60 protein-coding genes, 2 pseudogenes, 1 riboswitch and 1 other annotated feature (2 of these 64 only partly in view) are annotated in these 57,671 nt (G+C 42.9%); of the genes and pseudogenes, 40 read left to right on the top strand and 22 right to left on the bottom strand.

From position 1 onward, the window contains the following. The 3 genes from AB1K91_RS01730 to AB1K91_RS01740 all read left to right on the top strand — a co-directional run. A protein-coding gene (locus AB1K91_RS01730; protein WP_413087605.1) for a heavy metal translocating P-type ATPase crosses the window boundary here: on the top strand, positions 1-565 show its 3' end. It extends 1,853 nt beyond the left edge of the window; only the last 565 of its 2,418 coding nucleotides appear in the window; its start codon lies off the left edge, out of view; it ends in the stop codon at positions 563-565. A gap of 265 nt (positions 566-830) precedes the next feature. Continuing rightward, entirely contained in the window at positions 831-1,121 is a 291-nt protein-coding gene (locus tag AB1K91_RS01735; RefSeq protein ID WP_413087606.1) for a glutaredoxin family protein, read from the top strand. Positions 1,122-1,163: 42 nt separating this feature from the next. Then, entirely contained in the window at positions 1,164-1,736 is a 573-nt protein-coding gene (locus tag AB1K91_RS01740; RefSeq protein WP_413087607.1) for a YdhK family protein, read from the top strand. 70 nt (positions 1,737-1,806) lie between these two features. Here AB1K91_RS01740 and AB1K91_RS01745 read toward each other — a convergent pair whose 3' ends face one another. Then, positions 1,807-2,511, bottom strand: coding sequence for a DUF421 domain-containing protein (locus tag AB1K91_RS01745; protein ID WP_413087608.1), 705 nt, complete (start codon positions 2,509-2,511; stop codon positions 1,807-1,809). A gap of 547 nt (positions 2,512-3,058) precedes the next feature. Between AB1K91_RS01745 and AB1K91_RS01750 the strand changes: the two are divergent. After that, positions 3,059-3,994, top strand: a pseudogene (locus tag AB1K91_RS01750) (NAD(P)-dependent alcohol dehydrogenase); the annotation flags it as partial. A 350-nt stretch (positions 3,995-4,344) separates the two neighbouring features. On the opposite strand, the gene AB1K91_RS01755 reads toward AB1K91_RS01750, so the two are convergent. Next, positions 4,345-4,890 carry a TetR/AcrR family transcriptional regulator gene (locus AB1K91_RS01755; RefSeq protein ID WP_413087609.1) on the bottom strand — a complete coding sequence of 182 codons (546 nt, stop codon included), beginning with the start codon at positions 4,888-4,890 and terminating at the stop codon, positions 4,345-4,347. Between the two features lie 273 nt (positions 4,891-5,163). Here AB1K91_RS01755 and AB1K91_RS01760 point away from each other — a divergent pair, with 273 nt between their 5' ends. From AB1K91_RS01760 to AB1K91_RS01780, 5 genes are all read left to right on the top strand, one after another. Continuing rightward, complete coding sequence (locus AB1K91_RS01760) at positions 5,164-6,117, top strand: ketopantoate reductase family protein (protein WP_413087610.1); 954 nt, start codon at positions 5,164-5,166, stop codon at positions 6,115-6,117. Between the two features lie 589 nt (positions 6,118-6,706). Next, on the top strand, positions 6,707-7,681 hold the full coding sequence (locus tag AB1K91_RS01765; RefSeq protein WP_413087611.1) for an ATP-binding cassette domain-containing protein: 975 nt from the start codon (positions 6,707-6,709) through the stop codon (positions 7,679-7,681). Further along, on the top strand, positions 7,678-8,493 hold the full coding sequence (locus tag AB1K91_RS01770) for an ABC transporter permease (protein ID WP_413087612.1): 816 nt from the start codon (positions 7,678-7,680) through the stop codon (positions 8,491-8,493). The genes AB1K91_RS01765 and AB1K91_RS01770 overlap by 4 nt, the downstream gene beginning before the upstream one ends. A 73-nt stretch (positions 8,494-8,566) precedes the next feature. Next, positions 8,567-9,247 (top strand): response regulator transcription factor, encoded by a 681-nt coding sequence (locus AB1K91_RS01775; RefSeq protein WP_413087613.1) that lies wholly within the window; start codon positions 8,567-8,569, stop codon positions 9,245-9,247. Further along, positions 9,244-10,314 carry a sensor histidine kinase gene (locus AB1K91_RS01780; protein ID WP_413087614.1) on the top strand — a complete coding sequence of 357 codons (1,071 nt, stop codon included), beginning with the start codon at positions 9,244-9,246 and terminating at the stop codon, positions 10,312-10,314. Before AB1K91_RS01775 ends, AB1K91_RS01780 begins: the two co-directional genes overlap by 4 nt. 87 nt (positions 10,315-10,401) lie before the next feature. Here the strand turns inward: AB1K91_RS01780 and AB1K91_RS01785 are convergent, their stop codons facing one another. The 5 genes from AB1K91_RS01785 to AB1K91_RS01805 all read right to left on the bottom strand — a co-directional run bounded on the left by AB1K91_RS01785 (position 10,402) and on the right by AB1K91_RS01805 (position 14,687). Next, a complete protein-coding gene (locus tag AB1K91_RS01785; protein ID WP_413087615.1) occupies positions 10,402-11,214 on the bottom strand; it encodes an ABC transporter permease in 813 nt (270 codons plus the stop codon). Then, complete coding sequence (locus AB1K91_RS01790; RefSeq protein WP_413087616.1) at positions 11,211-12,197, bottom strand: ABC transporter ATP-binding protein; 987 nt, start codon at positions 12,195-12,197, stop codon at positions 11,211-11,213. Before AB1K91_RS01790 ends, AB1K91_RS01785 begins: the two co-directional genes overlap by 4 nt. A 12-nt stretch (positions 12,198-12,209) precedes the next feature. Then, positions 12,210-13,019, bottom strand: a complete 810-nt coding sequence (locus tag AB1K91_RS01795) for an ABC transporter permease (protein ID WP_413087617.1) — start codon at positions 13,017-13,019, stop codon at positions 12,210-12,212. 5 nt (positions 13,020-13,024) lie between these two features. After that, the gene (locus tag AB1K91_RS01800) at positions 13,025-14,044 is read right to left on the bottom strand and encodes an ArsR/SmtB family transcription factor (RefSeq protein ID WP_413087618.1); all 1,020 of its coding nucleotides are present in this window, start codon (positions 14,042-14,044) and stop codon (positions 13,025-13,027) included. 517 nt (positions 14,045-14,561) lie between these two features. Then, complete coding sequence (locus AB1K91_RS01805; RefSeq protein ID WP_413087786.1) at positions 14,562-14,687, bottom strand: DinB family protein; 126 nt, start codon at positions 14,685-14,687, stop codon at positions 14,562-14,564. A 184-nt stretch (positions 14,688-14,871) separates the two neighbouring features. Between AB1K91_RS01805 and AB1K91_RS01810 the strand changes: the two genes are divergently transcribed. Further along, the gene (locus AB1K91_RS01810) at positions 14,872-15,741 is read left to right on the top strand and encodes a M23 family metallopeptidase (protein ID WP_413087619.1); all 870 of its coding nucleotides are present in this window, start codon (positions 14,872-14,874) and stop codon (positions 15,739-15,741) included. 30 nt (positions 15,742-15,771) lie between these two features. Here AB1K91_RS01810 and AB1K91_RS01815 read toward each other — a convergent pair whose 3' ends face one another. Continuing rightward, positions 15,772-16,482, bottom strand: coding sequence for a class I SAM-dependent methyltransferase (locus tag AB1K91_RS01815; RefSeq protein WP_413087620.1), 711 nt, complete (start codon positions 16,480-16,482; stop codon positions 15,772-15,774). A 122-nt stretch (positions 16,483-16,604) separates the two neighbouring features. On the opposite strand from AB1K91_RS01815, the gene AB1K91_RS01820 reads away from it, so the two are divergent. Further along, positions 16,605-17,369 (top strand): DUF2268 domain-containing putative Zn-dependent protease, encoded by a 765-nt coding sequence (locus tag AB1K91_RS01820; protein ID WP_413087621.1) that lies wholly within the window; start codon positions 16,605-16,607, stop codon positions 17,367-17,369. Between the two features lie 124 nt (positions 17,370-17,493). On the opposite strand, the gene AB1K91_RS01825 is transcribed toward AB1K91_RS01820, so the two are convergent. Continuing rightward, positions 17,494-17,757, bottom strand: a complete 264-nt coding sequence (locus AB1K91_RS01825) for a hypothetical protein (RefSeq protein WP_413087622.1) — start codon at positions 17,755-17,757, stop codon at positions 17,494-17,496. Positions 17,758-17,973: 216 nt separating this feature from the next. Continuing rightward, positions 17,974-18,052: riboswitch (glycine riboswitch) on the top strand. A 121-nt stretch (positions 18,053-18,173) separates the two neighbouring features. Here AB1K91_RS01825 and AB1K91_RS01830 point away from each other — a divergent pair. The 4 genes from AB1K91_RS01830 (at position 18,174) to AB1K91_RS01845 (ending at position 23,346) form a co-directional block, all read left to right on the top strand. Next, the gene (locus tag AB1K91_RS01830) at positions 18,174-19,520 is read left to right on the top strand and encodes an amino acid permease (protein WP_413087623.1); all 1,347 of its coding nucleotides are present in this window, start codon (positions 18,174-18,176) and stop codon (positions 19,518-19,520) included. 153 nt (positions 19,521-19,673) lie between these two features. Beyond that, positions 19,674-20,780: a CdaR family transcriptional regulator gene (locus AB1K91_RS01835; RefSeq protein ID WP_413087624.1), complete on the top strand. Its 1,107-nt coding sequence runs from the start codon at positions 19,674-19,676 to the stop codon at positions 20,778-20,780. Between the two features lie 124 nt (positions 20,781-20,904). Next, entirely contained in the window at positions 20,905-22,173 is a 1,269-nt protein-coding gene (locus tag AB1K91_RS01840; RefSeq protein WP_413087625.1) for a GntP family permease, read from the top strand. A 24-nt stretch (positions 22,174-22,197) separates the two neighbouring features. Beyond that, positions 22,198-23,346, top strand: a complete 1,149-nt coding sequence (locus AB1K91_RS01845) for a glycerate kinase (RefSeq protein WP_413087626.1) — start codon at positions 22,198-22,200, stop codon at positions 23,344-23,346. Between the two features lie 54 nt (positions 23,347-23,400). On the opposite strand, the gene proS is transcribed toward AB1K91_RS01845, so the two are convergent. Then, on the bottom strand, positions 23,401-24,837 hold the full coding sequence (gene proS, locus AB1K91_RS01850; RefSeq protein WP_413087627.1) for a proline--tRNA ligase: 1,437 nt from the start codon (positions 24,835-24,837) through the stop codon (positions 23,401-23,403). Positions 24,838-24,879: 42 nt separating this feature from the next. Continuing rightward, positions 24,880-25,094: a binding site (T-box leader), on the bottom strand. Positions 25,095-25,515: 421 nt separating this feature from the next. On the opposite strand from proS, the gene AB1K91_RS01855 reads away from it, so the two are divergent. From AB1K91_RS01855 to AB1K91_RS01880, 6 genes are all read left to right on the top strand, one after another. After that, positions 25,516-26,214 carry a response regulator transcription factor gene (locus AB1K91_RS01855; RefSeq protein ID WP_413087628.1) on the top strand — a complete coding sequence of 233 codons (699 nt, stop codon included), beginning with the start codon at positions 25,516-25,518 and terminating at the stop codon, positions 26,212-26,214. After that, positions 26,211-27,185 carry a sensor histidine kinase gene (locus AB1K91_RS01860; RefSeq protein ID WP_413087629.1) on the top strand — a complete coding sequence of 325 codons (975 nt, stop codon included), beginning with the start codon at positions 26,211-26,213 and terminating at the stop codon, positions 27,183-27,185. Before AB1K91_RS01855 ends, AB1K91_RS01860 begins: the two co-directional genes overlap by 4 nt. Positions 27,186-27,244: 59 nt before the next feature. After that, the gene (locus AB1K91_RS01865; protein WP_413087630.1) at positions 27,245-28,171 is read left to right on the top strand and encodes an ABC transporter ATP-binding protein; all 927 of its coding nucleotides are present in this window, start codon (positions 27,245-27,247) and stop codon (positions 28,169-28,171) included. Further along, positions 28,164-28,856, top strand: coding sequence for an ABC transporter permease (locus AB1K91_RS01870; protein ID WP_413087631.1), 693 nt, complete (start codon positions 28,164-28,166; stop codon positions 28,854-28,856). The genes AB1K91_RS01865 and AB1K91_RS01870 overlap by 8 nt, the downstream gene beginning before the upstream one ends. A 307-nt stretch (positions 28,857-29,163) precedes the next feature. Next, positions 29,164-30,438, top strand: a complete 1,275-nt coding sequence (gene codB, locus AB1K91_RS01875) for a cytosine permease (RefSeq protein WP_413087632.1) — start codon at positions 29,164-29,166, stop codon at positions 30,436-30,438. Then, positions 30,435-31,703, top strand: a complete 1,269-nt coding sequence (locus tag AB1K91_RS01880) for a cytosine deaminase (protein WP_413087633.1) — start codon at positions 30,435-30,437, stop codon at positions 31,701-31,703. Before codB ends, AB1K91_RS01880 begins: the two co-directional genes overlap by 4 nt. A 118-nt stretch (positions 31,704-31,821) precedes the next feature. On the opposite strand, the gene AB1K91_RS01885 is transcribed toward AB1K91_RS01880, so the two are convergent. The 5 genes from AB1K91_RS01885 to AB1K91_RS01905 all read right to left on the bottom strand — a co-directional run bounded on the left by AB1K91_RS01885 (position 31,822) and on the right by AB1K91_RS01905 (position 35,506). Further along, a complete protein-coding gene (locus AB1K91_RS01885; RefSeq protein WP_413087634.1) occupies positions 31,822-32,490 on the bottom strand; it encodes a DUF443 family protein in 669 nt (222 codons plus the stop codon). 135 nt (positions 32,491-32,625) lie between these two features. Further along, on the bottom strand, positions 32,626-32,922 hold the full coding sequence (locus tag AB1K91_RS01890; protein WP_413087635.1) for a DUF4176 domain-containing protein: 297 nt from the start codon (positions 32,920-32,922) through the stop codon (positions 32,626-32,628). 17 nt (positions 32,923-32,939) lie between these two features. Beyond that, complete coding sequence (locus AB1K91_RS01895) at positions 32,940-33,614, bottom strand: DUF443 family protein (RefSeq protein WP_413087636.1); 675 nt, start codon at positions 33,612-33,614, stop codon at positions 32,940-32,942. A gap of 3 nt (positions 33,615-33,617) precedes the next feature. Further along, positions 33,618-35,207, bottom strand: a complete 1,590-nt coding sequence (locus tag AB1K91_RS01900; RefSeq protein WP_413087637.1) for a T7SS effector LXG polymorphic toxin — start codon at positions 35,205-35,207, stop codon at positions 33,618-33,620. Positions 35,208-35,227: 20 nt separating this feature from the next. Further along, complete coding sequence (locus AB1K91_RS01905) at positions 35,228-35,506, bottom strand: YwqI/YxiC family protein (protein ID WP_413087638.1); 279 nt, start codon at positions 35,504-35,506, stop codon at positions 35,228-35,230. A 320-nt stretch (positions 35,507-35,826) separates the two neighbouring features. Here AB1K91_RS01905 and AB1K91_RS01910 point away from each other — a divergent pair, with 320 nt between their 5' ends. The 15 genes and pseudogenes from AB1K91_RS01910 to AB1K91_RS01980 all read left to right on the top strand — a co-directional run bounded on the left by AB1K91_RS01910 (position 35,827) and on the right by AB1K91_RS01980 (position 44,603). Beyond that, positions 35,827-36,270 (top strand): hypothetical protein, encoded by a 444-nt coding sequence (locus AB1K91_RS01910; protein WP_413087639.1) that lies wholly within the window; start codon positions 35,827-35,829, stop codon positions 36,268-36,270. 153 nt (positions 36,271-36,423) lie between these two features. Beyond that, positions 36,424-36,840, top strand: coding sequence for a YwqH-like family protein (locus tag AB1K91_RS01915; protein ID WP_413087640.1), 417 nt, complete (start codon positions 36,424-36,426; stop codon positions 36,838-36,840). Continuing rightward, positions 36,837-37,121, top strand: a complete 285-nt coding sequence (locus AB1K91_RS01920) for a YwqI/YxiC family protein (protein ID WP_413087641.1) — start codon at positions 36,837-36,839, stop codon at positions 37,119-37,121. Before AB1K91_RS01915 ends, AB1K91_RS01920 begins: the two co-directional genes overlap by 4 nt. Positions 37,122-37,134: 13 nt before the next feature. After that, complete coding sequence (locus AB1K91_RS01925; RefSeq protein ID WP_413087642.1) at positions 37,135-37,503, top strand: hypothetical protein; 369 nt, start codon at positions 37,135-37,137, stop codon at positions 37,501-37,503. Between the two features lie 282 nt (positions 37,504-37,785). Further along, on the top strand, positions 37,786-38,124 hold the full coding sequence (locus AB1K91_RS01930) for a chorismate synthase (protein WP_413087643.1): 339 nt from the start codon (positions 37,786-37,788) through the stop codon (positions 38,122-38,124). A gap of 3 nt (positions 38,125-38,127) precedes the next feature. Beyond that, the gene (locus AB1K91_RS01935) at positions 38,128-38,430 is read left to right on the top strand and encodes a WXG100 family type VII secretion target (protein ID WP_413087644.1); all 303 of its coding nucleotides are present in this window, start codon (positions 38,128-38,130) and stop codon (positions 38,428-38,430) included. Further along, positions 38,427-39,134, top strand: a complete 708-nt coding sequence (locus AB1K91_RS01940) for a DUF5081 family protein (RefSeq protein ID WP_413087645.1) — start codon at positions 38,427-38,429, stop codon at positions 39,132-39,134. The genes AB1K91_RS01935 and AB1K91_RS01940 overlap by 4 nt, the downstream gene beginning before the upstream one ends. Then, positions 39,135-39,443, top strand: coding sequence for a hypothetical protein (locus tag AB1K91_RS01945; RefSeq protein WP_413087646.1), 309 nt, complete (start codon positions 39,135-39,137; stop codon positions 39,441-39,443). It abuts the gene before it with no gap. Between the two features lie 3 nt (positions 39,444-39,446). Beyond that, entirely contained in the window at positions 39,447-41,300 is a 1,854-nt protein-coding gene (locus tag AB1K91_RS01950; RefSeq protein ID WP_413087647.1) for a hypothetical protein, read from the top strand. A 26-nt stretch (positions 41,301-41,326) separates the two neighbouring features. Beyond that, the gene (locus AB1K91_RS01955; protein ID WP_413087648.1) at positions 41,327-41,836 is read left to right on the top strand and encodes an ankyrin repeat domain-containing protein; all 510 of its coding nucleotides are present in this window, start codon (positions 41,327-41,329) and stop codon (positions 41,834-41,836) included. A gap of 412 nt (positions 41,837-42,248) precedes the next feature. Continuing rightward, positions 42,249-42,624 (top strand): annotated as a pseudogene (locus tag AB1K91_RS01960) (recombinase family protein); the annotation flags it as partial. Positions 42,625-42,708: 84 nt separating this feature from the next. Beyond that, on the top strand, positions 42,709-42,825 hold the full coding sequence (locus AB1K91_RS01965) for a zincin-like metallopeptidase toxin domain-containing protein (RefSeq protein ID WP_413087788.1): 117 nt from the start codon (positions 42,709-42,711) through the stop codon (positions 42,823-42,825). Positions 42,826-42,920: 95 nt separating this feature from the next. Then, positions 42,921-43,169: a hypothetical protein gene (locus AB1K91_RS01970; RefSeq protein ID WP_413087649.1), complete on the top strand. Its 249-nt coding sequence runs from the start codon at positions 42,921-42,923 to the stop codon at positions 43,167-43,169. A 177-nt stretch (positions 43,170-43,346) separates the two neighbouring features. Next, positions 43,347-43,991: a Bax inhibitor-1/YccA family protein gene (locus tag AB1K91_RS01975; RefSeq protein WP_413087650.1), complete on the top strand. Its 645-nt coding sequence runs from the start codon at positions 43,347-43,349 to the stop codon at positions 43,989-43,991. 120 nt (positions 43,992-44,111) lie between these two features. Continuing rightward, the gene (locus AB1K91_RS01980; protein WP_413087651.1) at positions 44,112-44,603 is read left to right on the top strand and encodes a MepB family protein; all 492 of its coding nucleotides are present in this window, start codon (positions 44,112-44,114) and stop codon (positions 44,601-44,603) included. Positions 44,604-44,666: 63 nt separating this feature from the next. Here the strand turns inward: AB1K91_RS01980 and AB1K91_RS01985 are convergent, their stop codons facing one another. From AB1K91_RS01985 to AB1K91_RS02010, 6 genes are all read right to left on the bottom strand, one after another. Further along, positions 44,667-45,704 carry a hypothetical protein gene (locus AB1K91_RS01985; RefSeq protein WP_413087652.1) on the bottom strand — a complete coding sequence of 346 codons (1,038 nt, stop codon included), beginning with the start codon at positions 45,702-45,704 and terminating at the stop codon, positions 44,667-44,669. Positions 45,705-46,169: 465 nt separating this feature from the next. Then, complete coding sequence (locus AB1K91_RS01990; protein WP_413087653.1) at positions 46,170-46,970, bottom strand: CYTH domain-containing protein; 801 nt, start codon at positions 46,968-46,970, stop codon at positions 46,170-46,172. Next, positions 46,967-48,073 (bottom strand): MBL fold metallo-hydrolase, encoded by a 1,107-nt coding sequence (locus AB1K91_RS01995; RefSeq protein ID WP_413087654.1) that lies wholly within the window; start codon positions 48,071-48,073, stop codon positions 46,967-46,969. Before AB1K91_RS01995 ends, AB1K91_RS01990 begins: the two co-directional genes overlap by 4 nt. After that, positions 48,070-49,722 carry an ABC transporter permease gene (locus AB1K91_RS02000; protein ID WP_413087656.1) on the bottom strand — a complete coding sequence of 551 codons (1,653 nt, stop codon included), beginning with the start codon at positions 49,720-49,722 and terminating at the stop codon, positions 48,070-48,072. The genes AB1K91_RS01995 and AB1K91_RS02000 overlap by 4 nt, the downstream gene beginning before the upstream one ends. Before the next feature lie 17 nt (positions 49,723-49,739). Then, positions 49,740-50,750, bottom strand: a complete 1,011-nt coding sequence (locus AB1K91_RS02005) for an ABC transporter substrate-binding protein (RefSeq protein ID WP_413087658.1) — start codon at positions 50,748-50,750, stop codon at positions 49,740-49,742. A gap of 4 nt (positions 50,751-50,754) precedes the next feature. Then, positions 50,755-51,720 (bottom strand): ABC transporter ATP-binding protein, encoded by a 966-nt coding sequence (locus tag AB1K91_RS02010; protein ID WP_413087660.1) that lies wholly within the window; start codon positions 51,718-51,720, stop codon positions 50,755-50,757. 135 nt (positions 51,721-51,855) lie between these two features. On the opposite strand from AB1K91_RS02010, the gene AB1K91_RS02015 reads away from it, so the two are divergent. Beyond that, entirely contained in the window at positions 51,856-52,746 is an 891-nt protein-coding gene (locus AB1K91_RS02015; protein ID WP_413087662.1) for a LysR family transcriptional regulator, read from the top strand. 43 nt (positions 52,747-52,789) lie between these two features. On the opposite strand, the gene AB1K91_RS02020 is transcribed toward AB1K91_RS02015, so the two are convergent. Beyond that, positions 52,790-53,683, bottom strand: coding sequence for a fructose bisphosphate aldolase (locus tag AB1K91_RS02020; RefSeq protein ID WP_413087664.1), 894 nt, complete (start codon positions 53,681-53,683; stop codon positions 52,790-52,792). A gap of 263 nt (positions 53,684-53,946) precedes the next feature. On the opposite strand from AB1K91_RS02020, the gene AB1K91_RS02025 reads away from it, so the two are divergent. The 3 genes in view from AB1K91_RS02025 to AB1K91_RS02035 are tightly spaced (at most 1 nt apart) and all read left to right on the top strand, a layout consistent with a single transcriptional unit that may run on beyond the window. Then, positions 53,947-55,671: a cache domain-containing sensor histidine kinase gene (locus AB1K91_RS02025; protein WP_413087666.1), complete on the top strand. Its 1,725-nt coding sequence runs from the start codon at positions 53,947-53,949 to the stop codon at positions 55,669-55,671. Beyond that, a complete protein-coding gene (locus AB1K91_RS02030; RefSeq protein ID WP_413087668.1) occupies positions 55,668-56,834 on the top strand; it encodes a response regulator transcription factor in 1,167 nt (388 codons plus the stop codon). Before AB1K91_RS02025 ends, AB1K91_RS02030 begins: the two co-directional genes overlap by 4 nt. A gap of 1 nt (position 56,835) precedes the next feature. Next, positions 56,836-57,671, top strand: the 5' portion of a protein-coding gene (locus AB1K91_RS02035; RefSeq protein WP_413087669.1) for an ABC transporter substrate-binding protein. 427 nt of this gene lie beyond the right edge of the window; 836 of the gene's 1,263 nt are visible here — the first part of the coding sequence; it begins with the start codon at positions 56,836-56,838; its stop codon lies beyond the right edge, outside the window.

A 57,671-nucleotide genomic window follows, 5' to 3' on the forward strand; every position in this document is an offset into this window, starting at 1 on the left:
TTATGCAGGTATTGTTGCCGTTGCGGACACAATCAAGGAAACTTCAAAAGAAGCCATCAGCCGCTTGCATGAGATGGGCTTGGATGTGGTGATGATCACAGGGGATAACACCCAGACAGCTAAGGCGATTGCGGATCAAGTCGGCATTAAACAGATCATCGCCGAGGTGCTGCCAGAAGGCAAGGCCGAAGAAGTGAAAAAGCTTCAGCTTGCGGGTAAAAAAGTGGCGATGGTGGGCGATGGCATAAACGATGCCCCTGCGCTTGCCGTTGCCGATATCGGGATGGCAATCGGTACAGGTACCGATGTGGCCATGGAAGCTGCCGATATCACCCTGATCCGCGGAGAACTGACAAGCATTGCAGATGCGATCTATATGAGTAAGAAGACAATCACCAATATCAAGCAGAATCTTTTCTGGGCACTTGCGTACAACAGCCTGGGCGTTCCAGTCGCAGCGGTTGGTTTATTGGCTCCTTGGCTGGCGGGAGCAGCGATGGCGTTCAGTTCGGTATCGGTTGTCCTCAATGCCCTAAGACTGCAAAGGACGAAATTAAAAGCATAACTGCAGAAAGAAGGAACAGCATATGAATCCAAAACGAAGCGTTATGATTTGGGCGATATCGGCTGTCGTGTATCTTGGTGTCGTGATTTTGGGCTACAGTTTGTTTACTAGCTTGAATTAATAAGCGGAACAGTCGAATTGTTTGTTGTACAATAGATGGCTATGATCTTTAGTAATAAAACAGGAACCTATAAGCTATGGGCAAAGTTCCATTTTGATGATACGGGTGTGCTTGCCTTCTCTAGCTTCTTAAAGGAGGAGCGATATGTATAACTTGACGCTATATACACATCCTTGGTGCTCAGACTGCAAAGACAGTAAGGAAGCCCTGAACAAAGCCGGAATACCGTATACAGAATACAACTTGAGTGAAGAACCGGAAAAAGAAGCAGAGTTGAAAAAACTGACTGGATCCAGGGTGGTCCCGGGATGGGTATTCCGGAAAAATTCACTCCTTGGCAAAATGCAGAAACCGAAAGTCTACACTGGATACGAGCAAAACCGCACGGAGATTGATGCTTTATTGAGCGAAATGAAGTCCGCGCAGAAGAGTTAAACCACTAATATGCTGCGTTCGTTTTAAGGAGGATAAAACGAGATGCTGGGAAGTAAAAAAATACTGATGGCAGGCGTTTCATTTTTAACGGTATGCACGTTAGCCGCTTGCGGCAGCGGGGAAGATAACGAGACGGATAACATGGACCACTCCTCTCACTCTGAGGAAAGTATGGAAGGCATGCATCATTCCAGTTCGGGTGATGTACCTGAAGGATTGCAGGAAGCAGAAAATCCAACCTATGAAGTCGGAAGCAAGGCCATCATGTCCGCCGATCACATGAAAGGCATGGATGGAGCAGAAGCAACCATTGCCGGAGCATATGACACGAAAGCTTACGCTATAACTTACACCAGAACAGATACTGGTGAAGAAGTGAAAAATCATAAATGGATCATCCAAGAAGAAATTGAAGGTGCAGGCGAAGCACCATATGAGGCAGGAGATGAAGTTACCGTCAAAGCCGATCATATGGAAGGGATGGACGGCGCCACAGCAGTGATCGATTCCGCATTGGATACAACAGTCTATATGGTGGATTACACATCGACAACAGACGGACAAGAAGTCAAAAACCACAAATGGGTGACAGAAAGCGAATTGTCAGCTGAATAGAGACAAAAACAAAACAGCCAATTGCCGGTGGAAATCAGCAATTGGCTGTTTTATTGTCGTGATTATGAAGTCATCTATACAAGAACACACTAAGCTTCTCATTCATATCGATTGTCGCAAGCAGGACATTTCTAACCTCAGTCTGATAATTATCCCGTAATTGAGACACGACCCATGCTTCATCCTTATTTGTTTCTTTCAGTTCTCTATCCAAGATTTTCCCATCTTTTATGATTGTCTGCGGCAAATCAAAAGGCGGCATGTTTATCTGCATCATCTCAGGCGTGACCGCTTCATATTTAGGATCAAGAAAGAACGATATCTTTCCTTCCGCTTCCCACAGCGCCAAAGCCACCTTTTTCACATCCGCAACCTTCCCTTTGCGCAGCTCTTCCAATAATACATCGATCGATATCCTGGCATGGCGCAACCCCTCATAAAGGATCTCTCCATCCTGAACAAGCGTGATAGGCTTATGATTGATCAAATTCCGGAACCACGGCCATTTCAGGATAAGAAAAATCCCACACAGGTATAAGAGCACCAGTACCATAGTCGTAACGATGGACCCTTTCAGGCCAAGTTCCTCATCTGAGAGCGGGTGAGCAATAATATTTCCGATGACCAAGGCAATAACGAAGTCAAGAAGTCTTAGCTGGGAGATAGAGCGCTGGCCAAGTACTTTAGCGACGATCAATAAAAAGATGAATGAAACGACTGCTCGGAGAATCCACTCAAATGTTGTTAGTGTTTGTTGGCTATGGAAGAAATCCATTTCAGGCACATCCTTTTTTGAAGTGGATGAATGAAACTTAGTAATATTATCTCCTCTAGCGCTCTGTATATCCCTCCAACCAAATATCAAAAGGTAATCACACAAAAATTTAAGCTATAGTTGGATTCTTAACAGTAGACAAATTTAACTATGTATTTAGTCTTTTAAAATGATTCCATGAACTATAAAAAGATGTCAAATCTACATTGCAATTGTGTCTAATAGTTACCTTCCCGAAATTCGATAAGTAGATGAAGTCCTTGTATTTTATTACGATAATGTATATTTAATATAAATTGAGGTTGGATATGCTTGTAATCACTATGAAAATGCATGACAGTATACTCAGTATCTCAAATATAAATAGGACATTAATATTTGGAAAATTATACTGTAGAGTATAGTTATAAGTTAGGGATAGTATACGACAACGATTACTCTTGGGTAATCACTGACTTGGTTAAAAATAAGGATAATTAGAAGTACCCGTTTACTAGAATTATTCATAAGAATGGTAGCAACGGAGTTATGATAATACGTTAGTGAGGGACATGAAGGTTCAGGGATTGTCGAAAAAGTAGGCAGCAATGTCACGACGGTTGAACCAGGGGATCATGTCGTGCTTGGATTCAGTTATTGCGGTCATTGCGATAACTGCTTGGACGGTAATGCAGGCGGCTGTGAAAACTTGATGGAGCTTAACTTCGCAGGTAAAAACAAATATGGTGTATCACCTATTCATACAGAAGATAACCAAGAAGTATCACAATTCTTCGGTCAGTCTTCCTTCGCGACATACAGCACAGTGGATGAGAAGAATGTCGTGAAAGTAGATAAAAATGCAGACCTTCGCTTGCTTGGACCACTTGGCTGCGGTCTGATGACAGGCAGTGGTACTGTCTTGAATTCCCTGGCTCCAGAAGCTGGTACAAGCTTTGTTGTATTCGGTACCGGAGCTGTAGGTTTGGCTGGTATGATGGCAGCGAAGATCGCTGGCTGCTATCCGATCATCGCTGTCGATATCCATGACAGCCGTTTGGAATTGGCAAAAGAGCTTGGTGCAACACATACAATCAACAGCAAAAATGAAGATGCTGCTGAGAAAATCAAAGAAATCACTGGCAAAGGTGCGCATTACTCCTTGGAAACGACTGGTGTTCCGGAAGTGACGCTGTCCGCGATCCGCTGCTTGCGTGTCAAAGGGGAATGTGCAACTGTTGCAGTTGGTAAACGTGACCTGACGATCAACGTTACCAATGAAATCATGACAAAAGCCGTGACATTGAAAGGTGTCGTAGAAGGCGATGCTGTCCCGCAATTGATCATTCCTAAACTAGTCAAATTCTATGAAAATGGCCAATTCCCGTTTGATAAATTGGTGAAATTCTATGATATGGATGATATCCAGCAAGCGTTTGAGGATTCTGCGAATGGATCTACTATTAAACCAATTCTAATCATCGACAAAGAATACCAAGCTTAATAGCTTGGTATTTCTGTATGAGAGGTGCAGCTATGAAAATACAAAAGCTGACGAGAAGCAATATAAATGGAGCTTGGGTAGAAGGCGATGGCCCCGCTGCTTAAAGCTTATTGAATCCTTCAAGTATTTTTAAAGAAGCTCAATATTTAACGTTGAGCTTCTTTTTTGTTATCGTCTGTATATCCCCCTATAAGTATTGCTTGTCAACTTTTAAAGCATTCGAAATAAAATAATAAGTGCAGAAGTTGCGATTGGCGCGAGAAAGTGGTAACTGCTGTGGCGGTCACAGATAATGGTACATCACTCTTGAATTTAAATATGAAATAAGGATAGCCATTAATAGATACTCTTTATTGGGGTATAATTTGATTTCGTTCTAGTAATATCCATAATTGTTCGGTTATTTCTTCTGCGGGATAAGGCATCGATTGCGTTATCCACCATTCTATTACACCAATTATTGCGGATGGCCAAAACTGAATGAGGATCTCCTTGTTCATATTTTGATTTATTCCGTTTAATTTCAATTGTTCCCTCAGTCCTTCTTTCATGACATTTAATAATTTATTTCGGAAGGTGGGAACCCCTTTATTTATTGTTTGGTAAGTAAAAGAATGTTCCTCCAAATATTTAAATGTCCTCAGTAAAAGTGTTTTGGAAGGATAACGTCCAGACCCTTCAGGCAGGCAAAAAGTAAGCAGTTCCTGTATTTTCCTTTCAATACATTGTTCCAATAAATTGAATTTATCTTTGTAATGTAAATAGATTGTACCTCTATTAACATCTGCTCTTTCCGCAATGGAATTAATGGTGATATCTTCAAAATCATTCTCTGCCATTAAACTAATAAGAGCTTCCTCGATCGCTTTTTTAGATTTTTTAATTCTTTTATCCATAAAATTCTCCTTTCAGGATCGTTTAAGTAAGAATATATCAGGTACTGTAATTATAATGAACACAAGTCCAAAAAGGAACAGATGTTTATTTTCCTGTTGATGAACAGATAACTTGAATTTGTTCATTTTTGAACAAAAACGCTTTAATTAACGATTGAAGTGGAGATAGACAGTCACTATAATCATACATTATAAACAATTGTTGAATAATCAACAATTGCCTTTTAATTTTTCCGGATAACTATAAAGATTTTATAGAAGAGGAGTATGACGATGAAAGTATTAGTTTATGGAGCCGGAGTTTTAGGAAGCTATCTTGCCCACGCATTAGTTAGAGGAGGGAATGATGTTTCCGTTTTAGCTAGAGGAAAACGATATAAACAATTGAAAGAAGATGGAATTGTTATTCGTCATCATTTCCAACGAAAAAATACTGTCGATGCAGTAAATGTGATCGATCAACTTCAACCGCAAGACCACTATGATCTCATATTTGTTGTGATGAAATACAACCAATTCCCATCGGTCCTTCCGATATTAGCGGAAAACATAAGTGACAATATCGTGCTTGTTGGGAATAATGCGGATGCTGCAAGCATGCAGACATTCCTAAATGAAAATAGCAAAGTTAAAAAGAATATGGCATTTGGTTTTCAACTTAGTGGAGGAATGAGGGAAGACAGCGGTCGCATCATTGCCATACATGGGAGAGGACAAATGGTAATCGGTGGCTTAGACGGTGACATACCATTTAAATCTGCATTAGAGCAGACGTTTAAGAATGCAAAATATAAACTAAGTTTTAATGAAAATATTGATGCTTGGCTTAAAAGTCATATGGTACCGATTGCTGCTATGAACGCAATCCATTATATGAATAATTTCGACTTTCATAAAATAGCTAAGGATAAGAATGCATTAATGCAGATGATTTCTGTAATGGATGAAGGGTTTATGATTTTAGAAGAATTGGGATATCGAATTGATCCAGCCTTTCAAGTGAAAACGGTGCGTAACCATCGAATTTTTGCTTACCATGGTTTGAAAATTTTTCATAAACTTCCGGTGACTAAATTGATTGAGGGCTCCTTTAGTGAAATAAATGCCTTATTTGAAAAATTTGATGAATTGAAAAAGGCGGTGAATATTTCAACTCCAAATTGGGACGCCCTGAAAAAACAATCGACTGATAAGTATAGAAATGAGGTCATTCGTGATTCAAGATAAATAAAACCCATCTGATAGTAGCTTCTTTGTTATTCCATAAAAGGGCGCAAATATTGAATAAGAAAGGACATAACATATTAACGATAAGCCTTATGACGTTCGTTATGTAATTGATGACACTTACCAGGTTACAGGTTCATTCCCGCTGAAAAACGCGGAAAGATTGTTCAAGGTTAATACGCTAAATGGATGGCTGATGCTTAAGAGCAGGGGATTAAGGTAGACTTATCGCGGAACAAAGATACAGGCGGAAAATTAAAAAAGTGTGTAGAAATCTAATTACAGAGGTAGAGATTAATTCGAAAACCCGGTATAAAGACTAAAAAGTTAAAAATATGATATTCGATCCCAACCTGTAAGATTACAAGGCTTTATCCCTGTTTCATAGGTGAATAAGGCCTTTTTGCGTTTTCTTGATTACTATAAAAAATGGAATGAATCTGCTTAATCATCGCTATTTTTGTTTCATTATCTCTTCCTTCTTTCCCGTTCATATTCAGTTCACATAAATCACCTATACTCCATTCAGAGCTTAAAAATGCTTCTAATAAAATATCAAATTCAACTAATTATCGGGAGGATACCAAATATGAAAACTGTTGATATAAACAGCAAGTGGGCTGTTGAAGCGAGCGGTCTTGTAAAGACGTTCGGTGAGAATCGGGCTGTTGACGGAGTGGATCTGAGGGTGAAGGCGGGTACGATTTATGGTGTACTGGGACCAAACGGAGCTGGCAAGACAACCACGATCAGGATGCTGGCTACATTACTGAAAGCAGATGCTGGGTCGGCTCGTATTTTCGGATATGACATTGCGAAGGATCCGCAGATTGTGCGGAAATTGATAGGGGTGACTGGTCAGTATGCTTCTGTTGATGAGTCGCTGAGCGCTACGGAGAATTTGATTATATTTTCAAGGCTGCTTGGCTTAGGGCGGAAAGAAGCGCGGGCGAAAGCAGAAGAGCTGCTGGAGGAGTTTGGGCTGACAGAAGCGGCCAAACGTCCATTGAAGCATTTTTCCGGCGGGATGCGCCGGCGTCTTGATCTTGCGGCCAGTCTCATTGCCAAGCCGCCGCTCATCTTTTTGGATGAACCGACTACTGGATTGGATCCCCGAACACGGAATCAGATGTGGGATACGATTCGAAAGTTGGTGAAGTCAGGCACAACCGTATTGCTGACGACACAATATCTGCAAGAGGCGGATGAACTGGCTGACCGGATTGCGGTAATCGATCAAGGCAGGGTGGTAGCCGAGGGGACAGTAGATGAATTGAAACAGTCTGTCGGCAGTTCTTCCTTGCATGTCAGTATACAAAACGCCGATCAAATGGCTGCTGCCAAAGAGCTGGTGGAAAGGATACTCAACGTAGAGGCGGCGGTTTCGGCAGAAGGAGGAAAGATTACTGTTCCTCTTGCGGATGCTGATGTGGTCTCAGACCTGCTCATGGCACTGCGGGGGGAAGGAATCCAATTGGCAGAGCTGAGTGTACAGAAACCAACCTTGGATGAGGTATTCTTGACGATTACTGGAAAAGGGAAAAAGGAAGAGGTAAAATCATGAACAGTTATATAGATACACATGCTGCTGACAGGCAGCTCAAGAACAGATCAAGTTTCCGTCAAGCGTTGATGAACAGTTTCACCATGGCTTTCAGAGGTCTGCTGAAGATAAAGCGTACGCCTGAGCAATTGTTTGATGTGACATTACAGCCGATTATTTTTACGCTGATGTTCACCTATATTTTCGGGGGTGCTATCTCAGGGGATGTAGAAAGCTATTTGCCGGTCATCATTCCGGGTATTTTGGTCCAAACGGTTATCAGTACCTCCGTGGTCACCGGTGTACAGCTGCGGGAGGACATGGATAAAGGGGTATTCGACCGGTTCAAGTCGTTGCCGATTGCCCGAATTGCCCCGTTGGCAGGAGCATTGATGGCAGATACGATTCGATACACGATCGCAACGATCCTTACTTTTGTGATGGGCTATATCATGGGGTACCACCCAGAAGGCGGGCTCAGCAGTATCATCATTGCTGGTATTCTCGTTGTCGTCTGTGCCTGGGCTGTCAGCTGGATCTTTGCTTTCTTTGGTGTGATTGCCCGAACAGCTTCCAGTGTGCAAGGGATATCCATGCTTGTGTTATTTCCGCTGACGTTTCTTTCCAATGCGTTCGTGCCAGCAAATACGATGCCTAACTGGTTACAGGGCTTTGTGAATATCAATCCTATTTCGCATCTTGTCACTGCCGTAAGGAATTTAACCAACTCGGGCACCGTGGGCTTGGATATGACCATTTCGCTTATTGGTGCTGCTGTGATCGTAGCAATCTTTGCGCCTATCACGGTTCGTGCTTATATGAGAAGGGTCTAATGGTAAAATAGTAAAAGTACAAGGAGAATCGTCGTGCGGCGGTTCTCTCTACTTTATAAAGGGAATGGATCATATGCCAAAAATCTTAATCGTAGATGATGACGCACATATTCGAGAGTTGATTCATTTGATTCTTTCAAAAGAAGGTTTTTCCATTGCGGAAGCGGAAGATGGGGAAGCTGCATTAGCGATTTTAGAAACAGATAAAATCGACATGATCATCCTGGATATCATGATGCCGAATATGGATGGCTGGGCATTTTGTCAGGAAGTACGAACCTATTACTCCGATACTATGCCGATTATCATGCTAACGGCAAAAGGGGAAACGATGCAAAAAGTGAAAGGGTTTGATCTCGGGGCAGACGATTATATGGTGAAACCATTTGCCGCGCCTGAACTAGTCGCTCGTGTAAAAGCACAGCTCCGCCACCACCAAATATCCGTCTCCAATCAAATCAGGATAGGGAATGTACTGATCGATCGTGCCTCTTTTAAAGTGATGATTGAGGATGAGCATGTTACACTGCCGCTTAAAGAATTTGAACTGTTGTTTAAGCTGGCGGCAAACCCGCAGAAAACATTCTCGCGCGAACAATTGATTGAAGATATTTGGGGCTTTGATTACGAGGGAGATGAACGCACTGTCGATGTCCATATCAAACGACTGCGCCAGCGGTTTTCCTGCGAAGGCTGTCCGTTTAAAATCACGACCATTCGCGGCCTAGGCTATCGTCTGGAGGTATTGAATTGAAACAGCGTGAATTCCTGAAACGTCTTATCGGTATGTTTGCCATTATAGGTTCTTTACTCATAAGCTGGGCTTTCGCTTATTGGCTAACCTCTGTCTTGTATGATGTTATTCAATTCCACCCGCATGCATTGACCAAACAGCTCATTAATTCTATATTGGGGTTTCTTTTATTTGGCTTGGGTGTATTTTTCGTTACCAGAATCAAGTGGGTAAGAGAAAGGCAGGACAAGTTCTTGCATCCAATGATTCAGGCGATGAAGATGATGGCAGAAGGAAACTTTAATATAGACCTTTCTTTTTATATAAGTCAGTTCAATGGGCGCACAGATCATCCTTATTATAAAATTATCGAAAACATCAATAACATGGCAGATAAGCTAGGGAAAATGGAAGAAATGAGACAGGAGTTCATCTCGAATGTATCCCATGAAATCCAGTCTCCCTTGACGAGCATCAGCGGATTTGCCCATGCTTTAAAAAGAGATGACTTAAGCCCCGAGGAGCGGAAACACTACCTTGAAATAATCGAAACCGAAAGTATCAGGCTGTCAAAATTGAGCGAAAACCTATTGAAGCTGACTTCCTTGGAATCCGATGATTTAATCCTTGAGCGAAAAACCTACCGATTGGACCATCAGCTCCGCCGGATCATCCTTGCCAATGAACCGCAGTGGGCCGAGAAAGACATAGAGATGGATATTTCCCTCGAAAATGTGAGCCTTACTGCGAATGAAGATCTAATGGATCAAGTATGGATCAACCTCATTCATAACAGTATAAAATTCACCCCAAACGCAGGGACCATTACCGTTACAGTAGACAAATTACCAAACGGCCAACCAATGGTCCAGATAAAAGATAGCGGAATTGGCATGGATGAAGAGGCCATCATGCATATGTTCGAGCGCTTTTATAAAGCTGATAAATCCAGAACCCGCAATGCTGGGGGTAATGGTCTGGGACTATCTATAGTGAAGAAAATAATCGATTTGCATAAAGGGAAGATTGATGTTATCAGTCAGATTGGTAAAGGGACAGAAATAGTGATTACATTCGAGCTTGCTTAGAGTGAATTTCACGATTCCAGTGTCTTTTCTTTCCCTATATAATAAAAGAAGCTCAGCGATCTACATGCGCTAAGCTTCTTTTTGGTTTTAAAACAAAGTCAAGCTCCCAGTCTTCTTCACATGCCTTTCCGCCTTATTCACCAGCCAATAGGTAAGCAAGCTCAGAGTAATCAAGATACCAGCAAGCAGTAGTAATGGCTGTGCCATGTCACTTACGGTTTTTCCTTCCATGATAAAACCACGGATGATTTGCAGGACATAGGTGAGCGGGAAGATGAATGCGATTGCTTTTGCCCAGATGGGGAAGGCCATTATTGGCATCCTTACACCTGAGAAGAATTCCATCGGTGCTTCAAAAATGGTGTAGAGGATGCCGGCGTCACGGGAGAACATGAAGATGACGTTTAAAAATCCGCCCCAGATGATGGCGCTTAGCATCAGGAGTGCGACCGCAAATGGGATGAACCAGATGCTGGCGATTTGCAATTCGCCGATGTATACCACTGTAAAGATGGCAAAGATGCTGAACAGCCATACTGCCTCGATCAGATTGGCGGCTGCTCTGCCGAACATGAACAACGTGCGGTTCACAGGTGTCAATAAAATCAGTTCCAATGTTCCTTGCTGTCGTTCGTAAGCCATTTGCCATGCTGATTGCACCATGCTCCAGAAGAAAATATAAGCCAAGTAGCCGATGATTAGATAAAGTCCTAGCTGGTCAGCAGCTACAAAGCGGGTCAGGGGACTGTCTTCGCCAAGGTTGAATGGCGAAAACGAAAAATATGCCTGTATGAACAAGATAGCTGGCCATAAGAAAAGCGAGAAGTAAACCAAGCGGTTATTAAAATGATGTCGGTGGCTTTTCTTCATTTCAGCCCAAAGGATATGGATCTTATTCATGATACCCGGCTCGATTCCGCCAGCTGCAGGATGGCGTCTTCCAGTTTCGGCTTTGATGTTTCCAGCTTTTTCAGCTGCAGCTTCTGTTCTGTAATAAATGCGATAAACAGGGAAGTAAAGTCGAATGGACCGGTCATTTTTAAACTGACTTCATCTTGGAATGGTGTCACTGCAAGCTGGATGCCTTTCTTTTCTAGCTGAATGCTCAACGCGCGTTCTTTTTCGGCATCCATCTGCTCGAGCGTTGCTGTCAGGTGAAAGTTCTTCACTACCTGTTGGATGATATTTTCCGGTGTATCCTGCAGCAGAAGTTTGCCTTGTTCTATGATATAAACACGGTCGCAGAGCACTTCCACTTCCTCCAGATAATGACTTGTAAGCAGGATGCCTTTGTTTCTTTCCCTTGCCAGCATCCGGACTGTTTGACGAAGCTGTTTGGCCACGGGAGCGTCCAAGCCTAATGTGGGTTCGTCCAGGAATAAATAATCAGGATCGTTGATCAAACCGCGGGCAATCTGCAGTCTTTGTTTCATGCCTTTGGAGTAACGTTCCACTGGTATGTCAGCAGCTTCTCTCAAGCCCACCAAGTCAATGAGCTGGTCACAGCGGGATTTCAGCATCTTCCCTTTCATTCCGTACAGGCTGCCGAAATACATCAAGTTTTCTATGGCATTCAATCGCCAGTACAGCATCCGTTCACCGCCGGCAATCATATTTACATGCTGTTTGACATACTGGGAATGGGTCAGTGCATCTAGACCATCTATCCGGATGGTGCCGGAGGAGGGAAGAAGCAGGGAGGCAAGCATTTTTATCGTCGTCGTTTTCCCAGATCCATTGACACCTAACAAACCGATGATTTCACCGCGATTAATTTGCAGACTTAGTCCACCCACTGCTTGGATCGTTTTCGTTTGTTTCCGCAGCCATCCGCTTTTTTCTTTCACCTGATAATGCTTGACTAGGTCTGTTGCCTCTAACATATAAATGCCTCCTTATCCAAAGTGTTTTTCCATGACTGTACGTTCCATCCGTTTAATAGCAAATGATCCAATCACGTAATATACAAATCCAAGACCGGCAAGTATGCCTAGCTGATAAAGCAGGGAGGCATTCCACTCCCCGGAAAGCATGGCGGCTCGGAATTGTTCCAAGCCATAAGTAAGCGGCATGAAGAAGCTGATAGCCTGCAGCCATCCTGGCAGAAATTCCGGCGGGAATGTCACACCGCTCACCAGCATCATCACAACGAATAGTGTGTTTTGGGTGATATAAGTATCCCGGAAAGCCAGCATCAAGCTGCCGAGCAGCAGTGCCTGTGAAAAGATTGCAAAACAGAAAAAAACGAGTGAAGCAGCCAATAAGCCGATATTTACATTTTCCAGCTGTAATCCGAAAAGAAATCCAATCACGATGATTGCCGCTGCTTCCAGCATCGTACGCGTCAATCCCTGAGCGGCACCACCTAAAAAATAGCCCTTTCGGGAAGAGGGGGTTAGCATCAGGGATTCCAGCGTGCCTTCTCTCATTTCGGTGATCAGCATCCTGCTGACAATCATCAACAGCGAGACGGCAAAGGAATTGAATACACCGCCCAAAATCACATATGACAGATAGTTGGAAGTTCCGGTTACTTGAACAAATGCTTCGTTCAATTCGCCATGAAAAATGAAATGATAAGACAGATAAGCAAATACGGTCATATAGATGCCGTCAAGGATGTGACCAATGAAAAACGACCATGGATAAGCCCGTCTTGTGCTTATCCATTGCCGGTGAAACGTAGCCGTAAAAGCTGACCACATAGCGTTTATTCCTCCTTTAACTTCGGACTGTCGAAAAATTGATCCATATCCACGCGGATCATTTCCAATGCGTGTTTATTCGTTTTGTAGAAAACATAATGACTGCTGCGGGTGCTATCCAATAAGCCCGCAGTCTCCAGCAGCTTCAAATGCTTGGAGACCGTTGCCTTGGCAAGCCCCAGTTTTTCCGTGAGCTGCTGCGTGCAGTATGGGTGATACAGCATCAGCTGCGTCATCTTCAAACGGGTAGGATCTGCCAGTGCTTTGATCATTTTCAACAAATCCAACGGTACTTCTTCCCTGCTTTCCTGTGCTGGGAATGATACCTGTTTGGCGACCGTAACATGCGGTGTATCGGCATCAATCAACAGATGTGGTGCCACAAATGTGGAAGGGAAGATCGTGATCTTCTCCATTTCCTGATAGCGTACAGTGTATGTCCTTGCTTTTAAAAAATGCACCGCATCTTCTTCCACCAGGAAACGCGGGTGTACTGCTTTCAAGGTATTTATTGCATCTTCTTTGATATGCAAATTAAAATCATTGGCAGCTTTGATCAGCCATGGCTCGACATTGTAGAGCTCGCGGGCAAAATACACATGATAATACGTGTGAAATAGTTCATATACACATTTTTTGTGATATGCCGGGCGCGCTCTAATCTGTCTTTCCCCTGCTGTCAATTCATCCTCCGGCAGATGCGTCCTTGGTCCAAGCAATACCTGCACAAATTGATGGTCATTCATCAGATTCCAGCCCTCTACAGCTTCCTCTGCATACTGACAGTTACGCGTTTCAGCAAGCAAGCTATCCATCACATGCAGCCATTGATTCGTTATCTGACCATAAAAGAGAATAGCTTCATACAAGTTCTTTGGCATAGCAGCTATCAGCTCATTTGCCCAATTCAGCCTGTCAAGATGGTGATCCGGTTTCACCAGCACATGCAGACTGAGCAGCAACTCGTGATAAGGACTGTAGACAGCCTTAACATGCTGCTTTATCCATGAATTCAATTGAAACATGATCATGCTCCTTTTTGATTCGCGATTTCGCGAATCAAAATCATAATTTTGCAAAATTATTAAACATTATAGAGAAGGGGGTATGGGGTGTCAACAAAAAGTTGGAATAAGGACGGAAATCTGGATAATAAGAAAAGGCTCCCGCATGAGGGAACCTTTAGAAGGGAAGGATGGATACATTCTTTCATATGTAACTGGAAAAATGTTTCCTTTAGATAAATGAGAAGTCCCAAAATAAGATATCCGAGGGACGGGCTTGATGCCTATTTAGCAGACCCAAACTGATAATTGGCCGATATGATGGATTTCGTGTGAGATGATATAAGACTTTTTCATAGGACGGTTTAATGGTTGATTCATTTCTTCTGCTATATTCAAATACTTTTTTTACTCCTTGAGAGAGGTAGGATTCAATGAAGTTATGCGTGACAGGGCTTGTGAGGCTCGAGAACGTGATGACATCTTGTAAGGTAGTGATTTCCCGGATGTCTTTCATGATGACAGGAGTGCCTTGCAGCTAATTAATCCAAATTTGTTCACAGTCAATAACGTGGAACAGATTATGCAGGATACTCCCGTCGCGCTTTTTTGTCAGTTCTTCATAGGAGATTGTTTTACACCAGTCAAACCAATCTTTTCTTATCTGTCAGTTATACCTAAACATTCCGATCATTATAATTACTCCAGACGTTTTGGATTTCACTTTTTCGTAGCATAACAATTCCTATTTTACTATTTTTTGTTAATGAACTGTATGTTAGGATAACAAATAACAACATTGGTCCAGTCCTCATGAACGGAACTTTACAATTTAGGAGGTCTTGCAATTGCCAGTAAGCTCCATCATTCAAGAACATTTTGGTGAAGTATTCAGAAGCGGGCAGTTTGAAGATATTTATCGGTTAACATCAAATGAATTTCAGCAGTTAGTGCCCTTGAACGAATTCGTAGACTTATCAGCATCCTTTAATGAAGGGGTCGATCATTATAATCTAGAATTCAAAAATGCTTTTTTAAACTTCGTTAACTATGTCTGGATAGATGATCAAAGAGAGAAAGCGATCAATGTGACTTTTGATAAGGATCATCAAAAAATCCAAGGTCTTTTTTTAAAGCCTTATATAAAGTACACAGATAGTGACAATATCCTCACGCAGAATAAGTACATGATGCCGGTAAAAGGTGAATGGTTCGTTTTTTGGGGTGGTACAAATGAGTTCATGAATTATCATTACGTTTATGAGAATCAGCGCTATGCGTATGATTTAGTGAAGGTAAAAGATGGTCTATCTTATCAAGATACTCCAACCCATAATGAAAACTACTATGCGTTCGGCGGAGAAATTGTAGCGCCGGCAAATGGCAGAGTTGTGAAAGTGGTTGATGGAATGATAGATAATATCCCTGGCGAAATGGATCCTGATCATCCAGCAGGGAATTATGTCATGATCGAGCATGCAAACGAAGAATATAGTTTGCTGGCTCATTTGAAGAAGGATTCGATAACAGTGAAGGTAGGGGACGATGTGAAGGAAGGACAAGGTATCGGAACCTGTGGTAATTCTGGAAACTCTTCCGAACCTCATTTGCATTTTCACATCATGGATTCTGACGATTTGGAGAAAGGGAAATCAATCCGAATCCAATTCAGGGATGGTTATGAACCTATCCAGGGGGATACTGTTTTTAACGAGTAAGAGATTGGAGGATATCCAATCTCTTTTTGTTTAACTGCATCGAAAGATCCGAAAGCCTAATTTATCTTTGTTTTGCTTTGTGATTTCTTCATGCATTTCCAATATCTCTAATAATGCGTCATCGATATATTCCGATAGGGAGAAATCCGAAGCATGCTGCTCATCGATTTGTTCCGATGAGGCTTGATATTTTGTGCTGTTAATTCGTTGAAATCCAGCTTTTTTGAAGGCTGCAAGCCATTCGTCTTCTGTTAATAATTGTGGGAAACAGTAAAAATCCACGATATTATCCCGTTCTGCTTCAGGGATTGGTTGCTCCAATACCGTTTCGACTGCAAGTAAGATGCCGTTTGGTTTCAAGACTCTTTTGAGCTCGGAAATGGTGGAGAAGACGTTGGTGAACGCTAGCACGGATTCTGAAAGGACGATGTCAAAAATTGCGTCTTGGTAGGGGAGATTTTCCGTGTCCCCGAGTTTGACATCAATCGGTAAATCCAAGGATGAAAATCTCTGACGGGCTTTATCCACCATGATGTTATTGTTGTCTAAAGCACTGACTGTGCAGCCGAACTGCTGTGCAAGATGAGCGGCAGTTTGCCCGGTACCGCAGCCGATCTCCAAAAGTGCTGTTTGTTCATTGATTTTTTCCTCGGACACAATTACCTTTGTTAGCTGCAATCCCCCTGGATGGGCGCCGCCCACGCCAAATAGCGCTAAACAATCAAGATATGTGTAATTCAAATGTAACCCCTGCCTTTGGTATGACATCATTGCAATATGCTATGAATACAGAAAAGATTTGTGATGCTAAAAAGGCAGGATGCACTCCTGATGAATAAAGTGATGATGTTAGGAGGGGTGAAATGGGCGTAATCAGAACGGATGAGTGGCTGTTTCGTGAATATGAAGATCCAGTCGGGATGTGCGAAAAGCTGACAGAACATTTTACTGACGCTTCTGCTGCTGAAATATATGATTACTTCGTGCGGCATGGTATGTATCGCCCGCTTAAAAAGAGGAGTAAACAGCTGGATGATACCGTGTGGAAAATAGTACAGCAGGATGAGGATTTTCTGCAAAAGGAGTGGGAAGGTCCGGATATTCCTATCTTTATCTTTCCATCAGATAAGCATAATAAATGGCTCCAAACACAATTAGGCGGTAAGTCAGGCCTGGCTTTCAGGGATAAGCTATTCTTATTCATTTCTCCGGAAAATATTGAAAAGGAAATAAAAGCAATTTTGACGCATGAGTATAACCATGTATGCCGGCTGAATCGTTTTGATAAAAAAGAGGAGATGTACACATTACTGGATACCATTGTATTAGAAGGGATTGCGGAAAATGCCGTAAGGGAAAGATTGGGGGAAGAGCAGACTGCAAGGTGGGCATCCTCTTATTCTGAGAAAAAGATCGGAAAAATGTGGTCCGATTATATTCTGCCGAATCAGGAGCTTTTGCCTCAGCATCAGGAATTTCAAGCTATTTTATTTGGTCATCGAAAATACCCGAGGATGTTGGGATATTGTGCTGGTTATCATGTAGTGAAAAGATATATGGAGAGACACAGTATATCAAGTAAAGAATTGCTGTCCGTTGAAGCAAGCGTCATTGCCGGTGATTATTAGGGGTGTAACATTCCATGTGCTGCGTGTTCGTTGATGGGATGGAGTATGTGCGGGTATGAGGGAGCCAATCCCTGGATCGACATGACCACTGTCATACCCACTTCTCCATGAACCGGGTGTCTTATTAGATCCAGAATAGAGAAAGCAAAGCTATACCTGCGATAGCTCCCAATGCCACTCCCCATCCAAAGCCCCAGCCACCACCATATCCATAACCGCCATAACCGAAGCCGCCTAGGTTCCTGGAACGACCGAGTGGCTGCAAGTAAACACGATTTCGTCCTACACGCTGGATGATTCCTCTATGAATTTTGCCATCATGGCATCGGATTTCAACTGCTTTACCGCTGTATTTTTGACATAATGAACGATATTGTCCAACTGACATACCTTCACCCCCATAATTTTAGGATTCAGGGTATTATATGTCCCGCTTAAAATATCGCAGGGTACACATATCTCAGGTGTTTAGCGGAATCTTGGCGGCCAGTGAAAAGTCTTGGAGGTTACAATCCAATTGGGGATTTGACAAAAAATCAAACAAACATTAGAATCTAAATAACTTAATAATAAAGCTATGAATGCTATGGATGACACTATAGCAGGAGCAGCTTCTGGAGAGACCGCGATTTGGGCGGCGCCGAAGGGTTCACAATCTCAGGCAAAAGGACAGAAGGGTATCGGATATGTATTTGTGTTTTGCTGTGCGCGCATGACCAATAGTATTTGTTATTCTTGTGATCAAGAGATTGGAGAGCCTCCAATCTCTTTTTTTTATTGGGTTGATTGAAGGAGGAGTTAGATTTGGCACAACAAGGGTTAAAGAGGGACTTATCCAATAGACATGTGCAGCTGATTGCTATTGGCGGTACGATCGGCACCGGGTTATTCCTGGGATCCGGGAAAGCAATCCAGCTGGCTGGACCATCTATCATCTTTGCCTATTTGATCGTCGGCATGGCGCTGTTTTTTGTGATGAGGGCGCTTGGGGAATTGCTTTTATCCAAAGCAGGTTATCAATCCATCACGGATATAGCCGAAGAGTATCTTGGACCGTGGGCATCGTTTGTCACGGGTTGGACATATTGGTTTTGCTGGATCATGACAGCGATGGCGGATGTGATTGCTGTCGGGGTGTATGTGAATTATTGGTTTGATATCCCGCAATGGGTACCTGCACTTATTTGTGTTGTTGTTTTATTAGGTCTTAATTTATTGACGGTCAAGCTGTTTGGGGAATTGGAGTTTTGGTTCGCTTTGATCAAGGTGATCACGATTCTGGCATTGATCGGAATCGGCATTGTGCTGCTGGTGATCGGATTCCAGACAGACACGGGAACCGTTTCGGTTACGAACCTGTGGGAGCATGGGGGAATGTTTCCGAATGGAATTTCTGGTTTCTTGCTCGCCTTTCAAATGGTAGTCTTTGCGTATGTCGGTGTGGAGCTGATCGGTGTTTCGGCAGCCGAAACAGCTGATCCGGCCAAGAATATCCCGTCGGCGATAAATAAGATTCCGTTGCGGATTCTATTTTTCTACGTGGGTGCACTTATCATCTTGTTAGTCATCAACCCATGGACCGAACTGAATGCAGCCGAAAGTCCTTTCGTGAAAACATTCAGCCTGGTTGGTATCCCGATAGCAGCAGGCATCATCAACTTTGTCGTATTAACATCAGCTGCATCTGCCGGAAACAGCGGCATGTTCTCGACAAGCCGGACTTTATATAATCTAAGCAAACAAGGACAGGGACCTTCGCAGCTTGCCAAACTGAATAAAAAGCATGTCCCAGCGAATGCCTTATGGCTATCTGCCATTGTCGTATCAGTGGGAGCACTCTTAAGCAAACTCATACCAGAACAAGCCTTTGGAATTGTCACGAGCATTAGTGCAATCTGCTTTATTTGGGTTTGGAGTATCATCCTTATCTGCCATCTGAAATACAAGAAGACACGTCCAGAATTGCAGAAGAAATCAACATTTAAGGCGCCGTTTACGCCATTTGTGAACTATGCTGTGCTAGCGTTGTTTGCAGGGGTTCTTGTTATTATGCTGGTGGCAGATGAGACGCGACCGGCGTTGTTGTTGACACCTTTGTGGTTTGTTTTGTTGCTGGGGTTGTATTGGAGCAGAAAGAGAAGGACAATCTGACACATGAAACAAAGATATTAAAAGTTTGGAACAGCCTCCAATGAAGGGGGCTGTTCCTTTTTTTCGAGTATCAGTACTTACATTTCTGTTATTGTTCACCACAAGTTCATTATGGTAGATTCAAGATGAAGCATGGAGGAGGCGGTTAGAAACATGCAATTTTTAACGTATGAATTGGCTCAGGAAATTGTGGAGCGTACGATGAAGATATTAAATCAAAATATAAACGTAATGAATGAGGCAGGGGTAATCATAGGTTCCGGAGAAAGCGAGAGGATTAACCAGCTTCATGATGGGGCTCTTCTTGTCCTTGAAAAAGGCGAAAGTATTGAAATAGATGATACCAGTGCCGTGGGAATGAAAGGGTCAAGGCCGGGCATAAATTTACCGATACTTTTTAATGATCAAGTCGTCGGCGTTATCGGTATTACAGGTGAGCCGGAGCAAATCCGAAATTATGCCCAACTTGTGAAAATGGCGGCAGAATTAGTACTGGAGCAGTCATTTTTGCTGGAGCGGGTGCAATGGAAGCAAAGACTCCAGAATGAGATTGTGAATCAGCTTATCTCAGAAGGCGATTTGAATGAAGAAGCCTTAAAGCAGCGTGCTGGCTTTATTGGGATAGATTTAGAACAGTCCAGAGCTGCTATCGTGATGGAAATAACGGACGATGCACAGGTTACAGCGCAAAAGCTGATGAGAGCGGTTCGATACGAGATGAGTAAAAATGATTTAATCGGCATTACTTATAATGATGAGATTGTCATATTGAAAGTTTGTGAGAACAAAAAAGAAATAACTCCCTTTTTAGAGCGATTGCAAAAGGTTTCAACCGGTAAAGCCCTTATTGGTAGTGGTAGTATAGCAACACAATCAAATCAGTTAAAGACCTCTTTTTATCGGGCGAAAAGAGCGATGATGATAGGTCGTAAGTTACATCCTTGCACAAGCTTTTTCCCATACGAAAAATATCAATTGGAAATAATGCTGTCGAAAGTGATCCAGAACGTGGATAAGACCGCCTTTTCTTATTATGATAGACTCTTTGATCAAGGGAAGAAGGGTGAACTGATCCATACCTTGGAAGCATATATAAATGAGGGTGGAGAATTAAACAAAATTGCAGAAAGCTTATTCATTCACCGGAATACGCTGAGGTACCGCCTTGATAAGATTACCGAACTGACGGGCAAGGATCCGCGGAACGCAAAGGACTTAATGGAACTATATATGGCAAATCTGCTGCATGATATTAGCTAATTGTGCAAATGCACAATTCTGATTAATTTTCCCCACGATTATTTCATCTCTTTTCACAATGTAACCACATAGGAAAACGCTTACAATAATAAATATAAAGATTACATAGTGTGGAGGGAACAGCATGGATGTAACTGTAAGCGCTTTAGGGGCGATATGTGCCTTAGTCATAGCAATTGTACTTATCTTGAACAAAGTGCCGCCAGCATATGGCATGGTTGCCGGAGCTTTAATCGGCGGATTGATTGGCGGCGTAAATATTACAGATACAGTAGCATTGATGATGGAAGGAGCCCAAGACATCATTCCGGCGGTACTGCGAATCTTGGCTGCGGGTATCCTGGCAGGCGTCTTGATTGAATCGGGGGCGGCTTCCTCGATTGCGGAGAAGATTGTCAAAAAAATCGGGGAAACACGTGCACTGCTGGCATTATCGATTGCTACGATGATTCTGACGACGGTTGGGGTCTTCGTAGACGTAGCTGTCATCACTGTATCGCCGATAGCTTTAGCGATTGCGAAGCGAGCAAATCTGTCAAAAACGGCTATTCTATTAGCGATGATCGGAGGAGGAAAGGCAGGAAATATCATGTCGCCTAACCCGAATGCGATCGCTGCTTCTGATGCATTCGGTATTCCGCTTACATCGGTCATGGCTGCAGGAATCATTCCAGCTGTGTTCGGTGTGGCTGTGACGTATCTCCTGGCAAAACGGCTTGTCAATAAGGGTACTGCGGTGGCAAGTCAAGATGTTGACATGACAGATAACACAAAGCTGCCATTATTTATGACCGCATTGATTGCGCCGCTCGTCACCATTATCCTGCTTTCCATGCGGCCGTTATTTGATATCAATATCGATCCGATGGTTGCGCTGCCGATTGGGGGTATCATTGGTGCCATTGCGATGAAGAAGACGAGGAAGATCAATGAATATGCGATTTCTGGTTTAAATAAGATGTCTGGCGTAGCCATCATGCTTTTAGGTACTGGAACATTGGCTGGGATCATTGCGAACTCTGCATTGAAGGATGTCTTGATCAATGCTTTAAACGCCACAGGTCTGCCAGCTTATGTACTGGCACCTGTTTCCGGGATCTTCATGTCAGCGGCTACTGCTTCCACGACAGCTGGTACGGCAGTAGCTAGCAGCGTTTTCAGCGGCACCATTTTGGATTTGGGTGTATCAGCATTAGCTGGTGCTGCCATGATCCATGCAGGTGCAACGGTGCTGGACCACTTGCCGCACGGGAGCTTTTTCCACGCCACAGCAGGCAGTGTCAATATGGGCATCAAGGAGCGCTTAAAGCTGATGCCTTACGAGTCTTTGGTCGGTCTGACGCTTGCGATTATTTCAACACTTATATTCGGTGTCTTTAAGCTCTTTGGGTAAGACTGATAGAGAGGATGTATAACGATGAAAATTGTAATCGCCCCTGACTCTTATAAAGAAAGTTTATCGGCTCTGGAGGCTGCTGATGCCATGGAGAGAGGCTTCCATTCGGTCTTTCCGGAGGCTGAGTACAAGAAAATGCCAATGGCAGACGGCGGGGAAGGAACCGTTCAGTCACTTGTGGATGCAACCAAGGGTAAGATCGAAGAAAGGATTGTAACAGGTCCTTTAGGCAAGCAAGTCAAAGCATTCTTTGGGTTGATGGGTGATGGGGAAACAGCTGTCATCGAAATGGCCGCTGCATCAGGTTTGCACCTTGTACCTGCCGAAGACAGGAATCCGTTAATCACTTCTACCAGAGGAACCGGGGAAATGATATCCGCTGCTCTCGACTTTGGCGTGGATCATATTATCATCGGGCTCGGCGGCAGTGCAACAAATGATGGCGGAGCCGGAATGATTCAAGCACTCGGAGGAAGACTGCTTGATGAAGCTGGACGAGAAATCGGTGACGGCGGCGGTGCACTCTCTGAGCTGGCTGCAATAGACCTAGCTGGTCTGGATGAAAGATTGAAGAATGTCCAAATTGAAGTTGCCTGTGACGTGGATAATCCTTTGACAGGACCAAGGGGTGCTTCGGCAATCTTTGGTCCACAAAAGGGAGCCACGCCTGAAATGATTGAACTGCTGGATAAGAATCTGTCCCATTTTGCTGACGTCGCAGAAAAAGCTTTGAGGAAGTCTTTCCGGGAGATAGAGGGCGTCGGTGCAGCTGGAGGTCTTGGTGCAAGTCTGCTGGCTTTTCTTGATGCCAAGCTGAAAAGGGGAATTGATATTGTCCTGGATGCGGTGAGTTTTGACGAAGCGGTCAAGGATGCAGATCTTGTCATCACAGGTGAGGGACGGATCGATAGTCAAACGATTTACGGAAAGACACCAATCGGCGTAGCAAAAGCAGCTAAAAAATATGACGTACCGGTAATCGGGCTCGCCGGTTCTTTGTCTGACGATAGCGACGTCGTGTACGAACATGGAATTGATGCGCTTTTCAGCATCGTTCCGGGTGTAGTGACACTTCCGGAAGCATTTGAACACGCTGCAGATTATATGGAAAGAACGGCAAGAAATATTGCCGCATCCATGAAAGCTATGAAATCTGGGCAGCTATTATAGGTTGATATGAAAAAAGGATTGATCTGGTTAGGATCAATCCTTTTTTGTATTTAATCAATAAGCACGAGCAAACCAAACGGTATGTTTTGCTTCTTTTCCGCAATGCAGGCAAATGTGCTTTTCAGTCGGCGGGTTGAATGGGATATTTCGCGTTGTGAATTTCGTTTCTTCTTTTACGCCTTCCTCACAAGCGTCATCGCCGCACCAGCCTGCCAGGATCCAGCCAGGAATTTGGCTGTTTTGTTCCGACTCGGCAAGATGCTGTTTCAGCTGTTCCATTGTATCGATATGTGTGTGGGAATGCTCTGCACGGAAAGCTTTTGCATTTTCGAACAGGCGGGTTTGCATCGTTTCGAGTTCTTTTAGGATTGCGCCGACAATTCCTTCCAAAGGCAGAGATACTTTCTCTTCTGCATCACGGGCTTTCATCAAGGCTTGATCTTTATCCAAATCACGCGGGCCAAGCTCAATGCGTACTGGTACGCCTTTCAGCTCCCATTCATTGAATTTGAAGCCTGGTGATTGATCGGAGTCATCAAGACGAACACGGATTCCTTGTGCTTTCAGGGCTTCAAAGATCTCATCCAATTTCTCGATGATGGCAGGGTTCTTTTTCCATGGACCAACCGGAATCAAAACGACTTGTGTAGGTGCTATCTTAGGCGGTAAAACAAGTCCTTGTTCATCGCCATGCACCATGATCACCGAACCAATCAGACGAGTGGATGTACCCCATGATGTGGTATGAACATGCGTGTGCTTGTTTTCCTTGTTCAAATACTTGATATCGAATGCTTCTGCGAATTTCGTACCCAAGTAGTGGGAAGTACCTGCTTGAACAGCTTTTCCATCCTTCATCATCGCTTCGATGGAGAAGGTATCAACTGCACCGGCAAAGCGTTCGGACGGTGTTTTTTGGCCATCATAAACTGGGATCGCAAGCAAATCCTCTACGACTTCTTTGTAGATGTTCAGCATTTGCATCGTTTCCTTGCGTGCATCTTCTTCGTCAACATGCGCAGTATGCCCTTCCTGCCATAGAAACTCAGATGTGCGGATGAATGGGAGAGTTTTCTTTTCCCAGCGGAATACATTCGCCCACTGATTGATCAAGACCGGAAGATCCCGATAGCTCTTGATCCAGTTGGAATACAAATGGCCAATCATCGTCTCTGATGTCGGACGCAGTGCTAACCGTTCTTCCAGTTTCTCTCCGGCAGCTTCTGTCACCCAAGGAAGTTCCGGTGAGAAGCCTTCGATATGATCCTTTTCCTTTTGGAAGAAAGATTCCGGAATCAGCATAGGGAAGTAGGCATTGCGGTGTCCGGTTTCCTTGAAGCGTTTGTCCATCGCTTCTTGGATATGCTCCCAAATTTCATAGCCATCAGGCTTGAATGCAATACTCCCGCGGACCGGCGTATAATCAACCAAATCGGCTTTTTGAATGGTATCGATATACCACTTGGTAAAATCATTGGTATTCTGAGACATTGTTGTTTCCTCCTAAGTAATATAAAAAAGCATAAAGCGTCCGAAAAGGACGTCTTTATGCTTGATAGACGTGGTACCACCTTAATTCGGCTTAATGAAGAATTAAGCCCTCTTAGCGTTTGTAACGAAACGACTCGGTTAGGTTTGCCTAACATCTCCGTGGCAGGGTTCAATAAGAAGGGGTGATATAGCTCTCAGCCTAGGCTATATTTTCTGTTTCACGATTCTTATCTACTTGATCACATCATCGATTGCTTATTTATAATTTAATATAGCAATTGCCGGAGCGGAATTCAATAACATTAATCGCTGCACTGCAACTCTGTTGAGGGAACCCAGCAAATGCTTAAGAAAAATCGTTTTCTTCGATTGAGCAGATTTCTAATGAAAGAACGATTAAAATCAATGAATAGCAGCAAAGTCCTCACAAATAGGAGAGGGTGATCCGCTAAAGTAATTAGACCGGATCAATACGTTCCCTATAGTCGTTTGGGCTTCAAAGCGCTAAGTTTGCGTACCTGGTATCCCTTTCGGTAAGGAATGGGAAATCTGTAGGCTCCGTTTAAAGCACTCCTGTTAAAGGAGGCGTTTTTATTGAAAATAAAACAAAATCAAATTTGATTTTCCCGTATACTTTAGGTATATAGATGTGTAAATGTTTTAAGTGGAGGTTGAAAAATGAATGAATCCATCATGCTGGTCGAAGATGATGCACAAATCAATGAGATGGTATCTGATCATTTGAAGAAGGAAGGCTACGAAGTTTTTTCCGTATTCGATGGTCAAGCGGCGTTGGATTTGTTTGCGCGGGAGAGTGTGGATCTGATCATTCTTGACTTGATGCTGCCTTCTGTAAATGGGCTGGATATGCTGCAGTTGATCAGGCGAAAGAGCATGCTGCCGATTCTGATCATGTCTGCAAAGGACAGTGATGTGGATAAGGCGTTGGGGCTTGGATTTGGCGCGGATGATTACATTGGGAAGCCATTTTCGCTTATTGAACTGACGGCAAGAGTAAAAGCGGTGCTGCGCCGGTCGAAACAGTATAGTCTGCCGGTTAAAGAGAAGGAGCGGCTGGTGCAGGTGCAAGATTTGATTATTGATTTGAATAACTTCTCTGTCAGCAAGAGAGGGGAAAAAATCAACTTGACAGCCAAAGAGTTCCAGATTCTGCGTTTGCTTGCAACGAGTCCGAATCAAGTATTCACAAAGGGACAGTTGTTTGAAAGTGTGTGGAAGGAAGCGTATTACGGGGATGATAATGTCATCAATGTACATATCCGCAGGCTGCGGGGGAAAATTGAGGATGATGCGTCTGCCCCTATGTATATCAAAACGATATGGGGAATTGGCTATAAGATGGAGATGCACACATGATTTATGTTGTTGCTTTTTTGGTAGTGTGCGTAGGTATCTTGCTGTTGCTGCATTTTCGGTCGAAGAGGAAGATGAACCGTCATCTGCAGTATATGACTGAGAAACTCAATGCTATCACTGCAGCAGACTCCACGGAAAGGTTATTGCTAGTGACGGATGATCAGCAGTTGCGTAATTTGCTAAACGAGATTAATAGTTTACTGGATTATCATCAGGAATCAATGGCGGATTTAGCGCGTCTCCGTATATCCACGAATCGGATGCTTTCAAATGTTTCACATGATTTGAAAACACCGCTCACCGTGATTTCTGGATACATAGAAACGATTCAGCATGACAAACAATTTAGTGATGAAGAGAAAGAATTGCTTCTGAAAAAGGTGCAAGGAAAGGTGATGGACGTTGCGGGATTGATCAATACCTTCTTTGACTTGGCAAAGCTGGAAGCCGAGGATTGGCAGCTGGAGGTGGAACGTATACAGCTGAACGAATTATGCAGAAAAGCGATACTTGGCTATTATGATACGTTAACAAGTAAAGGATTTTCTGTTCATATTGATTTGCCGGAAGTGTCGATCCATATGGATGCAGATGCAGCTGCACTTTCGCGGATTTTAGAGAATCTCCTATCGAACGCAATCCGGTACGGGAAGGATGGCAAAACGGTTGGCATGACCTTGGAGCAGGATGAAGAAAACGTCTATATAGAGGTGTGGGATAAAGGAAAGGGCATACAGGAGACGGATAACGATCGGATTTTTGAGCGGCTCTATACAGCTGATGATAGCAGGACTTCCTCGGTACAGGGCAGTGGACTTGGTTTGATGATTGCCAAGCGTTTGACAGAGCAAATGCAGGGTCAAATCCACTTCACTAGTATTCCATATACGAAAACAACTTTTACACTTACATTCCCGAAACCTAAAATAGACAATTACGCCAAACTTAAGAAAGTCGTAAGGATTCCGTAAGCGGAATGACAGTTTCCTTTAGTAAAGTGAAGGAAATCAACGAAAAAAGGGGTTAGCGTATGACATATGCAATCAGAACGCATCAGCTGACGAAGGGATATCGGGGCAAGGAAGTAGTTTCAGGCGTCAATATGAATGTAAGACGAGGTGAGATTTATGGATTTCTCGGTCCGAATGGTGCTGGGAAAACGACGATCATGAAAATGATGACCAACCTCACCAAACCAACAAGCGGGGAAATAGAGGTGCTGGGGACGAGGCTGCAAGCCAATTCCCATGACATTCTCAAACGGATAGGCTGCATCATCGAATATCCGATTCTTTACGATAAGCTATCGGCCAAAAAGAACCTGGAAATCTATTGTGAATATATGGGCTACTACAAGAAAGATGCTATTCCCGAAGCGCTGGAGTTAGTGAACTTGAAGGTCGTAGATGATATCCCTGTCCGGGAATTTTCGCTTGGTATGAAACAAAGATTGGGAATTGCCAGAGCCATCGTGACGAAGCCGGAGCTCTTGATCCTGGATGAGCCGGTGAATGGCTTGGATCCAATCGGTATGCAGGAGCTGCGGGATTTATTCTACAAGCTCAGCAGACAGTACGGCATCACACTGCTGATTTCCAGTCACATTCTTGGAGAAATCGAGCAAATTGCCGATACAATCGGGATTATCCGTGAAGGCAGGTTGATCGAGGAAACTTCCATGGCAGAAATCCGCGGCAATAACACGAAGCATATCGAACTTTCGGTATCCGATTATCCGAAAGCGGCCTATGTATTGGAGCATGAACTGCATGCGACCAACTTCTTAGTGAAAGAAGAAGAAGGTCTGATTAATATCTATGATCCCGCAATTTCCCAGAATGATATTATACAAGCCATGGTTCGCAATGGAGTGGAAATCGGGAGAATCAACAATAAAAATCTGTCACTGGAAGGCTATTTCCTGCAGCGGATGGAAGGGAGTAAAAAACATGCTTAATCTGATGAAGCTGGAGATGAAGAGGATCAACTTCTATACGATCGCTGTGTGCTTTCTTTCTATTAATGCTGGAATTCTCGGTATTCTGTTATTGCTCGGAGTTGATCCGGAAATAACTGCTGAGGATTTTAACAATGCGGAGCAAATCATGATATTGATTAAGATGCTTGTTGTAGCCGCATTTGTTATTTATGCCTCGGTTCTGTTATCAAACATGATCATTGAGGAATTCAAAAGTAAAACGATCACAGTCCTGTTCACCACACCTGTTAGCCGGAAGCAGCTGCTGTTAGCTAAAGTCATCGTCATAAGCTTGTTGACCTTCGTGATGTTTCTTGTGTCAGTAACCCTGCTAACCTCCATCTTCAGCCTGCTGAATAACGCATTTGGCATATTGTGGTTTTCTTTCCCGATAAATATTTTACGGGAAAACATGGTGCATCTGTTCGTCACTGGGATTGCTGTGGCAGGGATGGCACTTATTCCATTAGTCTTCGGGATGATGAAGTATTCCGTACCGGCAACAATCACTTCTTCCATCCTGATTGTTTCTGTCTTATCTTCTTCAGTCGATAATAGTGGAGTGAACCTGTTCTCTTACACTGCGGTACCAATTGCGCTTGGGGTTATCGGGTTTATCATAGCTTACTTAGTCATAAGCAAGGCGGTAAAAAATGATTTTTGATTTGCTGGTGAATATAGTGATAGTAGTTGTCGTACTCAATAAATTACTTTTTCTATTCACTTGTAAAATGGATTGCATATTGACTTTCCTCAAAATTATTGTAATAATATCTTTAATTTAATACTGGTACCTTTAATTCAGTCCCGTGAGGCTGACAAGGACATTCGGAAACTATGCGGAGTAATGGGGATGGCTATGCCCTTATATCCTCATTGTTTAAAGAGGCTACCTGTCAGTGATGGCAGGTAGCCTCTTTTCTTTTTTCCTCGGTACCAGTTTTAGTCTGACTAAAACAGGAGGAATAGAAATGGAACAGAAAAAGATTGATCATGACTTTTCACTGCAGCCTGTGCCACAATCACACCGGAATGGGTTCTGGAAGATGCTGATGGTAATGCTGGGCTTTACATTCTTTTCGGCAAGTATGGTATCTGGAGGAACTTTGGGATTAGGTTTATCCATGCCGCAATTCATTTTGATAGTTTTAGCAGGTAACTTGATCTTGGGTGCTTACACTGGAGCACTTGCTTATATCTCAGCGAAGACTGGGCTATCCACGCACTTATTGACACGTTATGCCTTTGGTGAAAAAGGGTCTTATTTATCTTCCTTCTTGCTGAGTGCAACACAAGTAGGTTGGTTCGGAGTTGGAGCGGCTATGTTCGCTTTACCAGTTCATAAGGTGACGGGAATAGATACCTATGTACTGATTGTTATCTTGGGATTATGCATGACAGCGTCAGCTTTCTTCGGGATGAAAGCTTTGACGATCCTCAGCTTTATCGCAGTACCTTCGATCATCGCTCTTGGCGGATTTTCCGCTCTTGAAGCGGTTGATACACTTGGCGGATTCGGTGCGCTGATGCAGCATGAACCTGCTGAGACGATCAGTGTCGCAGCAGCACTGACAATTTGTGTGGGGTCCTTTATCAGTGGCGGAACATTGACTCCCGATTTCACGAGATTCGCGAATAAACCAAAAAACGGCGTTATTACGACAGTACTCGCTTTCTTTATCGGAAATTCATTGATGTTCCTGTTTGGTGCAATCGGTTCGATTGTCACAGGTCAATCGGATATCTCAGAAGTGATGTTCCTGCAGGGACTTATCATCCCGGCGATTATCGTACTGGGTTTGAATATCTGGACGACAAATGATAATGCGATTTATGCATCAGGTCTGGGAATATCCAACATTACGAAAATCAAAAAGAATAAAGTAGTCATTTTCAATGGAATTGTCGGAACCATCTTGGCAATGTGGCTGTACAACAACTTTGTCGGGTTCCTGACGACGCTTGGTTCGGTATTACCGCCAATCGGTGCCATCTTGATTGCAGACTATTTCATCGTACGACGCGGGAAGTATCCAGCGTTTGACACGATGACATTCAAAGCAGTGAACTGGAATGCAATGGCGGCCTGGGCTATCGGAGCTGGTGCAGCGAAGTTTCTGCCTGGTATCCCGCCATTGAACGGATTAATTGGTGCAGCAGCGGTGTATGTGGTTCTTTCAATCATTACAGCAAAAGCAGCTGAAGCGAAACTAAATCTTAACGTGGAAAAGGTGACAGAATCATGATTATAACAAACGCGAAACTAAGAAATAGAGAAGGCCTCTGGCAAATACAAATCAAAGAAGGCAAGATAGAAAGGATCGCCCAATCTATCGAAGCTAACCGTGAGGATCAAATCATGGATGTACAGGGGAACCTGGTACTGCCGCCTTTTATCGAACCGCATATTCACCTGGATACGACGCTGACTGCAGGCGAGCCGAACTGGAATGAAAGCGGGACGTTATTTGAAGGAATCCAGCGCTGGGCAGAGCGGAAAGAGCTGCTTACGCTGGAGGATGTAAAGACGCGAGCGAAGCAAGCGTTAAAATGGCAAATAGCACAAGGTATCCAGCATGTTCGTACGCACGTTGATGTGACAGATCCTGAATTAACAGCTTTAAAGGCATTGCTTGAAGTAAAAGAAGAGATGGCATCTTACGTTGACTTGCAGCTCGTTGCTTTCCCGCAGGAAGGGATTTTATCGTATCCAAATGGTGAGGAACTGTTGGAAGAATCACTCCGCATGGGAGCAGATGTTGTCGGTGGCATCCCACATTATGAGTTTACGAGAGAGTATGGCGTGGAATCTTTACAGACAGCTTTTAAATTAGCCGAGAAGTACGACCGTCTCGTTGATATCCATTGTGATGAAATCGACGATGAACAATCCAGGTTCGTCGAAGTAGTAGCAGCCGAGGCGCATCGTTATGGAATGGGCGAACGTGTAACAGCCAGTCACACGACAGCAATGGGCTCTTATAACGATGCCTATACTTCAAAGCTATTCCGATTACTTAAGCTTTCCAATATCAACATGGTAGCGAATCCTTTAGTCAATATTCATTTGCAAGGGCGATTCGATACCTATCCGAAACGAAGAGGAATTACAAGAGTGAAAGAGCTTCAAGAGGCCGGCATCAACGTCAGCTTTGGACATGATGATATCTTTGATCCATGGTATCCGCTAGGAACAGGCAACATGCTGCAAGTACTGCACATGGGCATCCATGTAACACAATTGATGGGCTACGACCAAATCGTTAATTCCATCGATATGATTACAGCAAACAGCGCAAGAACGCTGCATATTGAAGAGAAGTACGGCATTGAAGAAGGAAAGCCTGCCAACTTGATCGTGTTGGAAGCAGAGAATGAATACGAAGCGATTCGGAAGCAAGCTGCTGTTCTTTATTCTGTGCGGAATGGTGAGGTTATTGCAGAGACGAAGCCGAGGGATACGAATATAACGCTAGCAGGTAATATTGAAAGAATAACATTCTCTAGATAAACATGAATGTTTGTGGAAGAACCCAAATGATATATGTCTGGGTTCTTATCTATGTGCCAAACAGTTTTTTATCGACCTCATTGACAATCTTAACGGGTTATATGAAGTTTTCTGATACCTATTTGAGCTTAGAAATACACTTTATATTAATCTTGTATTTGCCATGATCCAATGCTGCTCCATTAGCAAGAAGAAACATAAAAAAGAGTAATAATCCAACAAATAGTATATAGAGATTACTTTCTGTTATGAATGCCAGCAAACAAACAACAGAGAAAGCAAAGGAAAACAGGTATACGAAAGCTGTCCGCATAATAAGTCGAAACTTTGGTCTGCTAGTTCTTATCTGCAAAGTGGGTAAGTAGGTAAAGTCTATATTTTTTTTCAATCGTTGCTTTTGTTTATTCATTAGAAATAAGAAAGTCCAAATTAGTATACCTGTTAGCAATATCGTTATAATGATATTTAAATATAAAGAAGTTTTTATAGTGGCTAAATCAGTTAATGGAAGTAAAAACCCTGAAAACGTTGTAGCAATCCCAGAACTTATAGCACCGTACTTTAAACTATTGCTAAGATCTATTTTTTGATGGATGGTAAGTTGCAAAGCAACATCACGATCAATTTTGAAGCCAGGATTACCAAAAAACCAAAAAAGGAAAGGAAATATGTTTTTCAAAATTGAAGTCCCTATATCTATAACGTAATATTCATCATTATAGATGAGGATTCTATACCTATTATTTCCTTTAACTCGTCTTATTTCACCTCTGTCTGTACTCTTCATAATATCAACACCTAAAGTTCGTTATATTTTATTCTTCGAAAGCTAAAAATGTAGTTATATATGTGAATAAAATCAAAAAGGAATAGTATAAAGCACCAAGATAAATGAAATAATCTTGATGCTTTATCAATTGTGTTATGTCAATGGACCGCTAACAACCCCTTTTTGAATATCATTCTCCTCAAGCCATTGCTTATATAAGGAATGGAATCGGTCCTCGTCACTATCTTTGAACCCTTCGAAAATCACTTCATCAATGTTTTCTTCATTAAAGTAAAGAACGGTATCTGCGACCAGACCTTGTGGGTACACACAAGCAGAGTAGTCAAACAGTTTTTGTTCTCCATCTAGCTTGATAATAGGACCGCGGTTAAGAATCATTAATTTACTTGTTCCTTCATTCAAATAGACGATCGAGCCAATTGGTAGCATGTAAACCCCTCCTGTTATTATCTTTCAACAGATTCAAGCTTGATTTTTTTAATTCGAACCTTCATTGTATTTTTTCCGTGTGGAACATTCATGTTATTGAGAAACAATAAGATTAAGAATGATAAGCTGTAGGATACCAAGATTAAAATGTTACCCTTTGTCAAAAAAGCTATTACAAAAAGGATAATAAAGGTCCAGAAAAATAAGGTGGAAAAAATCACAAAAAAGATTTTTTTTGCAGATTTAGGTAGCAACCAAACCTCATAGTAATTATTTCCCTCATTAACAGAGGTCTTTTTTTCAAGAGCATACTTATTTTTCTTACTTATGGAGGATCTAAACCAAAATAAAATTGAGGCTATTAATATAATTATACCGACTGCTAATATCGGAGCGATAGAAGTATCAAAATTACTGGCAATTCCACCGAGTATGTTTGCACCAACTAAGGCCACACCAGCAGCTAAAGAATTATATTTACCTGTGCTTGGAATTTTAACATCTTTCATCTCTAGCTCATGCGCTGTTTCACAACTTATCTTCTGAGCTTTTATAGGAAGCACCCAATAAAGAAATGGCAATAGAAAAATAAGAATGTGTGGTTTATCCTTATCTATAATGAAGTAATCATTGTCTAATTTTAATATATTGTATCTTAGATTTTTAAATATATAGTGTACTTCTGTGTTCATAATTTAGTTCCAGCCCCAGTTCATTGGATTTATAAGTTCTAGACCGGATTCAATCGCATCTCCAGCTTTATCAACCGCATCATTGTAAGTGTCTTTTATTGTGGAACCTAAATCATCCAACTTGTTTCCGAGATAATCAAGTCCATCTTGTATGCCTAAGACGTTTTCATCGTACAAATAATTAAATCCAAAAGATACTCCTAGACCTACAGCCATTCCACCAAGTACAGCCCAGCCTACAGGATTGGAAACCCCTGCAACTATCAAGGGAGTGGTCAAAGCTGTAGTTGTTATACTACTGGATATGGCGCCGACCGCTAAAGATGTTCCGTTATGAGTAAGGGCTTCTCCATGTGTTTTGTCTTTTTTTGTTACATCTTCGTACCATCCATAGGCAAAGCTTCCCCATTTAAAGGCTTCACCTAGTACCTTTCCACCAGTCTGTAATGCGCTCCCAGAACTCTTCCAAGTTCTAGAAGATTCGGCTAATGGTTGATTAGGGATAATGAAATCACTTGGGCCACCTGGACCTTTAATACCCAGCGTAAGGCTTAATTCATGTAGAACATCTCCAATTCTTTTAGATTGGACACCTAGCTGCTGCACGCTATAATGCAGGCCATCTTTAGCAATATCCTGAAAGAGCTTATCTTTATTGTCAACGAGATATTCACTAAATTCCTTTGGAGTTTCCCTATCTTTTTCTTCATTTGATAATTCTTTCTTAGATAAAGATAAGGTAGACATAATGACATAATACTTTTCCCTAGATATATTCCCTGCTGCAAGATCACTGTAAGCATGAGTTAAGATTACTTGAAGTCCTTCATCCATCCCTTCTTCCGCAGCTTTCGTTGCAGCAGCAATCGCAGCCATAGGAAGATACTCAATATTATCTTCAGTGATCTCAATATTTCCGTCCCCATAGCTTTGCTGAATGACATTATTATAAGCATTCATATCCTGCAGGGAGGCCGTATCGAATTCACTGATCGATATAGCGCCGCTGCTTAATCCGGTAGTCATTTCGGAAAGGTACTTTTTCATTGTATCCAGATCAGCTTGTGTTTCTTGCAATCTCGATGCGTGTTTGCTGTCCAATTTACCGAGGTCTTCCATGACATTATCTATCTGCTGTTTGCCGTCTTCAATACTTGATTCGAAGTCGGAATAACTGATTTTTGCTACATATGTAATATCCGCCACGCCGGATAATACAGAATTGATATTCTCGGTGACACTGGCAACCTTGGATTTACCTTTATCTAGTCCGGGGTGCAGCTCATTGTCTAGAAAGCCTTCACTTATGTAACCTTGATGACTGGGTTCGAAGGATTGGACATCATTTCTCATGTTCTCCAGCCTGTTTTTGTAATCTTCCATGGATTGAAGCAGGAAGGTGAGAAAAGGGGTGTGAATTTCGTTGTAGAAGGAACGTATCGCTTTACCTGTTTCTCCTTTTAAGGCTTCTTCTAAGCTATAGAGATTTCTGACTTTTAGCTGAAGGTTTGTTAGTTGTTCGGAAAGTGTATTTAAATCGAGCTTAGACGTTTCTGTGCCTTTGTGAATCTCCTTTACTACAAACTCTTTCAACTTACTGCCTCCACGCTAGTTTATTTTAAAGCGATGTTATCGCCAAGTGCTCGATCTAATTCTACTAGTTCCTGTACTGCTGTTTCTGTAGCTGTTATGTTATCTTGAAACAGTGTAATGAACTGACCGAGAAGGTCTTCGTATTCTTGCTTGATTTCGTTGTAGGCATCACTCATGCGTATGCCTTTATTGCCGTCCATTGTTTCGCCGATCTGTTTTTGTAATGCTTGCAAAGCATCACTCATTTCTTGGATGCCTTTTTGAGCCTCGGCCTGATTGATTTTAATTTCTCCGCTCATGAAAGGGCTCCTTTCCATAAAAACTGATAATTTTACCCTAACGAAACCAATTTCCATTTTGTAGAGTATTAAGTACCTTTTTCCTTGAAGTTTTTCTTTGTGTGACTAGGGAAATAGTTTTATATGCTCATTTCTTGGCTTGGAACGCTAACCTATTACCCGATTTGGTGGATTTATATACCAAATACTTACATAATTTTGATTTAAATGGTTTTGGATGGGGAATTGGTGTGTAACTGTAAAGGGTTTTTTCCGAAACCATACATACGTCCTGACTTTATGAGTGCTGCACTTTAGCTATTGAGGAGGAAGAACGACGGATGAAATTTAGATACACAGAATCAGTGGTAAAAGAAGCATTTCGAAATTTAGTTTTGCATAATTCCAATGATACTTCGGGACCAATACCGCAATTTAAAATGATGCACCCTGTAATGGGGATGATTAAAAAAGCTAACGGAGAAAAATCGTTAGTAAACTGTGTGATGGATACGGAAGAGGAAGGACTCTTAATAGTGCCGATGCATTTATTTAGAGCAGACATAGCCATAGCGGCTTGGTATTTTAGTTATTCAAGTGTACAGCATCTAGATATTAAAGATGGATGGCTGCAATCAACTATCACACTGAAAAGTGAGGGGAATGCTGGTGAGTATGTATACCAAATTAGAAAACGCAGTCCTAAAAATCTCCCCAACCAAGAAAAGAATTTAAAGTATCTAACAGCTTGTCTCACAGAAAGATTTAACGTGTCGCAAAGCTAAATGGGATGTCCCTCCAACTTTTTTACCATTACAATTCAGTCATATTATGGAAAAACAAGGCAGAAGTCTTACAGATTTTTTGCAGGAAATCTATTACTGTAATAGTGAGATGGTTTTAGTGCGGTGTAATGTTGAGCAAGGAGGATGATCAAGATGTCTTTAGCTACTATAGATAGTCAAATCCGCAACATGCAGAACTCAATCAACGGTTTAGGCTCCCAGGTTACCCTAAAGCAAGAGGAAGTAAGCGAACTTGAGCGAGCAATAACGGAGATTTCAAGTTTGCAAGGGGATTATGAGGAGAGCAGAAAATACTGGCAGGATATAGATTTGACTCCAAGCACGTGGAAGGGGGAGCTTGCTGATAAATTTGATGCTTTTCGTAACGGAGAGTTGTCGGCTAGCTTTAAAGACGTGGCTCAAAATGAGGTACAGCGAGTTCTGGAAGCGTTAGAACAGGCGAAGAGTATGCTTGTTGCTGAGATTGATTCATGTCAGATGCAAATGGCAGCAAAACAAAGTTCATTAGATCGGCTGCATGCAGATAGGAAGAAGGAGCTGCAGTCATGAGTGAGATAAAATTAAAAGCGGATCTTGTCCAGCAAAAACTGACGGATCTTCAAAATTCCGTGGCGGATTTCCAATCTGGAAAATTGGATAAAGGCAGCGGTCGGGAGATGCTTGATGTCCAGGCTAAAATCAATGATATCAATGTATCGCTGAATAGTCTTATACAAGAATATCAGGACATGGCAGTGCAGCATGTGGAGGCGAGCAAAGATGCTGTGGATTCGCTGGAGAAAACTGAACAGGCAGTGGCCGAAGTAATTGATGCTTTTACAATAGGATAGGAGCGATCATGGTATGGCGATTCATGTGAAGCGTAATACAGGCATGATGGGTGGATTAGCTAAGGTTGCGTTGCTTGTAGATGGACAGCATGCGGCCAAGCTCGGGAATGATGAAGCTACTACTGTCAGCCTCGGTGAGGAGGCTGTGAAGCTGAAGGCCAAGCAGTGGTTCTTTGGCAGCAAGGAATTGGAGGTAGTCAATGATGCTAGTGTGGAGGTCAGAATCAATATGACTGCAATGCTTCTCCTCCTTGCTGCGATTGTCTGCTTATTCCTAGGTGTCATGATTACGCCAATCATAACTGCAATGGCAGTTATTCTCTTTTTGGTCTGTATAATTTATAGTTCGAAAAATTGGTTCCAACTTATAAGAGTGAAATAGAAATAATACGAATTTATAATGCCAGTGAGTACCTTTGAAGTACAAGATCACTGGCTTTTATTTTTGGTATACATGTATCTTTCTACCTGTATACCATCGGTTCTTGTATTACCGAGGGCATGTTTCTGTATTTTTCTTATTAGTAGCATTGGCGCATTTTGAGAGAGAGTCGTTGATACAGGTGGAATTCATAATAGAATGAAGAAAGATAAGTGGATATAAATGGTTTTCGGTGGCTTGCTGAACAGAGAAACGAATCCTAAGGCAGAAAGGACTGGGAAAATGGCTTTTTTATGGTTCAAGACAGATACGGAAGCAAAAAGAGACGACTACCTCAAGCTGTATAACAAATTGGAAGAAGCGAAAGCAGAACATGACAAGCTGGTAAGCGAAGCGGAGTCTTATTTTTCTTCCTATAAAGGGAGTGTGCCGTGTATGGCAGAGGATGCTATTCCGAGTAATGACTTCATACCGGCACAGGAACGGCTTGATAAAAAGCTGACGGATTACTTGGATAACGAGAAGGAATATCGCAATAAGCTGGTCACGGCGAGTGATCGGGCATACGAACGGTATCTTCATTATAAGAGTAAGGCAATTGAAGAAGCGAAGGAGGACTAATTTATGGCGAAGGATGTGATCATCGATCAAGCTGAATTGGAAACAGCCAAATCATCGGCAGCAAAGCTGAAGGAATCCCTGGATAATACCTACGCACAAGGAGAAGCCCTGCTTTCGCTCGTACAAGGATCCAATTGGGAAGGAAAATCACGCAATAGCTTCCTGGCTTACTTGGAGCTGCTGCTTCAGTATCATGCCGATCTCAAGGATGCCGCTTCTTTGCAGAAGAAAGCGCTGGATAATATAGAAAACTATCAATCTGATTTCCAAAACCATAATACGGTGAAGGAAGTGAAAAGCCTATGACGCAGACGGATATGGATACCTTCCATGTGACCGAGCTTTATTTACTTGCTGCGGCATTTGATGCGGAGGCTTTATTTGGCTTGCCTGATAAGAAAATCTATCAGCTGCAGGGGGAAGAGCCTTGGAGTCAGGCGCATAAGCGCTTGATTCAAAAAGGTATTTTCACAGAGTCAGGCAAGCTGACGAAATCGGGTGCTGTGATCATTAAGACGTTGTATGAATACTTTTTCAGCCAAAAATATGTGCGGATCAATAACCTTATGTTTGCCTTTCGGGAAAAGCAGGCGGAAGAAGTGATCATTCTCGTGGAGACAGCTGAGAAGACGTATAAACTCTATGTGATGGCTAAGCCGCTTGTGCTGAAGCTGCTCAGCGAGAAAGTCTCGCTTCTGAACCGTGAACCTGCCGAAGGAGAAGAGAATTTCCTGCGGCGCGAGCTGCCGGCTGAGGAAAGGGCTGCGATCAATGAGCTTGATGTGACGAATGATATCGCCAATATCGAACTTTTCCATCCTCGCGTGAAGCCTCAGATCGCCAGCAACCCGAACCATTATCAGCAATGGCTTGTCCTCTCAAAAGACGACAAGCTGATTATGATTGATACGACTGAGAAGCAGTACTACCACGCAAGCCAGTACTGGTTTATGAAGGTATTATTTGATGCATTGGACTTCCCATATCGACAGAAACAGGGGGTAAGATAGATGGCGGCTAGTGGTAAAATCACGGTTGATCCGATAGAGATTACCGATATCTATAAGCAGCTCATGGCTATCATGGAGGATTTGCAGTCGAACGCAGTGCCTGCAATTGAAAATATAAAGAACACAAAATTCTATCAAGAAGGAAAAGCGATGGAAGCAATCGAAGCGTATCCTGAAGCGAACGACAAGTTCATGGAGCTGCAGGATCATTATGCACGCATCTCCTCCTTGGTGATTGATACGCTAAACACGATGATTGAGACAGACGAAGCCATCGCCTTGAAGATCATCGATGCACTGGAGGTGTAATGCGTGGATGTAAAATACCGAAGCAGTCAATGGGAGAAGACGAAAGATAGCCTGCGTAATTTAATTGGTCTTGGTGTCTGGGGAAAAGGCATGATCGATACAATGAAGGACATCACCGACAACTTGGACGAAGCAAGCGAGAAAGTGGCAAAGTACGATTCCGACGGTGTTGTCTCGTTCTCCTACACAAGCGATAAAGATAAGTACCAGCGATTGTTCGAGGATTTCAAAGTGTTGGAGGACTTCAGTGGAAGTGTAGGGAATATTGTAGAAGATACGATCGATCAGCCATTTTATGAAGATATAGATGCATTTGTCCAAAAAGTACGAGATTCTTCCATCTCTAACTACACGACCTCGAACCATATCGGTGCAACGGAGACAATTCCTATCTCATATTACGGCTCCTATCAGGAATATGAAACGGAGAAAACAGAAATCACCATCGATGATATACTGAGCGGAGACAACTATTATGCCGATCAAATCAAGGCTTCTTTTGAAGAATGGAAGGTACAGAACCCGGATGAAGACATCAGTTATGAAGATTATCGCACTGCTGCCGTCAATACACGGGCCTTTGAATATGAATCGATTGAGGACGGCCAGTTTACAAAAGAGTTTTGGGTGAATATTGCGGCCCTCGTCGTCATCGTTGGCGTAACCGTCGTTTGCCCGCCAGCCGGTGCTGTACTAGGAGCAGCTTATGCAACGGTGGAAATGGGAAGTGCGATTTCTGGAAAGGACTGGGCTTCCGGACGAGATCTGGACACATCGGAACGATGGACGAGAGGTTTACTTGCGCCGCTTGATGTTCTGCCTATAGGGAATGCGGTGACCAGCTTTGGTGGTACAGCACGTACGACAAGCAGAGTAATTGATGTTGGGCAGTCAGCGAGTAAGGTGAATAAAACGAATACGGCTGTGCAGCAAGCTGATAATGTCATCGAATTGAAAGTACCAGCAGACAGACTGGCGAGAACGCCTAATGTGGAAAGTGAGACAGTTCAGGCGGATAATGTTATTAGTTTAGCGGATTATGCTAACAGACAGACGGCGAACCGACTACGTAATAGTCAGTGGGTTGTAAAGGAGCAGGATAAAGTTCAGGAGCTTCAGAAAGCTGCTGGCGCGGAGAATCAGCCGTTTAGTCAGAATCCTATAGGTGGCAATGTAAGTCCCGTTATGATGAGGAACGGTGGTTCTAGTAGCGGTGGTATAGAACAAGTAAAAGGGCCCGCTCAAGCCACACATGTTAGTAATGGTGATGCTGGAAGAATATATTCTGGCAGCGGAAGGGCTTCTAATAGACAATTGCAATCAGTTAAGGGTACGGGTAATACTGTTAATGACTATTTAGATGATATAATTGTTAAAGGTGATGTAGACACCGTTAAAATGAATAAGCTTAAAAATGCTATTCAAAATAATACATTTAGTGTAGATGAGCTGTCTGAGATTAGAAAAAGAATGTTTGAATTAGGTATTAGTAAAGAATATGATGAAGCATTAATAAAGATTGATTTTGGTAAGTATCTGCGAGGATTAATAGGTGATCCTCCATCTGGAATGATAGACCCGCATGCGCATCATATCTTATTTAAAAAAGGTTTAGGTGATGCTCAGCAAAAACTTGTTCAAGAAGGTCAAGATATATTACGGAAGTATGGCATTGAACCTGTAATAGGTAAAGAGAACCTAGTATGGGCACCAAATAGGATTGCTGGGCAACATAGTATTTCAGCTTTAGAGAATGTCGTAAACCAGTTAAAAGCAGTGGATGCAGCCGGTGCTGATCTCGATGATATGATTGAAATATTGGAGGATCTTGGAAAACAAGCTGCTTCCAGGAGATAAAAAATATTTTAAGGAGAAATAATAAAATGGATAAAAATTTACTTGCGAAAGACATCAGAAAAGCCATTAAAAATGGTCAACTGGATATTGTAGAAGAGCTGCTTAAAACAGAACCAGAAATGTTAACATGGGTTACACCGTTTGGGACGTGGTTACACATAGCGGCAGCTCATGGACAGCTAGAAATCGTTGAATATCTCATTAATGCTGGTTTAGACGTAAATGCAGAGGGTGGAACTTTTTCTACCAATGCTCTGGAAAGAGCCGCTAGCAAAGGTTATCTAGATATTGTCCAATACCTTATTAACCATAATATAGAGATGGATACTAGTGAACCTGATAGAAATCCTCTGTTTGCTGCTATATACGGTGGTAATCTTGAGATTGTTAAATTGTTGGTAGAGAACGATATTGATATCTCTATAAAATATTCTGGTGAAAATATGAAAGATATGGATGCTTATGCGTTTGCTGTTGAGAGAGGTCAAACAGAAATTGCTGAATACTTAAAGCAGAAGTTGGATGGAAGATTATAAAACTATATTTTAGAGGAATAGAGCATTTGACTGTCAAAAAGACAGCAAGTGCTTTTTTCATGTAATGAGATTGGTTGAACACAGTAAAGAATAACTTAAGTAAAATAGAGACCCCATGATGGCTATACCATCATGGAGTACGGTTGTAATACTTTAACTATCGAAAAAGTGCGAGAACCGAACGAGATGACATTTTATATGGCTGGAATACTTATGATACTGCAAAGCACTTAAACTAACGAGAATGACAATGCTCGTAGCGATAAATAATGGTTAACCTAAAAGGTTACATTAACAAAATAGTATAAATAAAAAACAGGGTTGTTATTTTCTTGGAGACAACCGTATAATATTCGCTATTCGCTAAAAAGCGTTACATAAATTACAATTTCCGTAACGGGAGGGTGATGAATTGAACGTTATTGGGTATATACGAGTTTCAACACAAGGACAAGCGAGAGATGGATATAGCTTGAGGATATCAAGAAGAGGAAATTAAAGCATACTGTGATGAAAACAACTTGAACTTGATAAACGTTTTTAGAGATGAAGGAATTAGTGGAGCAAAAATGAATGAAGAAGCATTGGAAATAGACAGGGTGGGCTTACAAGAGATGTTGGCTCACCTTTCGTCTGTCCGGATTGATTATGTTTTAGTGCTGAACCAACGAGAGTTGAAGAAGTATGGCTGTGATATTAAAAGCATCGAACAGCCATTTTACCGTAACCATAAAAAAGATCCAAACGACTTTTTGGTAAATGGTTTAATGGAATTGTTAGACCAATACTAACGGCACAAAATTAAAAGAATTAACATTTAGAGTATTTTTAATAATGGAATTATTTTTGCGACGCTAGTAGTTTATAATGAAATTATGAAAAATCGAGATATGTTCTCGAAAGAAGAAATCCTGTTCTCACAAAGATATATCTTTAAATTGAGGCATGGTGATTGGCCGCCGAAAGACTGGTTAGGATTTGAAGATTAGGGATGGAAATATGAAGACGAAGTTAACTGCTGAACAAGTATTAATAATAGCGAACAAATATAAAAGTGATTTCAATTTATCCGGGAGTATTGAAAATGATTACAACGATAAGGTCATATGATGGTTTCAATGGTGTTCAAGGTATTGCATGGCTAGTTCTTGTAGGCATAACCCCAACGGGATTTGAGGCTGAAGATGAATATACTATCATCATATCTGATGAACAGGCGGAAGTTGAATATATCATTGATCCAAATGGTCACTACTATGCACCTCACGTTAAAGATAGCAATGGAATTTCAGATGAAGAGTTTGATGCAATATGGGATGACGATACGAATTAATTCTTTTTAACGGTATTCATTAAGATAATGGAAAAGATACCGAAAGCACTTATTAAATAAAATAAGTGCTTTTTGGGGTTGTTGAGATTTAGGATGACTAACGTGATAAATTTTCCGAAACCTTTATAAATTAACCTCGTATATAACTTAACACTTTTTTTAGAAACTATAGGAGAGATGAATTTGGATTACGCAATATCAAATCAAAAAACAATCACGCAGAAGGTGCTGCAGACATTCCTGATGACGCTATTGTTGGCGACTATCGGTATATATGCTGGTCATTTTGTGCCGCCTGTGCTTATTCTGCCGTTAATTGTAGTGGAATTAGGTATGCTGATTGCTGCGTTCTGGCTTAGAAGGAAGAAGGCTGTCAGCTACACGTTCATCTATATCTTTGCGATCATTTCAGGTATCACGACATACCCGGCAGTAGCCTATTATGCTTCGATTGGCGGAGCGAATATTGTGCTATATGCTTTCACGACAACGTTTATCATTTTTGGAGCGATGGCGCTGGTAGGAGTTAAATCGAAAAGAGACTTTTCCTTCCTTGGCGGGTTCTTGTTTGTAGCTTTGATTGCCTTGATCGTAACAGGCTTAATCGGAATCTTTGTTCCGTACAGTGATGCAACGATGCTTGCTTTTTCAGGGATTGGTTCGGTTGTTTTTTCCCTATATATTCTTTATGACTTCAATCAGATGGCGAGGGAGCAGATTACAGAGGAAATGATCCCATTGATGGCGTTGAATCTGTATCTGGACTTTATCAATCTGTTCATGAATATACTACGTTTCCTTGGCATCATGTCGAAGGATTAACATAATGAAATGCCAGGGATCTTTTGAAATCTCTGGCATTTTTTACAGTTAAGGTAGACCCTAAAACCTTGAGGGATTTGGCTTGTAAGAGATTGTTAAAACAATAAAGGGGGGATTAAATTGCTAACATCAAAGATGCTTATAGAGAATATTGTTTCCGATATTAACAATTCCACGATTTCCAAAGTGATTACAGAAGATCAAAATAAAGACTACGAGGGTATGTTGATTCAAATCGAGAACAATATTTATCGAAGTCGTTTAGCCAAAGTAACGCCTAAAAAAAGCGGCTATTTTGTTGTGTTTTGGGAAAAAGATGAGAATGATAAGAACCAACCTTATAGTTTTGCGGATAGTCCCGATAAAATTATTATCTCCATCATAGATAACGATTTGAGAGGTCAATTTATATTCCCGAAATCTAAACTATTAGAGAAAGGGATTTTAAGTGATGAAACTTCCAAAGGGAAAATGGGTATACGAGTATATCCTTCCTGGGTAAAAGCATTAAATAAAACAGCTGCCCAAACTCAAAAATGGCAGCAGCATTTCTTTGTGGATTTATCAAAAGACCGAGAACGAGAGAGATTAGAGGAATTGTATTTTAATTAAAAAGGCTCCCTGTTTTTATCTGGAAAATGGAAAATGCCAGTTAGTTCTTAAGCTACTGGCATTTTATTCAGCTCTTTTGCTGCGTGATTTCTCATATCTGCGTCTGTTTTTCTTTTTTAATCGATGTTTTTTTCGATCCCGTTTGCTCTGTTCCCTGGACTGCTTTTTCTTCTTTCTTCTTTGTTTCCAAGTGTCATAGTTTCTGAACATATAGCGGATTATTAAAATTAACATTCCGGTAAGGAAGATGGTGATGAATTCCGGAACTAATTTCGTACCATAAAAAATGATATCGGAGAGGGTAAGACCGTTTGTATGAACGCGATAAGGTTCATCTTCAGGAAAACTGATCGTTGTGGTTATCACACTGTCGTTATACACACTTGGCCTGACTTCTTTTGACATGTGGATTGTATTTCCGTCTGCATCCTTATACATAAATGCAATATAATGATAATTGGTTTCGTACCGTCCGCCATTAATATCTTCGTCTTTATCGGTTATGATTGCTTCCGTTTCATGTTGTGTACCGGCATAAGATTGGGCAGCATTATAAACCATTTTCCCTATCGAGGAATATCCATAAATCAAAATCGCAGCGAGGACACCGAAAAACAGAAGCTGAATGGTGTATGCGATTGGCCATACCAGCCACTCCCAGCCTTCGATCCGGCGCTTGCAGGCTACGAGAAAGCTAATATAATGTATTAGTACAATAGCGTAAATTACGATGAAAAAGATCGATTTATAGATTTCGGAGCGATATGCTTTATTCTCAGCGGAATCGCTCTTTGCAATCTCAATTGTATCACCGATATCCAGCTGATCGAATTCTTCTCGCGTCACTTCGGTCAATGCTCCATCAGCCGTCAAATGTGTTACTTTTGACTCTTCGCCAGCTTTTAGAACAGCGTAGTAATACATATTGCCAAATAGATCACTAGAGATGGTCTTCCCCTCTACCGTTACTGCTTTTTTTTCTTCCTGATGTGAATGAACCAGCGTATACAGAGATTTGGCTTCAGCTGCAATACCAATCACGCCTGCTATAGCCAGGGCAGCTAGTATGATGTGAAGTGTAAGGATTTTTGACTTCTTCATTATTTTCTCCTTTGGCTCTATGCCTGCTTATCTTCCAAATTTTGTATGCGTTTTAGTGTAATGAAAAACTGCTGTACCGTCAATCCTACTATCAAAGCACATGCGGGACATGCTGAAGAGCACTCATAATACGGAAAAGAGTGTATTCGAACGCCATTTCGTGTGGAAATAGGCTTGAAGTTATATTAAGTCGTATCTCTTCATTATAATAATTATGAATACAATGGCGTGGATAAAACAAGGAAAAACGAACACTAAAAAAGCAGGGGAGCTATCACTTTCGTGTGTAAATACTCTCGTGCTGTTCCCGTTGGAATTTTTCATTGCGAAAGGGAATTACCCGGTACTGTATTCTGCCTGCGCAAGTATAGATAAACATCAAAAAACCTGAACTTATGGAATCTTAGTTTGGAGATTCACGTCAAAGTTCAGGTTTTCTTCTAGCTAAAACAATATTTCACAGCCTCAACGATCCATAACAAAACTCGTCTTCGATTGCTGATTGTTACTTAACCAGCCTTCATTTGCCAGCGCTTGATACCATTTTTCTTGGATATCATCCGCTTCATCTGCATCATCTGTTTTGGTTGAGATTTCGGCAATTGTTTCTCCTTTGTAATGCCAAATCTCCAGATCGGCATCGATGTTTTCATAATTCCCTTCGAATTTAGAAACTGCGGCTGGTCCATAAGGCACGGCTTGTTCCAAGGTGTCATAGTACCAGTCCTGGTCATCCCAATTACGGTATTTTTTGGGCGCTTCTTCACGGAACAAATCAAGAGCATATTCTATGTCTATGCCATTATCGTAATTAAGCTTATCATTTTTGTTAAACTTTTCTTTCCTGCTGATGGAGAAGCTGTCTTTACCTGGCTTCTTATCTATTTCATATTTGTAATTTGGCATATCTCCATGGAAGTCATGCTGCGCAGCTTCTGCAATTGCATCAGATGGAGCCTGATCCGGGAAAGTCTTTTTGTAGGTGATATCCGTTTTCTTGTCACCATCATAGATGCGTAAACGGTGAACGTAATTCAGCTTGCGGAAGATTTGATCAGGTGTATCGAAATAATAGACTTTCAAATCTTCGTCATGGCTGGCTTGGAAAGCATGGACGATATCATTTGTAGTCGCGAACTGACTGACATCCAGCATGAATTTTACCTCATAGCCAGGATTGATAGGGCTGTCTTCGGCGAACGAAATGGCTGGGAATACAGTTACAAGCAATAGGGCAATAAGAGTGGCAATGGACAGCTTTTTCATTGATATACGCCTCCGTTTAAGATAAGTTCCTTCGGTATATGAGCGATCAGTTTTCTGAAGTCCTTAGGTCTGCTGTGAAAGAATACGAGTTGTTCGGCTTGGATTCCGCCCAGCAGCTTTTCAACATCTTTCAGGTCTGGGTGTGCTTTATAGAAAAACTCTGGATGTGCAGGAGAATCAATCGGGATTATCTTCGTGCCTTTCAGGTGGCGGTTTGTAAAATAAATTCCTGATACTGACGCTTGATTATTTGTTATACAGCCGATGCGCCCATCAGCCAGCAGGTTCGTCAGCTGTTCCTTCGTGTCGGTGTGCAGATTGGCGGCATGAGATAAGCAATCTGATAAATGCTCCCGCAAAGCGGGATCCAAAAATAGCTGGCGGTCAGGAAAACGTTTGTATACAGTTAGGATCAGATCGCATGTTTTACCAGATAAAGAAACAGGAATCTGGTAACTGATGCCTGGATTCTCCAGTGCTTTCAGCAGTGCCTGCTCGCTTGTTTGACGGGATGTAACCTGTCCGCCATGTCCGGAGTCAATGATAGCCAGCTGAAACGATGCCTGAGCGGGGACCTCTGTTTGAAAAGTGATAGAATCCAGTACCATATCACCCGAATAAAAGAGCGATTCCTCCCCTAAATGGATGATGTACCAAACACTCCCCAGCATATGACCGCTATGACCCCATTCAAAGGCTAGATTGTCCGTTATTATGATCCTTTGGCCTTTTGTTGCAGGTGAAAAGGGGGTGAAGTTCAGCGTATCTACCGCTGCTGCTTGGTAAGGGGCAGCGGATTTTTGTCTCCAGCGCTGCTGAATCGGAGTAATCTGAGCGTTGCTTGCTTCACTTAACCAAATCGCTCCTTCATATCCTTTGTCGGCAAGCAATGGCAGCGCTCCGACATGGTCGTTATGCACATGCGAAAGGAAGACGGCGTCCACTGATTGGGCAATCTCCGGTGTAAGGGGGGGATACACCTCGGGCTGGCCATTCTGGACCCCGCAATCGAGCATGATGCGTGTGCCGGTTTCTTGGTGTTCAATCAGGAAGCAATTCTTTCCGTACTCCTGAAAGCCTCCTAAAATTTGCATGCTGATCATGAATATGTCAGTGCCTTTCGTTGTAACCAATTCATAAGCGTGATAAATAAAATGGTTAAAAGCACTGTGATGACCGCCATCGCCATGCCGACTCCTGCGTCCCCTTGTTCAAACTGGCTGTAAATGAACGTGGCGCTGGTAGAGACAGAAGGTGGCAGGATCAGCAGTGACCCGACTAGTTCCCGCATGGAGATGATGAATGTCATGATCCAGCCAGCCAGGATTCCTTGTGCCAGTAAAGGCAGCCATATACGCACAAAGATGGTAAAGTTACTCGTACCATAGACTGCATTGGAATGGTGGATCGATTGGTGAAGCTGGCTTAAAGAACCTTTTGTGTACTGAACGGCATACGGCAGGAACAGCACGATATAAGTCACGATCGGCATCCATGTTGTGTTATAAACTGTCGCAGGCAGCCAAGACATGTTCCAGAATAGAATCAGTCCGACGACAAACACAATGCCAGGAATGATGTTTGGCATCATGCTGGTGAAATCCATCAGCTGCTGCGATTTCGTAGCAGCATTCTTGATCGAAAGTGCTGTAAACAATCCAATGACCGCCGCAATCGTAGCAGCTGCGAAGGCAAAACCAAGACTATTCATCAGGGCGGAAAAGCCTTCCGAATGCAGGCTGAACAACTCCGTATAATGTGAGAAGGTTAGATTGTCCCAATGCAATCCATTGCCTCGGACTTGTAAGAGCGACGTAGCGATGATGGAAAAGTAAGGAACCCCAATGGAAAGCAGCAGCACGATTGATACAAAGAGCCAGGAAAATAAACGTACGGACAGACTATCCTGCTTATTGGCAGAAATAATGGAGCGTCCGGAATGAATGCCATGTGTATATTTCCGGCTTATGATATTCTGCAAATACCAGATGACCATGCAGACACTAAGCAAAATCAACGATAAGGAAGTGGCAGCTGAGATATTGACTGGCCAACGAGACAGATATTGATGGATCTCGGTGGTGAATACATAAAACCCGATTTGTTTACCGAAAGTGGCTGGTGTCCCGAATTCTGCCAGTGTCTTAATGAAAATGAGCAAGGAAGCCATAGCGTAAGTCGATAGCAAAAGCGGCAGGACAATCCGGATCCAGTTCATCACAGGGCTGCGTCCATATATGTCGGCAGCTTCCTGGAAGGAACCGTTGATCCGTACGAGTGTATTGCGCAGCATCAAATACAAAAATGGATACAGATGCATGCTCATGATGAAAACCATCCCGGCCAGACTGAAAAATGATGCGGGTGCAGCCGTAGAAAACAAGCTTTCGTAATAGCCATTATGCTGCATGAATTGCATCCACCCCATGGAACCGATATAAGGCGGTGTCATGAAAGGGATGGTAAAGACAATATCAAGCCAATGTTTATGTGCGAATTGTGTTTTTGTCCGGATGATGGCAAGCGGCAAGGCGATGATTGTCGTGCCAAGAATGACAAGCAATCCAAGAGTAAAAGAGTGCTCCATTGTGGTGAGGATGCGATCATTTTTCAAAGCTTCTGAAAAAGCAGTGAAAGATAAGGATCCATCCTCCATGAATGTATAGCCCAGCACTGCTAGCAGCGGTGCTGCAGCCAACAAACCCAGTAGGGCAAACAGCATCCAAAAAGGTAGTTGTTTGCTTGCATACATAAGTCATTCCTCCATACTTATTGCATCATTTCCGTGAATGTATTAAGGGTATCTACTTGTTTTTCTTCTGCACCATCCCACGAAACCGGCAGTGCTGGTATCTCGCTTAAAGCCGCACGGTCTTGCAATGGAATATCTTCATTTCCAGGAAGCAAGTATGCATCCGCCACGAGTTCCTGTGCTTCATCGGATGTTAGGAAATCAATGAATTTCTCGGCACCTTCTTTATTTTTTGCGTCCTTCAGAATACCGGCCGCACGCGGGCTGATTACTGTTCCGCTTTCAGGATAATAGATATCGATTGGTTCGCCTTTTGCTTTGGATTTATAAGCCATATAATCTACTGCAGATACGACCACATCTTTATTTCCTGTGATGACAGATTCCAAGCTTTCTTTATTTGCACCGGCCACAAGCAACTCATTATCGTTCCAGCTCTGGAGCGTGTCCCATCCGTCTTTTTCCGTACTAGTCAGTCCGTAAAGGAAATCGACGGCAGATCCTGAGGAAGTCGGATCTGGCATCGTAACACGGCCTTTCCATTCATCCTCGCCAAACGCTTTCCAGTCAGCGTCGAGTGCTGACACATTATTTGTGTTATAAGCAACACCTAAAGCAGATGCACTGTAGCCATAATAATAGTGTTCCGGGTCGCTCCAGTCTTCGTTCATGCTGGCGCCATTTTCCGCTTCATAAGACTGCAGCTTATCCTCTGCTTTCAAACCTTCCATGGATGGGATGGAAGCTAAGACAACAACATCAGCGACAGGGTTATTTGCTTCGGCTTCCATTCGGGAAAGAATCTTGCCGGTAGTACCTTGGAACATTTCCACCTTAATGCCTGTTTCTTCTTCGAACTTTGCATTTATCTCATCAGCCAACCCTTCTGGGCCTGCTGTATAGACGGTGATGGTATCTTTGGATGTTCCGGAAGCATTCGCTTTTTTGCCTGTGTCGGAGCTGCAGGCGCTCAAAAATAAAGTGGATATGACAAGGCCGGTGAGTACAGTGCCAACTGTTTTTTTCATTACATTAAACCTCCTGTTTGTAAAGGGAATAAGTCGTATCTTCTTGCACGTACAGTTTTACGATGGAACGGGCTTCGTGCGGACGGGAATCATAAAATTTCCAAAGCTGTCCGTCCACTTCTGCGTGGATGATGTATCTGTCACCTTCAAATAGGCTCTTGCGGACGATGCCGGTGCGGGCCTTCCCGACGGATTGGGGCTGCAGATGAATTGCTTCAGGGCGGATCAAATCCTGGTCAGCAGTCCAGTTGGCCCTGCCGATCAGGTTGGCAACATAAGCATCGGCTGGTGCGTGGTAAACCTGTTCCGGTGGTCCGTTCTGGATCACTTTTCCTGCTTCCATGATGATCATGCAATCCGACATTGCCATTGCCTCTGTTTGATCATGCGTCACAAAGATGGCTTGAGAATCGATCGTCTGGATGATGGAAAGAATCTCCTCCCGCATCTGTTCCCGCAGAATGGAGTCCAAGGCGCTGAGTGCTTCATCGAAAAGAATCAATTGCGGATTGACAGCGATGGCTCTGGCTAAGGCGACACGCTGCTGCTGGCCGCCAGATAGCTCTCCGGGCTTGCGTTTTGCTTTGTCTTCCAGCTGTACTTTTTGTAGGGCGTCCATGACGATCTCGTGCCGCTCAGCTTTTGAACGCTTGCCTCGGAGGCCGAATGCGATGTTGTCAAATACACTCATATGCGGCCAAAGACCGAAATCCTGAAAGACCATGCCGATACCGCGTTTGCTGGGCTTGATATTGATATTATCTTTCGATGAAAAAATGACTTGATCATCGAAGCGAAGCTCCCCGGCTGTTGGTTCAGTCAAGCCAGCCAGCATCCTCAGCAGCGTCGTCTTGCCGCATCCCGACTGCCCTAATATGGTGACGAACTGATCGGTGATGGTCAGATCAGTCTGGCCGACTGCTTGTACAGAACCAAAGCGTTTCTCGATTCCTTGTAGTGTAATACGCATGCTATCCTCTCCTTGCTTTTAGTATAGAAAGGAAATGTATGGAGAATATTAACGCGCTGTTAACGTTGAATTAAAAAAAGTATGCAAAAATCAACTTACTAAAAGAATTTATCTAAAAATCTTTAGGGTGATAAAATGAATCTTCAAAAACTATCCATCTTTGTGACGCTGGTAGAAACGCGAAAAATGACAGAAACAGCAGCTAAATTACAATTGACAACGCCAACTGTGTCTTTTCATATCCGTTCTCTTGAAAAGGAATATCATATGCGCTTATTCCGAACAAATGCTGGTGGTTATCGTCTGACCTCGGGGGGAGAGGTGCTTTATCATTATGCAAAGCAGCTTATTCAAACGAATCGAGCGATGGAGCGATCGATGCAGGATATCAGGGAAGGGATGTCAGGTTCTATCCGTCTGGGAGCCAGTGGTGTTCCTGCGCAGCTTTATATGCCGGATCTGATTCACCAGCTTACTGAACGATATCCGCGTGTGAAGGTTTCGTTGGACGTAAAAACAGCTCCTGAAATAGAAGCTAGATTAGTTACGCAGGAACTGGATTTCGGATTGGTGATGGAAACGGAGCATAAGCAGGAAGAACTTTCATATGAGGAACTGACGAGTGATAAGCTGGTGTTGGCTTTTAGTAAAGAGCATCATCTAAAGGATAAGGCGGACTGGGAAATCGAGGATTTACATCAGGAGACTTTGCTGGTGCACAATCTTTCCAGTTCCACCGGACACTTCTCCCGGACCTGGCTTGTGGAAAAGGAGATGGAAATGGAGAAAATCGAGCTGGATTCGGTGTCGACCATTACGAAAATGCTCTCTTTTGGGAAATCAGTTGCCCTCATATCCAAAAGTCTCATAGAAAAAGAACCAAATCTTTCTTATAAAGAACTGCATGATTCGAGCTTGGAGCGGCGCATATTCTTCGTTTATCACCGTGATTTGTGGTTTAGCGAGCCGTTTCGTCATTTTCAAGAATTAGTGCGGGCGCAGGCAGAAGTATTGGGAAGTGTATAGAGAAAAAAGGCGAGCTTCTATGGTGAGCTCGCCTTTGTGCTTCTTATTTCTTATTTACTGATGCCTCATATATAGTATCCACAGCATCCTGTAATGCTTCGTTGAAATCCTTTTCGGATTGATTGGCATTCAATTCAGCTGCCAATGCGCGGGAGAAGCTGGCGATTACGCCTTCGTTTTCTTTTAGCTTTTCGTTTGCTTCTTTGCGGGAGTAGCCTCCGGATAAAGCAACGACGCGAACGACGCGCGGATGCTCTGTGAGCTCTTTGTATAGATTCGCTTTCGTTGGGATGGAAAGCTTGAGCATCACATTTTCTTCTTCGGACAAATCGTTCAGGTGACGGAAGATTTCATCCCGAAGAATTTCCTCGCATTGCTCTTTATCTTCGCTGTGAATATTCACTTCTGGTTCAATGATCGGCACGATGCCTGCTGCGATGATGCTTTTACCGATTTCGAATTGCTGGTCGACGACAGCTTTGATGCCGCTGACATTCGGCTCTTTGATGACTGAACGCATCTTTGTACCAAAAATATTTCGTTCGGATGCGCGGCCGAGTGTTTCGTTAAGGTCATCGATCGGCTTCATGAGCTGAACGCCGTCTTTTTCTTCCGCCAATCCTTTATCCACTTTCAGGAATGGGACGATGCCTTTTTCTTCCCACAAGTAATCGCCAGTATGTTTCCCTGCTATTTCGCGATCCATTGTTTGTTCAAATAGGATGGCGCCGAGGATTTTATCCTTATTGAAGGATGGAGAAGTGATGATACGCGTACGCATGTCGTGGACAAGCTTGAACATCTCATCTTCTGTTGAATAGGAATCCTCTGATACGCCATACTCAGCCAGTGCTTTGGGTGTACTGCCGCCGCTTTGATCCAATGCTGCAATGAAGCCTTTGCCGTTTTTGATGATATCGTATTGCTTTTTATTCATAAGTTCCACTCCTTTGGTCCGTTTATTTCAGGAAAAAATACTCCATGTTCACTGTTCCCTTTTATCCAGATTTTTAACATTAAATGTTTGATAGGGTTTCCATTTCGGGATGACAGGCCGATGAAACAGGTTTCACTTTTGGAAATAGCATCATTCCTTTACGCCGGGAATTTTTGGTGTAACTTAAGTTGGATTGACGGTCTCTTGGGCATGTTATAGGGTTAGTTTGACTATTTATCGGTTTGTGCGGAAGGAAGGTATCAATGAGCATTCGGATTCGGTTATTCATCATGCTGCTATTGTTCATCATCCTGCCTTATTTTCTATCGGTCATATTTATATATGTAAATAGCAAATCCAGCATCGAAGAACAGAATTTGGCCAAGAGTCGGGAGGAGTTGCGGGAGAGCGGTGCCGATTTGGAACAGTATGCAAAGGAGATGGTGCGGCTGCCGTATCGTTTGTTCAATATGCCTGAAGTGCAGCAAGTGCTGGAAAATGGGATGTTAGAAGAAAGTACAGAGCAAATCCTTGCCTTTGAGAACAGCGTCGAGACGTATGCGGCAACACGGCCGGATATTCGGCAGCTGCGATTTTATTTTCAGCGCGATCAGCAGACAATGACAGTCTATCAGGCGAATGTCAGTGCGCCGAAGCCTGCGCCGGGATACATGGATGACTCGCCATTTCATGCTTTGTATGATTCGAAGCAAGCTTACATGCTGGAAGTGCCCCATGCGCTGGAAAATGAAGATAATGTGGCGATTGTGCCGGAATCGGACAATACGATGGTGCTGCCGATTCATCACAAAATCACGGATGTCTTGAGCGGGAAATTCCTTGGTTTTCTGACGACTGATGTAGAGCTCTCGTCTTTTGCTCCATTGCTGGAGGCAGTAACGAGAGAAGCTGGTACGCAGGTTCTGCTTGTCGATGATAGCGGCAGGATTATGTATAGCAAGGAATCCGGGCAGCTTGGAAATAAACTGAATGAAGAGCATCTGACTGATTCGGATGATCATCTCGTTCTGCGTGAGGAACTTGGAGATCCTTTGTCCGGCTGGGAACTGATCAAGATTACATCAAAGGATGCGTTATTCCGCGATGCAAGAGATACAGCGTGGATGAATGTCTGGCTTGGAATTGTTGTGGTGGTGCTAGGAATTGTTTTGATATTGGTTATTTCACAGGCGTTTACCAAACCGATCATCACATTAAGTGATAAGGTCCGCTCCATTGAAGGCGGGCAAATGGATGTCGATCTGTTAATGGAACGTAAGGATGAAATCGGCCATTTGGCGTCGCATATGCAGGATATGCTGGATCGAATCGACTCTCATATAGCGCGCGAATACAGGTTGGAGTTAGAAGTAAGAGAGAGTCAGCTGCGTCTGCTCAAGTCACAGGTGAACCCGCATTTCCTTTTCAATGCGCTTCAATCCATCGGCGCTGTTGCGCTCCGTTCAAATGATCGAGAGGCATACAAGCTGCTCGTATCATTATCAAAAATGATGCGGTATGCCCTGCAGGCTGATCAACTCGTACCTGTACAGGAAGAGCTTGCCTACATCGATGCTTATGTGAGGCTGCAGAATGAGCGCTTTGGCGCAGGGTTGACTGTCGCTATTGAAATGGAGGAGAAGGTAAGGGGATATCGGATACCGAGCATGCTGCTTCAGCCGCTTGTGGAGAATTATTTCAAGCATAGTTTCGAGAAGATGCGAAACGAAAGCCGTTTCCTTCTAAAGGGAATGCAAAGAGACGGATTCTTGGTGTTCCGGGCGATTAGTTATGGCCACTCAGTCAGCAGGCAAAGGCTGCATTTGCTGCAACAGGAAGCTGCCGGCGGAACAGGTCTGCGGAATATAGCTGAGCGACTGCGCTTGCACTACGGAGGTACTGCAGGCTTTCATTTGGACAATCTTGATGGCAAGGGTTTTAAAGTTACGATTTGTATTCCGATAGAGGAGCAGGGAGGTTTAGTATGAAGGCGTTACTTGTCGATGATGAAAAAAATGGACGTGACGTGCTCCGGATGCTGGGAGAATGGGAGCAAAATGGCATAAGCTGTCTTCTGGAGGCTAGTGACGGAGAAGGAGCCCTGCAGCTGATTGAAATGGAGCAGCCGGAAATCATTTTCACCGATATCAAAATGCCTCGTATGGATGGCGTTCAATTGATTGAACGGCTGCACTCAATTGGGTACATGGGAAAATATGTCCTTGTCACGGGGTATGATGACTACCAATTCATGCGCAAGGCCATCCAGTTCAATAGCTTTGATTATTTATTGAAACCCATTGAGCCGGAGGCATTTGCAGAAGTGCTTGAAAAAGTGACGCAGGCGGTATTATCAGCCAGACAATATGAGGAAAGAGAGTCAGCTGTGCTGGAAGATGCCAAACGAATGCGCTTGGAACAGCAAGTGACAGCTCTATGTACGAAAGAAACGGGGAATACGTCTCTATTACGTGCAGCTTTGCCGCAGATGGAGAGACTGGACTTTACTTTATTATCTTTTTATCAGAAGCACCAGCCTGCTCCGTTCATGGATGCATTGGCTGATGAATTACAGCGTTCGGCGATCGGTGATGTTTTTCGTTTCCTGCAGGAGGAGCATATGTATATCGTGCTGACAGCAGCGGACCATTGGCTGCAAGTTGAAAATTGGCTCCGGCAGCATCTGGATATACCAGTCCGCCTCGTACAGAAACCACTTCCTGCTTTGGAAGGCATACCGGCTGCATTCGGGCAGCTCAGGAAAAAACTTGCCCAGCATCATTATCGTACAATCAGAAGGCTTGAGGAGCTGGAGAGTGAACAACGTGGTCAAGATATCGTTACATATGTAAGGAACTATTATATGGAAGATGTGAGCTTGGAGCGGCTGTCAAAGCTCTTCTTCCTGACGAAAGAGCATATATCACGCAAATTCAAACAGGAAACCGGTATGACGCTTTCCAGATTCGTAACAAATTGCCGGATGGAACAGGCAAAACAATGGCTGGCAGAGACCGATAAAACACTCTATGATATTGCCCTTTTGCTCGGTTATCAGGATGAAAAATATTTCTCGAAGCTGTTTAAAAAGGAGACAGGCCTCACTCCGACTGCCTATCGAGCTAAACTGCGTGAGCAGGAGGGGGAATGAGATGATGGGAAAGAAAGCCATTGCAGTGATAGTCCTCTTGCTGATATTTCTCCCGTCCAGCAGCATCCCAATACAAAAAAACGCCAAGAGCGATGCCGAGAAGATGGTCACCGTCACGATCCGAAATCCGAAAGTGGAAATTGCCGCTCCATTTGAAAGCATGGCAAAGTTATATGAAAAGTCACACCCTCATGTTCGTATCCGAGTGGAAACAGTCGGCGGTATCTCGGATGATTTCTCGGATTTGAAAACGCAGATGGCCGTTGGAGAAGGACCGGATATCTTCACGAATGTCGGTTACGAAGCAACAGGACAATGGCTGCACTATTTGGAGGACTTGAGTGAGGAGCAGTGGGTGGAAGATGCACGCAAGGATACACTCTCTCCGATCACCCAAGATGGAAAGATATATGGCATGCCGATGAATATCGAAGGTTTCGGCATCATTTATAATAAGGCATTATTCGAAAAAGCAGGAATAGATAAACTTCCGACCACATTCACCGAGATGGAAGCGGCGGCAAAAAGGCTTGATAAGAGCGGTGTAACGCCATTTGCGAATGGTTATTACGAGGAATGGAAACTGGGTCATCATTTGACCAGTCTGGCTTTGGCGGAACAAACAGATCCGGAGGCATTCATGGCGGAGCTGGCTGGCGATCAGGCGAGCTTTACGGAGAATGAAGGCTTTCAGAATTTGTTGCGCTTCATTGATTTGACGCTTTCTTATGGGAAGCCGCATGCAGCAACCACGGACTATTACACGGAAATTGACGCATTCCGGAATGGGGAAGCTGCCATGATAGTCCAAGGGAATTGGGTGGAACCGCTGCTGGC

It is taken from the genome of Terribacillus jepli (genome assembly GCF_047228925.1).
Lineage (GTDB): Bacteria > Bacillota > Bacilli > Bacillales > Amphibacillaceae > Terribacillus.

Bases quoted from the DNA above. Each gene is read 5' to 3' on its own strand.
- AB1K91_RS01930 (WP_413087643.1), top strand. From the start codon at position 37,786: ATGGCTTTTTTATGGTTCAAGACAGATACGGAAGCAAAAAGAGACGAC.
- AB1K91_RS01985 (WP_413087652.1), bottom strand. From the start codon at position 45,704: ATGAAGAAGTCAAAAATCCTTACACTTCACATCATACTAGCTGCCCTG.
- AB1K91_RS01890 (WP_413087635.1), bottom strand. From the start codon at position 32,922: ATGCTACCAATTGGCTCGATCGTCTATTTGAATGAAGGAACAAGTAAA.
- codB (WP_413087632.1), top strand. From the start codon at position 29,164: ATGGAACAGAAAAAGATTGATCATGACTTTTCACTGCAGCCTGTGCCA.
- AB1K91_RS01840 (WP_413087625.1), top strand. From the start codon at position 20,905: ATGGATGTAACTGTAAGCGCTTTAGGGGCGATATGTGCCTTAGTCATA.
- AB1K91_RS01845 (WP_413087626.1), top strand. From the start codon at position 22,198: ATGAAAATTGTAATCGCCCCTGACTCTTATAAAGAAAGTTTATCGGCT.
- AB1K91_RS02000 (WP_413087656.1), bottom strand. From the start codon at position 49,722: ATGTATGCAAGCAAACAACTACCTTTTTGGATGCTGTTTGCCCTACTG.
- AB1K91_RS01975 (WP_413087650.1), top strand. From the start codon at position 43,347: ATGAATTTGGATTACGCAATATCAAATCAAAAAACAATCACGCAGAAG.
- proS (WP_413087627.1), bottom strand. From the start codon at position 24,837: ATGTCTCAGAATACCAATGATTTTACCAAGTGGTATATCGATACCATT.
- AB1K91_RS01740 (WP_413087607.1), top strand. From the start codon at position 1,164: ATGCTGGGAAGTAAAAAAATACTGATGGCAGGCGTTTCATTTTTAACG.
- AB1K91_RS02005 (WP_413087658.1), bottom strand. From the start codon at position 50,750: ATGAAAAAAACAGTTGGCACTGTACTCACCGGCCTTGTCATATCCACT.
- AB1K91_RS01905 (WP_413087638.1), bottom strand. From the start codon at position 35,506: ATGAGCGGAGAAATTAAAATCAATCAGGCCGAGGCTCAAAAAGGCATC.
- AB1K91_RS01935 (WP_413087644.1), top strand. From the start codon at position 38,128: ATGGCGAAGGATGTGATCATCGATCAAGCTGAATTGGAAACAGCCAAA.
- AB1K91_RS01925 (WP_413087642.1), top strand. From the start codon at position 37,135: ATGGCGATTCATGTGAAGCGTAATACAGGCATGATGGGTGGATTAGCT.
- AB1K91_RS01895 (WP_413087636.1), bottom strand. From the start codon at position 33,614: ATGAACACAGAAGTACACTATATATTTAAAAATCTAAGATACAATATA.
- AB1K91_RS01860 (WP_413087629.1), top strand. From the start codon at position 26,211: ATGATTTATGTTGTTGCTTTTTTGGTAGTGTGCGTAGGTATCTTGCTG.
- AB1K91_RS01765 (WP_413087611.1), top strand. From the start codon at position 6,707: ATGAAAACTGTTGATATAAACAGCAAGTGGGCTGTTGAAGCGAGCGGT.
- AB1K91_RS01770 (WP_413087612.1), top strand. From the start codon at position 7,678: ATGAACAGTTATATAGATACACATGCTGCTGACAGGCAGCTCAAGAAC.
- AB1K91_RS01825 (WP_413087622.1), bottom strand. From the start codon at position 17,757: ATGTCAGTTGGACAATATCGTTCATTATGTCAAAAATACAGCGGTAAA.
- AB1K91_RS01735 (WP_413087606.1), top strand. From the start codon at position 831: ATGTATAACTTGACGCTATATACACATCCTTGGTGCTCAGACTGCAAA.
- AB1K91_RS01790 (WP_413087616.1), bottom strand. From the start codon at position 12,197: ATGTTAGAGGCAACAGACCTAGTCAAGCATTATCAGGTGAAAGAAAAA.
- AB1K91_RS01835 (WP_413087624.1), top strand. From the start codon at position 19,674: ATGCAATTTTTAACGTATGAATTGGCTCAGGAAATTGTGGAGCGTACG.
- AB1K91_RS01745 (WP_413087608.1), bottom strand. From the start codon at position 2,511: ATGGATTTCTTCCATAGCCAACAAACACTAACAACATTTGAGTGGATT.
- AB1K91_RS02015 (WP_413087662.1), top strand. From the start codon at position 51,856: ATGAATCTTCAAAAACTATCCATCTTTGTGACGCTGGTAGAAACGCGA.
- AB1K91_RS01775 (WP_413087613.1), top strand. From the start codon at position 8,567: ATGCCAAAAATCTTAATCGTAGATGATGACGCACATATTCGAGAGTTG.
- AB1K91_RS01940 (WP_413087645.1), top strand. From the start codon at position 38,427: ATGACGCAGACGGATATGGATACCTTCCATGTGACCGAGCTTTATTTA.
- AB1K91_RS01800 (WP_413087618.1), bottom strand. From the start codon at position 14,044: ATGTTTCAATTGAATTCATGGATAAAGCAGCATGTTAAGGCTGTCTAC.
- AB1K91_RS01795 (WP_413087617.1), bottom strand. From the start codon at position 13,019: ATGTGGTCAGCTTTTACGGCTACGTTTCACCGGCAATGGATAAGCACA.
- AB1K91_RS01785 (WP_413087615.1), bottom strand. From the start codon at position 11,214: ATGAATAAGATCCATATCCTTTGGGCTGAAATGAAGAAAAGCCACCGA.
- AB1K91_RS01945 (WP_413087646.1), top strand. From the start codon at position 39,135: ATGGCGGCTAGTGGTAAAATCACGGTTGATCCGATAGAGATTACCGAT.
- AB1K91_RS02010 (WP_413087660.1), bottom strand. From the start codon at position 51,720: ATGCGTATTACACTACAAGGAATCGAGAAACGCTTTGGTTCTGTACAA.
- AB1K91_RS01755 (WP_413087609.1), bottom strand. From the start codon at position 4,890: ATGGATAAAAGAATTAAAAAATCTAAAAAAGCGATCGAGGAAGCTCTT.
- AB1K91_RS02025 (WP_413087666.1), top strand. From the start codon at position 53,947: ATGAGCATTCGGATTCGGTTATTCATCATGCTGCTATTGTTCATCATC.
- AB1K91_RS01760 (WP_413087610.1), top strand. From the start codon at position 5,164: ATGAAAGTATTAGTTTATGGAGCCGGAGTTTTAGGAAGCTATCTTGCC.
- AB1K91_RS01920 (WP_413087641.1), top strand. From the start codon at position 36,837: ATGAGTGAGATAAAATTAAAAGCGGATCTTGTCCAGCAAAAACTGACG.
- AB1K91_RS01915 (WP_413087640.1), top strand. From the start codon at position 36,424: ATGTCTTTAGCTACTATAGATAGTCAAATCCGCAACATGCAGAACTCA.
- AB1K91_RS01880 (WP_413087633.1), top strand. From the start codon at position 30,435: ATGATTATAACAAACGCGAAACTAAGAAATAGAGAAGGCCTCTGGCAA.
- AB1K91_RS02030 (WP_413087668.1), top strand. From the start codon at position 55,668: ATGAAGGCGTTACTTGTCGATGATGAAAAAAATGGACGTGACGTGCTC.
- AB1K91_RS01910 (WP_413087639.1), top strand. From the start codon at position 35,827: ATGAAATTTAGATACACAGAATCAGTGGTAAAAGAAGCATTTCGAAAT.
- AB1K91_RS01855 (WP_413087628.1), top strand. From the start codon at position 25,516: ATGAATGAATCCATCATGCTGGTCGAAGATGATGCACAAATCAATGAG.
- AB1K91_RS01820 (WP_413087621.1), top strand. From the start codon at position 16,605: ATGGGCGTAATCAGAACGGATGAGTGGCTGTTTCGTGAATATGAAGAT.
- AB1K91_RS01990 (WP_413087653.1), bottom strand. From the start codon at position 46,970: ATGAAAAAGCTGTCCATTGCCACTCTTATTGCCCTATTGCTTGTAACT.
- AB1K91_RS01955 (WP_413087648.1), top strand. From the start codon at position 41,327: ATGGATAAAAATTTACTTGCGAAAGACATCAGAAAAGCCATTAAAAAT.
- AB1K91_RS01870 (WP_413087631.1), top strand. From the start codon at position 28,164: ATGCTTAATCTGATGAAGCTGGAGATGAAGAGGATCAACTTCTATACG.
- AB1K91_RS02020 (WP_413087664.1), bottom strand. From the start codon at position 53,683: ATGAATAAAAAGCAATACGATATCATCAAAAACGGCAAAGGCTTCATT.
- AB1K91_RS01995 (WP_413087654.1), bottom strand. From the start codon at position 48,073: ATGATCAGCATGCAAATTTTAGGAGGCTTTCAGGAGTACGGAAAGAAT.
- AB1K91_RS01885 (WP_413087634.1), bottom strand. From the start codon at position 32,490: ATGAAGAGTACAGACAGAGGTGAAATAAGACGAGTTAAAGGAAATAAT.
- AB1K91_RS01865 (WP_413087630.1), top strand. From the start codon at position 27,245: ATGACATATGCAATCAGAACGCATCAGCTGACGAAGGGATATCGGGGC.
- AB1K91_RS01970 (WP_413087649.1), top strand. From the start codon at position 42,921: ATGATTACAACGATAAGGTCATATGATGGTTTCAATGGTGTTCAAGGT.